This is a genomic window from Klebsiella sp. GG_Kp173 (genome assembly GCF_040062415.1).
Classification (GTDB): Bacteria; Pseudomonadota; Gammaproteobacteria; order Enterobacterales; family Enterobacteriaceae; genus Klebsiella; species Klebsiella quasipneumoniae.
Genome location: NZ_JBEAFZ010000007.1, coordinates 1 through 57671, shown reverse-complemented (window position 1 = coordinate 57671; position 57671 = coordinate 1). Strand labels below are relative to the sequence as shown.

Annotated in this window: 51 protein-coding genes, 1 tRNA gene, 3 rRNA genes and 1 pseudogene (1 of these 56 running past the window's edge); 24 read left to right on the top strand and 32 right to left on the bottom strand. The window is 56.3% G+C overall.

Features of this window, described 5'->3' with window-relative positions; translation table 11 throughout:
• Positions 1 to 77: the end of a Zn-dependent oxidoreductase gene (locus tag ABLU50_RS06570; RefSeq protein ID WP_004206214.1), read on the top strand. Its footprint begins 940 nt before the window's first position; the window shows 77 of its 1017 coding nt (coding positions 941-1017); its start codon lies off the left edge, out of view; the stop codon is at positions 75 to 77.
• A gap of 76 nt (positions 78 to 153) precedes the next feature.
• The gene (locus tag ABLU50_RS06565; RefSeq protein WP_087833186.1) at positions 154 to 1437 is read left to right on the top strand and encodes an MFS transporter; all 1284 of its coding nucleotides are present in this window, start codon (positions 154 to 156) and stop codon (positions 1435 to 1437) included.
• Positions 1438 to 1489: 52 nt separating this feature from the next.
• Here ABLU50_RS06565 and ABLU50_RS06560 read toward each other — a convergent pair whose 3' ends face one another.
• Positions 1490 to 2425, bottom strand: a complete 936-nt coding sequence (locus ABLU50_RS06560; protein WP_004206216.1) for a TIGR01212 family radical SAM protein — start codon at positions 2423 to 2425, stop codon at positions 1490 to 1492.
• A gap of 673 nt (positions 2426 to 3098) precedes the next feature.
• On the opposite strand from ABLU50_RS06560, the gene gltB reads away from it, so the two are divergent.
• Entirely contained in the window at positions 3099 to 7559 is a 4461-nt protein-coding gene (gltB, locus tag ABLU50_RS06555; RefSeq protein ID WP_017899925.1) for a glutamate synthase large subunit, read from the top strand.
• A gap of 9 nt (positions 7560 to 7568) precedes the next feature.
• On the top strand, positions 7569 to 8987 hold the full coding sequence (gene gltD, locus ABLU50_RS06550; protein WP_004206218.1) for a glutamate synthase subunit GltD: 1419 nt from the start codon (positions 7569 to 7571) through the stop codon (positions 8985 to 8987).
• 71 nt (positions 8988 to 9058) lie between these two features.
• On the opposite strand, the gene nanQ is transcribed toward gltD, so the two are convergent.
• The 12 genes from nanQ to zapE form a co-directional block, all read right to left on the bottom strand.
• Positions 9059 to 9526: an N-acetylneuraminate anomerase gene (gene nanQ, locus ABLU50_RS06545; RefSeq protein WP_087833187.1), complete on the bottom strand. Its 468-nt coding sequence runs from the start codon at positions 9524 to 9526 to the stop codon at positions 9059 to 9061.
• Positions 9513 to 10397: an N-acetylmannosamine kinase gene (locus ABLU50_RS06540; protein ID WP_087833188.1), complete on the bottom strand. Its 885-nt coding sequence runs from the start codon at positions 10395 to 10397 to the stop codon at positions 9513 to 9515. Before ABLU50_RS06540 ends, nanQ begins: the two co-directional genes overlap by 14 nt.
• Complete coding sequence (locus tag ABLU50_RS06535; protein WP_087833189.1) at positions 10394 to 11083, bottom strand: N-acetylmannosamine-6-phosphate 2-epimerase; 690 nt, start codon at positions 11081 to 11083, stop codon at positions 10394 to 10396. The genes ABLU50_RS06540 and ABLU50_RS06535 overlap by 4 nt, the downstream gene beginning before the upstream one ends.
• A 49-nt stretch (positions 11084 to 11132) precedes the next feature.
• Positions 11133 to 12620: an MFS transporter gene (locus ABLU50_RS06530; protein ID WP_004206222.1), complete on the bottom strand. Its 1488-nt coding sequence runs from the start codon at positions 12618 to 12620 to the stop codon at positions 11133 to 11135.
• A 103-nt stretch (positions 12621 to 12723) separates the two neighbouring features.
• Positions 12724 to 13617 (bottom strand): N-acetylneuraminate lyase, encoded by an 894-nt coding sequence (gene nanA / locus ABLU50_RS06525; protein ID WP_004206223.1) that lies wholly within the window; start codon positions 13615 to 13617, stop codon positions 12724 to 12726.
• 148 nt (positions 13618 to 13765) lie between these two features.
• A complete protein-coding gene (gene nanR / locus ABLU50_RS06520) occupies positions 13766 to 14545 on the bottom strand; it encodes a transcriptional regulator NanR (protein WP_004206225.1) in 780 nt (259 codons plus the stop codon).
• 93 nt (positions 14546 to 14638) lie between these two features.
• A complete protein-coding gene (sspB, locus tag ABLU50_RS06515; protein ID WP_002918465.1) occupies positions 14639 to 15133 on the bottom strand; it encodes a ClpXP protease specificity-enhancing factor in 495 nt (164 codons plus the stop codon).
• A gap of 3 nt (positions 15134 to 15136) precedes the next feature.
• Complete coding sequence (sspA, locus tag ABLU50_RS06510) at positions 15137 to 15775, bottom strand: stringent starvation protein SspA (RefSeq protein WP_002918467.1); 639 nt, start codon at positions 15773 to 15775, stop codon at positions 15137 to 15139.
• Positions 15745 to 16029 (bottom strand): hypothetical protein, encoded by a 285-nt coding sequence (locus ABLU50_RS06505; protein WP_136023330.1) that lies wholly within the window; start codon positions 16027 to 16029, stop codon positions 15745 to 15747. Before ABLU50_RS06505 ends, sspA begins: the two co-directional genes overlap by 31 nt.
• Before the next feature lie 57 nt (positions 16030 to 16086).
• Positions 16087 to 16479: a 30S ribosomal protein S9 gene (rpsI, locus tag ABLU50_RS06500; protein WP_000829818.1), complete on the bottom strand. Its 393-nt coding sequence runs from the start codon at positions 16477 to 16479 to the stop codon at positions 16087 to 16089.
• A gap of 15 nt (positions 16480 to 16494) precedes the next feature.
• Positions 16495 to 16923 (bottom strand): 50S ribosomal protein L13, encoded by a 429-nt coding sequence (gene rplM, locus ABLU50_RS06495; RefSeq protein ID WP_002918559.1) that lies wholly within the window; start codon positions 16921 to 16923, stop codon positions 16495 to 16497.
• 265 nt (positions 16924 to 17188) lie between these two features.
• The gene (gene zapE, locus ABLU50_RS06490; protein WP_004206226.1) at positions 17189 to 18316 is read right to left on the bottom strand and encodes a cell division protein ZapE; all 1128 of its coding nucleotides are present in this window, start codon (positions 18314 to 18316) and stop codon (positions 17189 to 17191) included.
• A gap of 190 nt (positions 18317 to 18506) precedes the next feature.
• On the opposite strand from zapE, the gene zapG reads away from it, so the two are divergent.
• From zapG to degS, 3 genes are all read left to right on the top strand, one after another.
• Positions 18507 to 18905, top strand: a complete 399-nt coding sequence (zapG, locus tag ABLU50_RS06485; RefSeq protein ID WP_004206227.1) for a Z-ring associated protein ZapG — start codon at positions 18507 to 18509, stop codon at positions 18903 to 18905.
• 174 nt (positions 18906 to 19079) lie between these two features.
• Entirely contained in the window at positions 19080 to 20447 is a 1368-nt protein-coding gene (degQ, locus tag ABLU50_RS06480; protein WP_017899931.1) for a serine endoprotease DegQ, read from the top strand.
• 87 nt (positions 20448 to 20534) lie between these two features.
• A complete protein-coding gene (degS, locus tag ABLU50_RS06475; protein WP_002918568.1) occupies positions 20535 to 21593 on the top strand; it encodes an outer membrane-stress sensor serine endopeptidase DegS in 1059 nt (352 codons plus the stop codon).
• Between the two features lie 135 nt (positions 21594 to 21728).
• On the opposite strand, the gene mdh is transcribed toward degS, so the two are convergent.
• Positions 21729 to 22667, bottom strand: a complete 939-nt coding sequence (gene mdh, locus ABLU50_RS06470; protein ID WP_004206230.1) for a malate dehydrogenase — start codon at positions 22665 to 22667, stop codon at positions 21729 to 21731.
• A 414-nt stretch (positions 22668 to 23081) separates the two neighbouring features.
• On the opposite strand from mdh, the gene argR reads away from it, so the two are divergent.
• From argR to yhcN-B, 3 genes are all read left to right on the top strand, one after another.
• Positions 23082 to 23552: a transcriptional regulator ArgR gene (argR, locus tag ABLU50_RS06465; RefSeq protein ID WP_002918625.1), complete on the top strand. Its 471-nt coding sequence runs from the start codon at positions 23082 to 23084 to the stop codon at positions 23550 to 23552.
• A 371-nt stretch (positions 23553 to 23923) separates the two neighbouring features.
• On the top strand, positions 23924 to 24187 hold the full coding sequence (gene yhcN / locus ABLU50_RS06460) for a peroxide/acid stress response protein YhcN (protein WP_017899932.1): 264 nt from the start codon (positions 23924 to 23926) through the stop codon (positions 24185 to 24187).
• A gap of 97 nt (positions 24188 to 24284) precedes the next feature.
• Positions 24285 to 24551, top strand: a complete 267-nt coding sequence (yhcN-B, locus tag ABLU50_RS06455; protein ID WP_002918627.1) for a DUF1471 family stress response protein YhcN-B — start codon at positions 24285 to 24287, stop codon at positions 24549 to 24551.
• Between the two features lie 50 nt (positions 24552 to 24601).
• On the opposite strand, the gene ABLU50_RS06450 is transcribed toward yhcN-B, so the two are convergent.
• The 4 genes from ABLU50_RS06450 to aaeX all read right to left on the bottom strand — a co-directional run bounded on the left by ABLU50_RS06450 (position 24602) and on the right by aaeX (position 28073).
• Entirely contained in the window at positions 24602 to 24877 is a 276-nt protein-coding gene (locus ABLU50_RS06450; RefSeq protein WP_002918629.1) for a barstar family protein, read from the bottom strand.
• Positions 24878 to 24956: 79 nt separating this feature from the next.
• Complete coding sequence (gene aaeB, locus ABLU50_RS06445; RefSeq protein ID WP_032456666.1) at positions 24957 to 26924, bottom strand: p-hydroxybenzoic acid efflux pump subunit AaeB; 1968 nt, start codon at positions 26922 to 26924, stop codon at positions 24957 to 24959.
• A gap of 5 nt (positions 26925 to 26929) precedes the next feature.
• Positions 26930 to 27862 (bottom strand): p-hydroxybenzoic acid efflux pump subunit AaeA, encoded by a 933-nt coding sequence (aaeA, locus tag ABLU50_RS06440; protein ID WP_004206234.1) that lies wholly within the window; start codon positions 27860 to 27862, stop codon positions 26930 to 26932.
• 7 nt (positions 27863 to 27869) lie between these two features.
• Positions 27870 to 28073: a p-hydroxybenzoic acid efflux pump operon protein AaeX gene (gene aaeX, locus ABLU50_RS06435; protein WP_002918640.1), complete on the bottom strand. Its 204-nt coding sequence runs from the start codon at positions 28071 to 28073 to the stop codon at positions 27870 to 27872.
• A 131-nt stretch (positions 28074 to 28204) separates the two neighbouring features.
• Between aaeX and aaeR the strand changes: the two genes are divergently transcribed.
• The gene (gene aaeR / locus ABLU50_RS06430) at positions 28205 to 29134 is read left to right on the top strand and encodes an HTH-type transcriptional activator AaeR (RefSeq protein ID WP_004206235.1); all 930 of its coding nucleotides are present in this window, start codon (positions 28205 to 28207) and stop codon (positions 29132 to 29134) included.
• Positions 29135 to 29169: 35 nt separating this feature from the next.
• On the opposite strand, the gene tldD is transcribed toward aaeR, so the two are convergent.
• The 9 genes from tldD to ABLU50_RS06385 form a co-directional block, all read right to left on the bottom strand.
• Positions 29170 to 30615, bottom strand: coding sequence for a metalloprotease TldD (gene tldD / locus ABLU50_RS06425; protein ID WP_004206236.1), 1446 nt, complete (start codon positions 30613 to 30615; stop codon positions 29170 to 29172).
• An 88-nt stretch (positions 30616 to 30703) separates the two neighbouring features.
• Positions 30704 to 34507 carry an AsmA2 domain-containing protein YhdP gene (yhdP, locus tag ABLU50_RS06420; RefSeq protein ID WP_087833190.1) on the bottom strand — a complete coding sequence of 1268 codons (3804 nt, stop codon included), beginning with the start codon at positions 34505 to 34507 and terminating at the stop codon, positions 30704 to 30706.
• 37 nt (positions 34508 to 34544) lie between these two features.
• Positions 34545 to 36014: a ribonuclease G gene (rng, locus tag ABLU50_RS06415; protein ID WP_004206239.1), complete on the bottom strand. Its 1470-nt coding sequence runs from the start codon at positions 36012 to 36014 to the stop codon at positions 34545 to 34547.
• Positions 36015 to 36016: 2 nt separating this feature from the next.
• A complete protein-coding gene (locus tag ABLU50_RS06410; RefSeq protein ID WP_106479241.1) occupies positions 36017 to 36598 on the bottom strand; it encodes a nucleoside triphosphate pyrophosphatase in 582 nt (193 codons plus the stop codon).
• A gap of 7 nt (positions 36599 to 36605) precedes the next feature.
• Entirely contained in the window at positions 36606 to 37094 is a 489-nt protein-coding gene (gene mreD, locus ABLU50_RS06405) for a rod shape-determining protein MreD (RefSeq protein WP_002918648.1), read from the bottom strand.
• Positions 37094 to 38086, bottom strand: coding sequence for a rod shape-determining protein MreC (mreC, locus tag ABLU50_RS06400; RefSeq protein ID WP_004206242.1), 993 nt, complete (start codon positions 38084 to 38086; stop codon positions 37094 to 37096). Before mreC ends, mreD begins: the two co-directional genes overlap by 1 nt.
• 70 nt (positions 38087 to 38156) lie before the next feature.
• The gene (gene mreB, locus ABLU50_RS06395) at positions 38157 to 39200 is read right to left on the bottom strand and encodes a rod shape-determining protein MreB (protein ID WP_002918653.1); all 1044 of its coding nucleotides are present in this window, start codon (positions 39198 to 39200) and stop codon (positions 38157 to 38159) included.
• 305 nt (positions 39201 to 39505) lie between these two features.
• Positions 39506 to 41446, bottom strand: a complete 1941-nt coding sequence (gene csrD / locus ABLU50_RS06390) for an RNase E specificity factor CsrD (protein WP_004206243.1) — start codon at positions 41444 to 41446, stop codon at positions 39506 to 39508.
• 79 nt (positions 41447 to 41525) lie between these two features.
• Entirely contained in the window at positions 41526 to 41717 is a 192-nt protein-coding gene (locus ABLU50_RS06385; protein WP_032429221.1) for a hypothetical protein, read from the bottom strand.
• Between the two features lie 231 nt (positions 41718 to 41948).
• On the opposite strand from ABLU50_RS06385, the gene msrP reads away from it, so the two are divergent.
• From msrP to fis, 10 genes and pseudogenes are all read left to right on the top strand, one after another.
• The gene (msrP, locus tag ABLU50_RS06380; protein ID WP_017899937.1) at positions 41949 to 42950 is read left to right on the top strand and encodes a protein-methionine-sulfoxide reductase catalytic subunit MsrP; all 1002 of its coding nucleotides are present in this window, start codon (positions 41949 to 41951) and stop codon (positions 42948 to 42950) included.
• Positions 42950 to 43549 carry a protein-methionine-sulfoxide reductase heme-binding subunit MsrQ gene (gene msrQ / locus ABLU50_RS06375; RefSeq protein ID WP_023319225.1) on the top strand — a complete coding sequence of 200 codons (600 nt, stop codon included), beginning with the start codon at positions 42950 to 42952 and terminating at the stop codon, positions 43547 to 43549. Before msrP ends, msrQ begins: the two co-directional genes overlap by 1 nt.
• A 232-nt stretch (positions 43550 to 43781) precedes the next feature.
• Positions 43782 to 44234 carry a type II 3-dehydroquinate dehydratase gene (gene aroQ / locus ABLU50_RS06370; RefSeq protein ID WP_004206246.1) on the top strand — a complete coding sequence of 151 codons (453 nt, stop codon included), beginning with the start codon at positions 43782 to 43784 and terminating at the stop codon, positions 44232 to 44234.
• A 22-nt stretch (positions 44235 to 44256) separates the two neighbouring features.
• Positions 44257 to 44724, top strand: coding sequence for an acetyl-CoA carboxylase biotin carboxyl carrier protein (gene accB / locus ABLU50_RS06365; RefSeq protein ID WP_004206250.1), 468 nt, complete (start codon positions 44257 to 44259; stop codon positions 44722 to 44724).
• 10 nt (positions 44725 to 44734) lie between these two features.
• Entirely contained in the window at positions 44735 to 46084 is a 1350-nt protein-coding gene (accC, locus tag ABLU50_RS06360; protein ID WP_004174096.1) for an acetyl-CoA carboxylase biotin carboxylase subunit, read from the top strand.
• A gap of 110 nt (positions 46085 to 46194) precedes the next feature.
• Positions 46195 to 46437 (top strand): DUF997 family protein, encoded by a 243-nt coding sequence (locus tag ABLU50_RS06355; protein ID WP_004206253.1) that lies wholly within the window; start codon positions 46195 to 46197, stop codon positions 46435 to 46437.
• Positions 46427 to 47878 (top strand): sodium/pantothenate symporter, encoded by a 1452-nt coding sequence (gene panF, locus ABLU50_RS06350; RefSeq protein WP_087833191.1) that lies wholly within the window; start codon positions 46427 to 46429, stop codon positions 47876 to 47878. Before ABLU50_RS06355 ends, panF begins: the two co-directional genes overlap by 11 nt.
• Before the next feature lie 11 nt (positions 47879 to 47889).
• Positions 47890 to 48771 (top strand): 50S ribosomal protein L11 methyltransferase, encoded by an 882-nt coding sequence (gene prmA, locus ABLU50_RS06345; RefSeq protein ID WP_004144971.1) that lies wholly within the window; start codon positions 47890 to 47892, stop codon positions 48769 to 48771.
• A 357-nt stretch (positions 48772 to 49128) separates the two neighbouring features.
• Positions 49129 to 50137 (top strand): annotated as a pseudogene (gene dusB, locus ABLU50_RS06340) (tRNA dihydrouridine synthase DusB).
• Complete coding sequence (gene fis, locus ABLU50_RS06335) at positions 50119 to 50415, top strand: DNA-binding transcriptional regulator Fis (RefSeq protein WP_000462905.1); 297 nt, start codon at positions 50119 to 50121, stop codon at positions 50413 to 50415. The pseudogene dusB and the gene fis overlap by 19 nt, the downstream one beginning before the upstream one ends.
• Before the next feature lie 84 nt (positions 50416 to 50499).
• Here the strand turns inward: fis and envR are convergent, their stop codons facing one another.
• Positions 50500 to 51153, bottom strand: a complete 654-nt coding sequence (gene envR / locus ABLU50_RS06330) for an acrEF/envCD operon transcriptional regulator (RefSeq protein ID WP_087833192.1) — start codon at positions 51151 to 51153, stop codon at positions 50500 to 50502.
• 375 nt (positions 51154 to 51528) lie between these two features.
• Between envR and ABLU50_RS06325 the strand changes: the two genes are divergently transcribed.
• The 3 genes from ABLU50_RS06325 (at position 51529) to ABLU50_RS06315 (ending at position 56306) form a co-directional block, all read left to right on the top strand.
• The gene (locus tag ABLU50_RS06325) at positions 51529 to 52668 is read left to right on the top strand and encodes an efflux RND transporter periplasmic adaptor subunit (protein WP_087833193.1); all 1140 of its coding nucleotides are present in this window, start codon (positions 51529 to 51531) and stop codon (positions 52666 to 52668) included.
• Positions 52669 to 52680: 12 nt separating this feature from the next.
• Entirely contained in the window at positions 52681 to 55791 is a 3111-nt protein-coding gene (locus ABLU50_RS06320; RefSeq protein ID WP_087833194.1) for an efflux RND transporter permease subunit, read from the top strand.
• A 293-nt stretch (positions 55792 to 56084) separates the two neighbouring features.
• On the top strand, positions 56085 to 56306 hold the full coding sequence (locus ABLU50_RS06315) for a membrane protein (protein WP_004206262.1): 222 nt from the start codon (positions 56085 to 56087) through the stop codon (positions 56304 to 56306).
• Between the two features lie 220 nt (positions 56307 to 56526).
• On the opposite strand, the gene rrf (ABLU50_RS06310) is transcribed toward ABLU50_RS06315, so the two are convergent.
• The 4 genes from rrf (ABLU50_RS06310) to ABLU50_RS06295 form a co-directional block, all read right to left on the bottom strand.
• Positions 56527 to 56642, bottom strand: a 5S ribosomal RNA gene (gene rrf, locus ABLU50_RS06310).
• 38 nt (positions 56643 to 56680) lie between these two features.
• A tRNA-Thr gene (locus ABLU50_RS06305) sits at positions 56681 to 56756 on the bottom strand.
• A gap of 14 nt (positions 56757 to 56770) precedes the next feature.
• Positions 56771 to 56886: ribosomal RNA gene (rrf, locus tag ABLU50_RS06300) — 5S ribosomal RNA — on the bottom strand.
• 94 nt (positions 56887 to 56980) lie between these two features.
• Positions 56981 to 57671 (bottom strand): 23S ribosomal RNA (locus tag ABLU50_RS06295); the annotation flags it as partial.

Below are 57671 nucleotides of genomic sequence, written 5' to 3'. Positions count from 1 at the left end.
AGCAGGTAAAAGAGGCGATGGAGATTTTCGCCAACGATCGGAAAACTTGCTGCAAGGTATTGCTGCAGCTGGGTTAAATGCTAAATAACGGGCGACGTGAATATTGATATCCGTCGCGCCAGAGCTCAATAATATAATCATCATGGTGTCATCATGGGAAAAAATATCCGCTGGATTATCGTCCTGTTATTATTTTTAGTATATATGATTAATTATCTGGACCGGGTGGCGTTATCCATTACGGTACCAATGATTGAAAAGGATCTGGCGCTAAACGCTGAACAATTTGGTATTATTTTCGGCAGTTTTTTCTTCGGCTATGCGGTATTTAATTTTATTGGCGGTCTGGCCGTAGATAAGTTTGGCGCAACGCTGGTCCTGGGGCTGGCGGTGGGGATGTGGTCGCTGTTTTGCGGCTTAACCGCCTTTGCCACCGGCTTTTATTCCATGCTGATGCTGCGAGTCCTCTTCGGGATGGCTGAGGGCCCGATTTGCGCGTCGGCGAACAAGATGATCAACGGCTGGTTTCCCAAGAAGCAAGCGGCCACCGCCGTGGGGCTGCTCAGCGCCGGCTCTCCGCTGGGCGGCGCGGTTGCCGGCCCCATCGTCGGTTATCTGGCCCTGGCATTCGGCTGGCGCCCGGCGTTTATGATTATTTTCGCCATCGGCATTGTGTGGATGATAGTGTGGTTTTTTATTGCCACTAACTCGCCGGAAAAACATAAACATGTCAGCCGGGAAGAGCTCATGCTCATTAATAATATGAAGCAAGAGGAGTCTGCGCTGGAATCAACTGAAAATCAAACCGCCCACTCGCTGGGTTATTATCTCAAACAACCTATTATACTGGTGACGGCCTTTGCCTTCTTTTGCTACAACTATATTCTGTTTTTCTTTCTCAGCTGGTTTCCGTCCTATCTGGTTCAGCAGCACCATCTCGATATTAAACAGATGAGCCTCACCACCATGATCCCATGGATAGTCGGCTTTGTCGGTCTGGCGCTGGGGGGCTATATTTCCGATAAAATTTTTAAACTCACCGGACGCCTGCTGCTGTCACGCAAAATTGTGCTGGTGGTATGTCTGCTGATGGCCGCCATCTGTGTGGGGCTTGCCGGTACCGTCAGCAGCGTCGTTCCTGCCGTTCTGCTGATGTCGGTCTCCATCTTTTTCCTCTATGTCACCGGAGCGATCTACTGGGCGATTATCCAGGACGTGGTGCATAAATCCCGCGTTGGCGGCACCAGCGGCTTTATCCACCTTATCGGCAGCGTCTCCGGCATCGTGGGACCGATTGTCACCGGCTATATCGTACAGTCTACCGGTAAATTCGACAGCGCCTTTGTCCTCGCCGGCACTATCGCCGCGCTCGGCGCCCTGCTGGTGCTGTTCGTGATCAAAACGCCGCGTGTGACGATGAAAGCCAGTCAGGCTTAGTTGACAGGAAAGCCATGCCCGGCGCAGCCATCACGCCGGGCATCCTCTTAGACTATTTCGCCGACTGGGGCGCGACCCAGCTGCGGCCCAGCGCCGAACCCTGAGCGCCCTGCTCATTCAGATAGCGATCCAGTTCAACCATTCCGGTCCAGCGATTTTCGCACCACAGCGGCGCGAGCAGCGTCGGCCGACGGGCGCTGGCCGATATGCGATGGTAGATCACCTCCGGCGGGGTATGGCGGATCATCTCCCCGGCGGTGACGGTATACGCCTCCAGTTCGATGCCATCGAGACGACCGGCCTGCCATGCTTTTGCCATAATGCTGCCTTTCACAATATGTAGCGGATGCAGCTTTATGCCATCCACGCCGGTGGTCACGACCCGCTCCACCGTCTCGAGGCCATGCTCCTGGCTCTCCCCGGGCAGGCCGACGATCAGATGCGCGCATACCTTCAGTCCGCGCTCACGCGCCAGACGCGCGGTGCGCTGGTAACAGGCGAAATCATGCCCGCGGTTAATGCGATGCAGGGTCTTATCATGGGCGGTCTGCAGCCCCAGCTCCAGCCAAACCTCATACCCCTGCTGGTGGTATTCACTGAGCAGGTCGAGAACCGCCTCCGGCACGCAGTCCGGGCGGGTGCCAACGCAGAGGCCAACGATATTCGCCTCGCTGACGGCCTGACGATACATCGAGCGGAGCACCTGCACTTCAGCAAAGGTGCTGGTATAGGCCTGAAAGTAGGCCAGATAACGCTTTGCCCGGTTAACAAGCTGCGCCTGATGGGCGAGCTGTTCGGCGATGGATCGATGCTGCTGCGCTTCATCCGCAAACGAGGCCACGTTACAGAATGTGCAACCGCCACGGCCCAGCGTGCCGTCGCGGTTCGGGCAGCTAAAACCGCCGTGCAGCGTTAACTTATGGACCTTTTCGCCATAGCGGCGCAGAAGATCCCCACCAAACATATTGACTAATTTCTGTAACTGCATAATCTGATAGACCGGCCTCAACAAAGGGGGCTAAGCCTGCCACTTTTCGTCACCGACGGCGATGACCTGGATCAATCGTCAGCGCGGCGAATCATCCAATTGCATAAACAATCATGATTACTGCAATTTCATTCACCCGCAGGGTAATGAGTTTTCCTTATATTTCATCATCGCGCGGCCCTAATCTGCTTTATGGTAAAAAACAGTATTAATATCCATCACAAACATTTACAGCAGTCAAATGTGCTAATAATGAAATGTATTTCAGCGTAGATCGGTAATGCAAAGCCGCGCGCACAGTGAGACAGATCACACTAGCCTTACCCTCTGCAGGCGTATCCAAAGCATAAAAAATGTCATTATTTATTTTAAAAACAATAATTTAATACCTGCATAGCACATTTTTGTATTAATAAGATTGCCATTTGACGTAAGTGTGGATTCCCGATAAGTTGGGGATCCGCTGGAAGCTTTCTGGATGAGCACTCTGCTCATCATATTTATGCAGTAATTGAGATTCCCTCTTAACAGCAAGTCCTCAAACTTGTGTACCGATGCGAAAAGGATTTAAAGAGGGCGAATGCGAGGTGCAAACCCCGTCGCCATGCTCTTTCTGTGCCTGTGCGCAATCGGTATCGGAGGGGGTCCGTAGAGCCTGGGGAGGTTCACTGATATGTTGTACGACAAATCCCTTGAGAGGGATAACTGTGGTTTCGGCCTGATCGCCCACATAGAAGGCGAACCTAGCCACAAGGTAGTGCGAACCGCGATACACGCACTGGCCCGCATGCAGCACCGTGGCGCAATCCTTGCCGATGGTAAAACCGGCGACGGTTGCGGTCTGCTGCTGCAAAAACCCGATCGTTTCTTCCGCATCGTTGCCGAAGAGCGCGGCTGGCGTTTAGCCAAAAACTACGCCGTTGGGATGCTGTTCCTGAATAAAGATCCTGAACTGGCGAAAGCGGCGCGCCGCATCGTTGAAGAAGAACTTCAGCTTGAGACCCTGTCGATCGTCGGCTGGCGCGATGTGCCGACCAACGAAGGCGTGCTCGGTGAAATCGCCCTCTCCTCGCTGCCCCGTATTGAGCAAATCTTTGTTAACGCCCCGGCCGGCTGGCGCCCGCGCGATATGGAGCGCCGTCTGTTTATTGCGCGTCGTCGCATTGAAAAACGCCTGCAGGAAGACAAAGATTTCTACGTTTGTAGCTTGTCCAACCTGGTCAACATCTATAAAGGTCTGTGTATGCCGGCGGATTTGCCGCGCTTCTACCTGGACCTCGCGGACCTGCGCCTGGAGTCGGCTATCTGCCTGTTCCACCAGCGCTTCTCCACCAACACCGTACCACGCTGGCCGCTGGCACAGCCGTTCCGCTACCTGGCGCACAACGGTGAAATCAACACCATCACCGGCAACCGCCAGTGGGCTCGCGCCCGTACCTATAAGTTCCAGACCCCGCTGATCCCGGACCTGCACGACGCCGCGCCGTTCGTTAACGAAACCGGCTCCGACTCCAGTTCAATGGACAACATGCTGGAGCTGCTGCTGGCCGGCGGGATGGACATCGTGCGCGCCATGCGTCTGCTGGTGCCGCCAGCCTGGCAGAACAACCCGGATATGGATCCGGAGCTGCGTTCGTTCTTCGACTTTAACTCCATGCATATGGAGCCATGGGACGGCCCGGCGGGCATCGTCATGTCCGACGGTCGCTACGCGGCCTGTAACCTCGACCGTAATGGCCTGCGCCCGGCGCGCTACGTCATTACCAAAGATAAGCTCATCACCTGCGCCTCTGAAGTCGGCATCTGGGACTACCAGCCGGACGAAGTGGTTGAAAAAGGCCGCGTGGGCCCGGGCGAGCTGATGGTTATCGATACCCGTGCCGGACGCATTCTGCACTCGGCGGAAACCGATGACGATCTGAAGAGCCGCCATCCGTATAAAGAGTGGATGGAGAAAAACGTTCGTCGCCTGGTGCCGTTTGAAGATCTGCCGGACGAAGAGGTTGGCAGCCGCCAGCTGGACGACGATCTGCTGGCCAGCTACCAGAAACAGTTTAACTACAGCGCGGAAGAGCTGGACTCGGTGCTGCGCGTGCTCGGCGAAAATGGCCAGGAGGCGGTCGGCTCTATGGGCGATGACACGCCGTTTGCCGTCCTTTCCAGCCAGCCGCGCATTATCTACGATTACTTCCGTCAGCAGTTCGCCCAGGTGACGAACCCGCCTATCGATCCGCTGCGTGAAGCGCACGTCATGTCGCTGGCCACCAGCATCGGTCGCGAAATGAACGTCTTCTGCGAAGCGGAAGGCCAGGCGCATCGTCTGAGCTTCAAATCGCCGATCCTGCTGTATTCCGATTTCAAACAGCTGACGACGATGGAAGAAGAGCACTATCGTGCCGACGTCCTCGACATCACCTTCAACCCGGCAGAGGCTTCCCTCAGCGAGACGGTGAAGGCCCTGTGCGACAAAGCGGAGCAGATGGTACGCGATGGTACCGTGCTGCTGGTCCTCTCCGACCGTAACATCGCCAAAGACCGCCTGCCGGTGCCGGCGCCGATGGCCGTTGGCGCGATCCAGACCCGTCTGGTCGATAAAAGTCTGCGCTGCGATGCCAACATCATCGTTGAAACCGCCAGCGCCCGCGATCCGCACCACTTCGCCGTGCTGCTGGGCTTCGGCGCGACAGCTATCTATCCGTACCTCGCCTATGAAACGCTGGCGAAGCTGGTCGACAGCAAAGCCATCGATAAACCGTACCGTGCGGTGATGCTGAACTATCGCAACGGTATCAACAAAGGTCTGTATAAGATCATGTCCAAGATGGGGATCTCGACCATCGCCTCCTACCGCTGCTCGAAGCTGTTCGAAGCGGTCGGTCTGCATCGCGATGTCTCCGATCTCTGCTTCCAGGGCGTGGTCAGCCGCATCGGCGGCGCCGGCTTCGACGATTTCCAGCAGGATCTGCTGAATCTGTCGAAACGCGCCTGGCTGGCACGCAAGCCGCTGGCTCAGGGCGGTCTGCTGAAGTACGTTCACGGCGGCGAATATCACGCCTACAACCCGGACGTGGTGCGCACCCTGCAGCAGGCTGTGCAGAGCGGTGAGTACAGCGATTATCAACAATACGCGAAGCTGGTTAACGAACGCCCGGCGGCCACGCTGCGCGATCTGCTGGCGCTCAACCCGGGCGAAGACGCCATCAGCATCGACGACGTGGAGCCAGCGAAGGAGCTGTTCAAACGCTTCGATACCGCAGCGATGTCGATCGGCGCCCTGAGTCCGGAAGCGCACGAATCGCTGGCGGAAGCGATGAACAGCATCGGCGGCTTCTCCAACTCCGGTGAAGGCGGTGAAGACCCGGCGCGCTACGGCACCAACAAAGTGTCGCGCATCAAGCAGGTGGCATCCGGCCGCTTCGGCGTCACCCCAGCCTATCTGGTCAATGCCGACGTTATCCAGATCAAAGTCGCCCAGGGCGCGAAGCCGGGTGAAGGCGGTCAGCTGCCGGGTGATAAAGTCACCCCGTACATCGCTAAACTACGCTATTCGGTACCGGGCGTGACGCTGATCTCCCCGCCGCCGCACCACGATATCTACTCTATCGAGGATCTGGCGCAGCTGATTTTCGACCTCAAGCAGGTTAACCCGAAAGCGATGATCTCGGTCAAGCTGGTTTCTGAACCGGGCGTGGGCACCATCGCCACCGGCGTAGCCAAGGCTTATGCCGATCTGATCACCATCGCCGGCTACGACGGCGGCACCGGGGCAAGCCCGCTCACTTCAGTGAAATATGCCGGCTGTCCGTGGGAACTTGGTCTGGTGGAAACCCAGCAGGCGCTGGTCGCTAACGGTCTGCGTCACAAGATCCGTCTGCAGGTGGATGGCGGCCTGAAAACCGGCCTCGATATCATCAAAGCGGCGATCCTTGGCGCGGAAAGCTTCGGCTTCGGCACCGGCCCGATGGTGGCGCTGGGCTGTAAATACCTGCGTATTTGTCACCTGAACAACTGCGCGACCGGCGTGGCGACCCAGGATGACAAACTGCGTAAGAACCACTATCACGGTCTGCCGTTCAAAGTGACCAACTACTTTGAATTTATCGCCCGTGAAACCCGCGAGCTGATGGCCCAGCTGGGCGTCAAGCGACTGGTGGATCTGATTGGCCGCACCGATCTGCTCAAAGAGCTGGATGGGTTCACCGCCAAGCAGCAGAAACTGGATCTGGGTAAACTGCTGGAGACCGCAGAGCCGCATCCTGGCAAAGCGCTGTACTGCACCGAAAATAACCCGCCGTTCGATAACGGCGTGCTCAACGCCCAGCTGCTGCAGCAGGCGAAACCGTACGTGGATGAAAAGCAGAGCAAAACGTTCTGGTTCGATATCCGCAATACCGACCGCTCCGTGGGGGCCTCGCTGTCCGGGTATATCGCCCAGACCCATGGCGACCAGGGACTGGCGGGCGACCCGATCGTCGCTCACTTTAGCGGCACCGCGGGCCAGAGCTTCGGCGTGTGGAACGCCGGCGGCGTGGAACTGCATCTGACGGGCGACGCCAACGACTATGTCGGCAAAGGCATGGCGGGCGGTCTGCTGGCCATTCGTCCTCCGGTGGGCTCCGCTTTCCGCAGTCACGAAGCCAGCATTATCGGCAACACCTGCCTGTACGGCGCGACCGGTGGTCGTCTGTACGCCGCAGGCCGCGCAGGTGAGCGTTTCGCGGTGCGTAACTCCGGCGCCATTACCGTGGTGGAAGGCATCGGCGACAACGGCTGTGAATATATGACCGGCGGCATCGTCTGCGTGCTCGGTAAAACCGGCGTCAACTTTGGCGCAGGGATGACCGGCGGCTTTGCCTATGTCCTGGATGAAGATGGCGACTTCCGCAAGCGCGTGAATCCGGAGCTGGTGGAAGTGCTGGACGTTGACTCTCTGGCCATCCATGAAGAGCACCTGCGCGGTTTAATCACCGAGCACGTACAGCTTACCGGTTCGCAACGCGGCGAAGAGATCCTCGCCAACTGGCCGGCCTTCTCCGCGAAGTTTGCGCTGGTTAAACCGAAGTCCAGCGATGTTAAAGCACTGTTGGGTCACCGTAGTCGTTCCGCAGCTGAGCTGCGGGTGCAGGCGCAGTAAGGGGTTAAGATGAGTCAGAACGTTTATCAATTTATCGACCTGCAGCGCGTTGATCCGCCAAAGAAACCGCTGAAGATCCGTAAAATTGAATTTGTGGAAATTTACGAGCCGTTTTCAGAAGGCCAGGCCAAGGCGCAGGCAGATCGCTGCCTGTCCTGCGGCAACCCGTACTGCGAATGGAAGTGCCCGGTGCATAACTACATCCCGAACTGGCTGAAGCTGGCCAACGAGGGACGTATTTTTGAGGCGGCTGAGCTGTCGCACCAGACCAACACCCTGCCGGAAGTCTGCGGGCGCGTTTGCCCGCAGGACCGCCTGTGTGAAGGCTCCTGTACGCTGAACGATGAGTTCGGCGCGGTGACCATCGGCAACATCGAACGCTATATCAACGATAAAGCATTCGAGATGGGCTGGCGTCCGGATCTCTCCGGCGTGAAACCGACCGGTAAAACCGTCGCTATCATCGGCGCTGGCCCGGCGGGCCTCGCCTGTGCCGACGTGCTGACCCGCAACGGCGTCAAGGCGGTGGTGTTTGACCGCCATCCGGAAATCGGCGGCCTGCTGACCTTCGGTATCCCGGCGTTCAAGCTGGAAAAAGAGGTGATGACCCGCCGCCGGGAGATCTTCACCGGCATGGGCATTGAGTTCAAACTCAATACCGAAGTGGGCCGTGACGTGCAGCTTGACGACCTGCTGAAAGAGTACGATGCGGTGTTCCTCGGCGTTGGCACCTATCAGTCAATGCGCGGCGGGCTGGACAACGAAGACGCCCAGGGCGTCTACGACGCGCTGCCGTTCCTGATCGCCAATACCAAGCAGATCATGGGCTTTGGCGAAACCGCCGATGAGCCCTACGTCAGCATGGAAGGCAAACGCGTGGTGGTTCTCGGCGGTGGCGACACCGCGATGGACTGCGTACGCACCTCAGTCCGTCAGAACGCGGCTCACGTGATCTGCGCCTATCGTCGTGACGAAGAGAACATGCCGGGTTCAAAACGCGAAGTGAAAAACGCGCGTGAAGAAGGCGTGGAGTTCCAGTTCAACGTCCAGCCGCTGGGTGTGGAAGTGAATGCCAACGGCAAAGTGTGCGGCGTGAAGATGGCGCGCACCGAGATGGGCCAGCCGGATGCGAAAGGCCGCCGTCGCGCGGAGATCGTTCCCGGCTCTGAGCACGTGGTGCCGGCAGACGCCGTCGTCATGGCGTTTGGCTTCCGTCCCCACAGCATGGAGTGGCTGGCGAAGCACAGCGTCGAGCTGGACTCCCAGGGCCGCATCATTGCCCCGGAAGGCAGCGAGAACGCCTTCCAGACCAGCAACCCGAAAATCTTCGCCGGTGGCGATATCGTGCGCGGTTCCGACCTGGTAGTCACCGCGATTGCCGAAGGACGTAAAGCGGCGGACGGGATCCTGAATTACCTGGAAGTGTAATGCGAATACCCGGATAGCGGTTTTATCCGGGTATGGGACTCAGGCCCGATGGTTAATCCCATCGGGCTTATTTATGCGCTTAACAAATTTGCGCTGACTTTAATCACCACTTTTTTTATCTCTGCGGGCTCGGTTATTACGCATCCTGGCTTATGCGGTTCACCCGGCATAAAGATCGCGAACATACCTGGCCTCAGAATGACCGACTGTTCGCCATCAATCGCGTTGCACAGCTGATAATCCTCCTCAACGTGCATCTCCTCGCACTGCATTGCGGAGCCGGCTACGCCGAAAAAAATCTGCTCTTCGCCCGCCAGTAATATCTGGATATCGATAAACTTCGTATGTAGTTCAGCCTTTTTATCTGCCGGTAACTCCGTCATAAACTGCATCACATTCATAAAGACATTATCCCCTTGAAGTTCAACGCTTCCGGGAGAAAGACTCAATAAATCATGATCCAGGGCGAGGGATATCGCCTTTTGTAGTCCCGACGGCACGCCAGCCAACAATGGGTTGTTTACATCACCGATTATCATGGCTTCTCTCCTTGCCCCATAGCGCCGCTCCCAGCAGGCCAGCATCATGGCGATAGTGTGCTGCGCATAATGGAACCTGGTAAATAGACGGTTCTTGCGCCAGATAGTCCTTCACCAACGGTAAGTACCCATCCGCCAGGCCAATACTGCCGCCAACAACCACGCACTGGCAATCGGTCAACGCTTTAAGATCGGCAATCATCCGCGCCAAAGTTTGTGCCGAGTGCTGAATGAGTAAACGCGCCTGCGGGTGGCCTTGCGCCGCAAAAGTAAAAATAGATTTCGCATCCAGTCCGCAGAGATCGTCAGTTGCCGCCGCGGCGATTCCCCGTCCGGAAGCAATGGCCTCTACGCAGCCGACGCGACCGCAGCCGCAAAGCGGTCCGTCAGGATCGGCTAACGAGTGCCCCAGGTGTCCGGCCAGGCCTCCGGCCCCGGTAAGTAAAGTACCGTTGCTCACCACGCCGCCGCCAACCCCGGTAGAAACGGTAATAAACGCCATATCGCTGACCTTATCAGCCATCGCCTGGTATTCCGCCCAGGCTGCCGCCTGAGCATCATTTATCGCCAGCGTTGGCAGACCGGTTATTTCTCGTAACGTTTTTACCAGCGGGAAGTGCATGAGTCCGCCAAGATTCTGTGGATTAATTGCAATCAGGTTTCCTTCACGAATAATCCCGGTCGAGGCTATCGCGACGCGCTTTGCCCGCATGCACAGAGGCCTGACAAGCGCCTCCAGCGCCGTGTTCAGAGCATCCGCTGTTTTGCTGGCAGGAGTGGGTAGCTCGCGACGATCGCAGAGCAGCAGGTCATCCGTTACCAGCGCCGCAGCAAGCTTCGTACCGCCAATATCTATCGCCAGCGTCGTCATGACTTCGTCTCTTTTAACGCCGTGTTATACCACTGGCAAATATGTTCCAGGCGGGTAATCGCAGAACCAACGGTCACCGCCCACGCACCGTGGCGTATGGCTTCCGCTGCCTGAGCCGGTGTGTTGTAGCGCCCTTCCGCATTCACCCTGCAGCCGGCCTCCGCCAGCGCTTTCACCAGCTCCAGATCTGGTTCATCCGGGGTATACGCCATGGTATAGCCCGACAGCGTAGTGCCGATGATTTCCGCGCCAAGAGCCTGACAGGCCAGGCCATCCTCAAGAGAGGAGCAGTCGGCCATCGCCACCAGCTTGTGCTGGTGGATACGCGCCAGTAGCGTTGCCACTGGAACAGGGCGCGCTCGCTCTGTGCCATCAACGGCGATAATATCGGCGCCAGCCTGCATCAATGCATCGATATCTTCCAGATAGGGCGTGATCCTTACCGGCGAATCATCCAGATCGCGTTTAATAATGCCGATAATCGGCACCTTTACCTGCGCGCGTACCGCGCGCAGATTCTCTACGCCTTCAATGCGCAACGCGACCGCCCCGGCCTGCTCCGCCGCCAGCGCCATCGCGGCAACGATCTCCGGCTTATCCAATGGGCTGCCGGGTACCGGTTGACAGGAAATAATAAGACCGCCGTTAGCGCTAATGCGTAAATCCAATTCTTTAAGCAAAGACATACTCGCTCCCTGATAAATATGCACACCCGGCACCGCAGCCGGGCTGTTGTTATCTGGTCTTAACTAAGCCGCTTTTGTTACCACCAAAAGGCACCGCTCCGATTAGAGGTTTACCATCGATCGCATCATGAGTTCGTATCGCTTCCGGCCGAATCCAGCGCTGTACGCGGGACGGCATATCCAGCCCAATCAGCAGGATTACAACGAAGGTCAGACCAAAAGAGAGCGATCCCAACGCGGTACCCAAATCCAAACGCTGGGCAATTAAGGCACCCAGCACCGGCGCAATCGCGCCTCCCAGCGCCCCCACGTTGTAGGTAAAACCAAGTCCAGCCGCTCGCTGATCGGTATCGAAATAACCGCCAATCAGTTTTGGCAAGATCCCGGAGATCCCCTGCCCTAACATCTGCTGGAAAAACAGAAGCAGGCCAAGAACCCAGATGTTCGTGCCGCCAATTGCAAAGACCGGAATAATCAACAACTGTGAAGCCAGCAGGCTGTAAACATAGGCCTTGCGGGTGCCCAGCCAGTCCCCGAGAAATCCGCCCACACAGCAGCCAACCGCCGCGCCAAACCCGCTGAAAAACAAAATCTTTGCCACCGTCGTCGGGTCATAGGCCAGCTCGGTTTTCAGATAAGTCGGCAGCAGCGCCTGAATTGGCCATGAATAAAGGAAGGCGAAAAGTACCACCACCATCAGCATCACGCCCGTAGGCCAGCGTTTACCGCTGCTCTGCACCATAAAGCTGATAAATATCACCGCGCACATTACGCCCAGCAGCAGAACGATACCTGCATTTTGCAAGCCACCGGCAAAACAGAACCATAGGGCAGTCGCCGCCACGATGGTCATCAGGATGTTAATAACCCGATGCTTGCCGCGATAAAGCAGATCGACCATAGTCTGTACCGGTTCTTTGCCTTCATGATTCTCTTTCCAGTCTTCGGCTTCCGGAATATTTTTCCGCAGCCAGAGGGCAAATACGATGGGAACAATGCCGATGAAAAAAAGCGCGCGCCAGCCCCAGACGGGTACCACCAGGCTATAAACCTGTGCGGCGATAACTGCGCCAACGGAAAACCCGGAAATCAGAAAACCGCTGGCCTTATTGCGTAGATGCCTCGGCCAGCTTTCGATAACGTAAGTGGCGCTGGAGCCGTACTCTCCAGCCATTCCCATACCGATAACCAGACGCGCGATAAACATTGTTGTGTAACCCGGCGCAAAACCGCAGGCCAGAGTACCGAGAGAGAACAGAATAATGCTGGTCACCATCGCCAGGCGTCGACCATAGCGATCGCCCATCGCGCCAAGCATCAGACCGCCAAACCAGCGAGAAATGAAAGCCGCTGAGATGAGACTTGCAGCCTGAACGGTCGTCAGGCCAAAATCCCCCTGCACTTCGGTGAGCACCAGGGCGATTAATACAAAATCAAAACCATCAAGCAAATACCCGAGCCAGGCGGCGGAAAAAGCCCGCCACTGGGGACGGCTAAGATGGCGGTACCACGGGATGTTCTGGGGCAGTGTACTCATTTTACTCTCCCGACGATGTTTGTTGTCGCGCCAGGGGCTTCGCTTGCCCGGCCAGGAAAGAGCAACCGCAGGCCGGAAAGCACTGTCGCCACCCGGCTACCGATCAGCCGTGTTCCTGCATTAGCTGCTGCGCCAGCGCTTTCAGCTCCGGCAAGAATTTTTCGTCTACCGGTGCAAACGGCTTACGGCACAGCGGCACAGAGACCACATCCATATAGTGCAATACGGTTTTCAAACCACGGAATACGCCGGTTTTAATCAACAGGTCGATTACCTTATTGCACTCACATTGCAGCTGCTGTGCTTTGGCAACATCACCCACTTTCAGCGCCGCGACCATTCCCTGGTAACGCCAGCCCATGATGTTGTAAGTACTCCCAATACCGCCATCAGCTCCTGCCAACAGGCCTGAGGCAAATATCTCATCGTAACCGTTGTACAACACCAGATCCGGATGAGCCCGTCGGATCTGTTCCATCTGGAATAGATCGCCTGAAGTCTGCTTTAGCGCACCGACGCCAGGCAGCGTCACCAGGGTATTGATTTGATCGAGGGTCAGCTTCACGCCGCTTAGCGCCGGGATGTTGTACACCACCATCGGCAAGCCATCAGCCGACTCAATAATGGCCTGATAATGCGCGCAGTGTTCTTCGAAACTAAACGGATAATAGAACGGCGTGACGGCGGAGACAGCATCGTAGCCATAACCTACCGCAGCCCTTGCCAGCTGCTGGCTTTCGAGGGTACTCACGCAGCCGACATGGGCGATAAGAGTCATTTTGCCTTTCGCCTCTTCCGCTACGATCTCCAGCACTTCCTGACGCTCTGTGCCGCTCTGGACAAAGGCTTCACCGGTAGATCCTCCAACATATAGTCCATCAACACCCTGGCGCAGATTAAATCGCACCAGTCGACGCAGGCTCTCTTTATCCAGTTTTTGCTGCCCATCGAACGGCGTAAGCAACGCCGCCATAACCCCACGTAAATTGACCGCCATATCTACCTCTTTGTGAATTTTTAATGATTAACTATGTACCTTTATACCTGTTATACCAGATCAAATAAGCAGCAGAGTAATAGAGAACGCTTATAATGCGATCTACTTCACTAAACGATCCTCAGGATCGTGAGGGTAAACTATGAGATCAGGCTTTCTGACCTAAGGCGTGCCAGGTGGCGGATACGCTATTGAGGTGGGTCTGGAGGGCGCGATCGGCTTCGTCAGGATCGCGACGACGAATAGCATCAACAATAGCGATATGCTGTTGATAGCTGACGCTGTTATGTTCGTGCAGTTCGCGCTCGGGCACCGTTGGCCGGGCGGCGATTAGCCAGTCCAGCAGAGCCACATGGATAGCCATAAAGATTGGATTACCGGGGATTTCCGCAAGCACGCGGTGAAATTCAACGTCAGAGCGGATAAACAGCGCATTGTCATCCAGCGATTGACTGTTGATCTTTAGCGCTTGCGTCAGCTTTTCCAACTGCTCATTGCTGGCGTGTTCTGCGGCATAGCGAACCAGACTGGACTCAAAAAACAGACGCAGCTGTTCAAAATGCGCGATACCGCCAGGGTGAGACAAAAAGTCTTTCGCCATGCCGGAAAGCTCGCCAATGATGGTGTCCGCTGAAGGCCGGGAAACGCGAGCGCGTTCGCCGTTGCTGATCTGCACCAGTCCCTTACGCTTCAGCGCCGCCAGCGCTTCACGAACCGAAGGACGTCCAACGTTAAAAAAGGTCATCAGCTCACGTTCGGACGGCAGCTGTTCACCCTCCGCAAACTCCCGGCGCCGGATCATCTGCTCCAGCTCTTCTTCCACCATTTCAGACAGTTTTTTGCGCGCCAGAGGACGGCGGCCAAGGCTGTTGCCAATGGAGGACGGGGTATCTTCGGCTTGTGGATCAAATGCGCTCATAGGGACCATTGCGTGATTTGTGACAGCATGTGACGGCTGTTCCATCTTAACACAAGAATTTTGCAGAGAGCATAAAACAGGCCCCGAAGGGCCTGGTAAGGATTATTTCACGACGCGCAGCGCCGGGCGGCCACCGCGCGGCGGCGGCGTGTCGTCAGGATCGTCGTCGTGATTGTCCGGCTTATCGCCATCAATCACCGACATCACCGTTTCGCTTTCACTCTCAGGCGCGACGTCATCATCGTTGAGGCTGCTGACGTCTTCGTCATAGGCCGCTTCCGGTTCAAACATCGTGCCAGCGCCGTTCTCACGGGCATAGATGGCGAGTACCGCAGCCAGCGGGACAGACACGTTGCGCGGCACGCCGCCAAAGCGCGCGTTGAAGCGCACTTCGTCGTTCGCCAGCTCAAGATTACCTACCGCACGCGGAGCAATATTGAGAACGATTTGCCCGTCGCGCGCGTACTCCATCGGCACGAGCACGCCCGGCAGCGTGACATCCACCACCAGGTGCGGCGTCAGCTGGTTATCCAGCAGCCAGTCATAAAACGCCCGCAGCAGATACGGGCGACGCGGCGTCAGCTGTGATACATCCATTATTTAGCCCCGACCGAGGCGCATTTCACGCTCGGCTTCAGTTAAAGAAGCGAGGAAGGAATCACGCTCAAATACGCGAGTCATATAGCCTTTGAGCTCTTTCGCGCCTGCGCCAACCAGCTCCACACCGAGAACCGGCAAACGCCACAGCAGCGGCGCCAGGTAGCAATCCACCAGGCTGAACTCATCGCTCAGGAAGTAAGGTTTCTGGGTGAAAACCGGCGCGATGGCCAGCAGTTCTTCACGCAGCTGCTTACGCGCAGCATCAGCTTGCGCTGCGGTACCGCTCTGGATGGTGTTCATCAGCGAATACCAGTCCTTCTCGATACGTTGCATATACAGACGGCTTTCGCCACGCGCCACCGGATAAACCGGCATTAACGGCGGGTGCGGGAAACGCTCATCCAGGTATTCCATAATGATGCGGGATTCCCACAGAGTGAGCTCACGATCCACCAGCGTCGGTACGCTTTGATTCGGGTTGAGGTCAATCAGATCCTGAGGCGGGTTGTCCTTCTCCACGTGCTCTATCTCAAAACTGACACCCTTCTCGGCCAGCACAATGCGGACCTGATGGCTATAGATGTCAGTAGGACCAGAAAACAGCGTCATTACCGAACGTTTGTTGGCAGCGACAGCCATGAAAACCTCCAGGTATATTCAGAATTTTGTACTGCTGCCAGCCACTCATGGCCAGCCAGATGTAAAAACCCCATTAGCGCGATGTCACCTTCGTTCACGAATAAAACAAAAAATGAACAATCACCAGCATTTGGGCAGAAAATTGGATGATAGTTTACCAGATTTTGAAGACGTTGTGGTGAGGGGATTCTGGAAATGCTGAAAAAGTGGCGAGAACCGGCGGTAAGCTTGTGGATAACAGTCGTTTTATCCATAAAAAAACCCGCCGAAGCGGGTTTTTTCGCAAATTGTTCTGCGTGAGCAGAAAACAATTAACGTTTGGAGAACTGCGGACGACGACGTGCTTTACGCAGACCGACTTTCTTACGTTCAACCTGACGAGCGTCACGAGTGACGAAGCCAGCTTTACGCAGTTCAGAACGCAGGGACTCGTCGTACTCCATCAGAGCGCGGGTGATACCGTGACGGATCGCACCAGCCTGACCAGAGATACCACCACCTTTAACAGTGATGTACAGATCCAGTTTCTCAACCATGTCGACCAATTCCAGCGGCTGACGAACTACCATGCGGGCAGTTTCACGACCGAAGTACTGTTCCAGAGAACGCTGGTTGATAACGATTTTGCCGTTGCCCGGTTTGATGAAAACGCGAGCTGCGGAACTTTTGCGGCGACCAGTGCCGTAGTATTGATTTTCAGCCATTGCCTATAATCCCGATTAGATGTCAAGAACTTGCGGTTGCTGTGCCGCGTGGTTGTGCTCGTTACCCGCGTAAACTTTCAGTTTACGGTACATAGCACGACCCAGCGGGCCTTTTGGCAGCATGCCTTTAACCGCGATTTCAATCACACGCTCAGGACGGCGGGCAATCATCTCTTCAAAGGTCGCTTCTTTGATACCACCGATGTGGCCGGTGTGGTGGTAGTACATTTTGTCTTCGCGCTTGTTGCCGGTAACAGCAACTTTTTCTGCGTTCAGAACGATGATGTAATCACCGGTATCAACGTGCGGAGTGTATTCCGCTTTGTGCTTACCGCGCAGGCGACGAGCCAGTTCAGTAGCCAGACGGCCCAGAGTTTTACCGGTCGCGTCAACAACATACCAGTCGCGTTTTACGGTTTCTGGTTTAGCTGTAAAAGTTTTCATTAAAAGCTTACCCAAATAATAAGTTACACGTTGGTGAACACCCAAACGTTTAGTCAGTTGAGGTTCACACGACATTGTCCAGCAAACCTACCCCTTCGAATAGCCTATGCCGGCACATAGAAAGTTTCGGGAAAAAAACCTTCTCGTAACGTGGGGTCGCAAGATTATAGAGAAGTCGGGGTCAAAGATCGACCCCTTTATGAGATTTTTCAGGCAGCTCCCGGAGCGGCCCTGCGGCCCTGAATTCGCCAGGAAAAGTGTCCTGTCAGGGCATATGCGGGCGCTTGAGGTACTCTTCGCTCTGCATCTCCTGCAGGCGCGACAGACAGCGCTGGAACTCAAACTTCAGCCGCTCTCCCTGATAAATGTCGTACAGCGGCACCGCCGCGCTGACCACCAGCTTCACGTGGCGCTCATAGAACTCATCCACCAGGGCGATAAAGCGCCGGGCTTCGCTCTCCAGCTGCGCGGTCATCACCGGCACGTCGAACAGCATCACGGTGTGGAACAGGCGGGAGAGCGCAATATAGTCATGCTGGCTGCGGGCATCCACGCACAGCGTGGCGAACGACGCCGCCAGCGTCTGGTTTTCCACGCCGAGGGTCGGCAGCTCGCGATGGTTGATCTCCAGCGTCGGCCCGGCAGCGCGCGGCGCGCCGGCCAGCGCCAGCCACAGTTTATCCATCTGTTCGCGGGTGTCGTTATTCAGCGGCGACAGCCACAGGTGCGCTTGGGTCAGGGTACGCAAGCGATAATCGATGCCGGCATCAACGTTCATAATATCGCAATGCTGCTTGATGGCGTCGATAGCGGGCAGAAAACGGGCGCGCTGCAGACCATTGCGATAGAGCTCATCCGGCGGAATATTGGAAGTCGCCACCAGCGTGATGCCGCGGGCGAACAGGGCTTTCATCAGACCGCCCAACAGCATGGCGTCAGTAATATCGGAGACAAAAAACTCGTCGAAACAGAGCACGTCGGTTTCCGCTTTAAAGCGGTCGGCGACAATCTCCAGCGGGTCGCTATGGCCCTGCAGGGTGGTCAGCTCTTCGTGCACCCGCAGCATAAAGCGATGGAAATGCAGGCGCTGCTTACGCTCGCCCGGCAGGCTCTGGTAAAACAGGTCCATCAGCCAGGTTTTCCCTCGCCCCACGCCGCCCCACATATACAGGCCGCGGACAGGCGTCGCCTCGGCTGCTGGTTCGCGCTTACCCAGCAGTTTGCCGAATTTCGCGCGCAAACCGCCGCCTGACGCGACGGGCGCGGGCTGAGTCTGCAGCTCCTGGTAAATGGTATCAAGGCGGCTCACCGCTTCTTGTTGGACGTCGTCGGGTTGATGGCTGCCCTCTTTCAGGGCTGAAAGGTAACGCGATGTTGGAGACAGGCTTTGCATGATCTAATTGTTATTCCTTGAAAACCGTGATGTCGAAGCTCACGATTGACGAAAAAAAGGCCGTTCTACACTACGCGATGATACGCCAGGATTCCACTTCTGTGGAATTAGCGGTTATAGTGGCACTATCGGGCGCAGGCGGAGAGCCTAAGAGCCACCCTACGGAACCACAATACAACGGGAGATGTTCATGACCTGGGAATACGCGCTAATTGGGTTAGTCGTCGGTATCATCATTGGTGCCGTCGCCATGCGTTTCGGCAACCGCAAACTGCGCCAGCAGCAGGCGCTGCAGTTCGAACTGGAAAAGAATAAAGCCGAGCTTGAAGAGTACCGTGAAGAGCTGGTCAGCCATTTTGCGCGCAGCGCCGAGCTGCTGGATAACATGGCGCACGACTACCGTCAGCTGTATCAGCATATGGCGAAAAGCTCTAACAACCTGCTGCCGGACTCCATGGCAGACGCCAACCCGTTCCGCAACCGCCTGGCAGAGTCTGAAGCCAGCAACGATCAGGCGCCGGTCCAGATGCCGCGCGACTACTCCGAAGGCGCATCCGGTTTACTGCGCGGTGGCGCAAAACGCGATTAATCGATCGCCTCTGCTAAAATATTCTCCGGGCGCGCCCATCGCGCCCGCTCCTTCCCCCACTTCCCGGCTACAATTTAAACCAGTCCCCACATTGTTACCTGCGCAAAAATTCAATAACATCAGGTTATTCAGGACATTTTTCCATACACCTCAGGTTACGAGAGCCAGCATCTAATGAAGAAACAGACTTTGCTGTTGAGTGCGTTAGCGTTAAGCATTGGGTTATCGTTGTCGGTTCTGCCTCCGGCAGCAGCATCCTTACCGACTCAGGTGCCCGGCCAGGGCGCGTTACCAAGCCTGGCGCCGATGCTGGAAAAGGTCCTGCCGGCGGTAGTCAGCGTGCAGGTGGAAGGCACTGCCTCGCCGACGCTCAATATGCCGGAAGAGCTGAAGAAATATTTTGGCGATAACGCCCCGCAAGAACAAGCGCAGCCGTTCGAAGGGCTCGGGTCCGGCGTCATCATCGACGCAGCGAAAGGCTATGTGCTGACCAATAATCACGTCATCAATCAGGCGCAGAAGATCAGCGTCCAGCTGAACGATGGCCGTGAATTTGATGCCAAACTGGTCGGCAGCGATGAACAGAGCGACATTGCTCTGTTGCAGCTGATTAAGCCGTCAAACCTGACGCAAATCGCCATTGCTGACTCCGATAAACTGCGCGTCGGCGACTTCGCCGTCGCCGTCGGCAACCCGTTCGGCCTTGGCCAGACCGCCACCTCCGGCATTATCTCTGCCCTTGGCCGTAGCGGCCTGAACCTTGAAGGGCTGGAGAATTTCATCCAGACCGATGCCTCCATCAACCGCGGCAACTCCGGCGGCGCGCTGTTGAACCTCAACGGCGAGCTTATCGGGATCAACACCGCGATCCTGGCGCCGGGCGGCGGCAGCATCGGCATCGGCTTCGCCATCCCGAGCAACATGGCGAAAACCCTCGCCGACCAGCTCATTCAGTTTGGCGAAATCAAGCGCGGCCTGCTGGGCATTAAAGGCATGGAAATGAGCGCCGATATCGCCAAGGCGATGAACCTCAACGTTCAGCGCGGCGCCTTCGTCAGTGAAGTGCTGCCAAACTCCGGCTCCGCCAAAGCGGGGATCAAATCCGGCGACGTCATCGTTAGCCTGAACGGCAAACCGCTGAACAGTTTTGCCGAGCTGCGCTCGCGCATTGCCACTACCGAGCCGGGGACCAAAGTCAAACTGGGCCTGCTGCGCGACGGAAAACCGGTCGATGTCGAAGTGACGCTGGATAAGAGCACCTCCTCCACCGCCAGCGCTGAGCTGATTATCCCGGCTCTGCAGGGTGCCTCGTTTAGTGACGGTCAGATGAAAGATGGTACCAAAGGGGTGGTGATCGATAATGTCGATAAAGGCAGCGCCGCCGCCCAGGTCGGCCTGCATAAGGATGACATTATCATTGGCCTTAACCGGGAGCGTATTCATTCGATTGCCGAACTACGCAAAGTGCTCGAAGGCAAACCGCCGGTCATCGCCCTGAACGTGATCCGCGGCAACGAAAGCATCTATCTGCTGCTGCGCTGATTGTCTCCCCGGACATCGCCGCCATGTGCGATGTCCGGACAACTCATGCTATGCTGCGCCTGACCATTCATTAACGATATCTGCATCATGCCTGGAAAGTTATTACGATCAGTACTCATCGGTTTGCTTGTCGGGGGCCTGCTGTTGGCCTTGATGCCTTCGCTGCGCCAGTGGCAGCTGGCGCCGACCACTCAGAACGATACGGCAGACGACTCCCCTGCGAGCTATAACGCCGCCGTACGCCGCGCGGCGCCCGCCGTAGTGAACGTCTATAACCGCGCCCTGAACAGCACCAGCCATAATCAGCTGACGCTTGGATCCGGGGTGATCATGGACCAGCGCGGCTATATCCTGACCAACAAGCATGTGATTAACGATGCCGACCAGATTATCGTCGCGCTGCAGGACGGCCGGGTCTTCGAAGCGCTGCTGGTAGGCTCCGATTCCCTGACTGACCTCGCGGTGCTGAAGATCAACGCCACCGGCGGGCTGCCGGTGATCCCGATCAACCCGAAACGCACGCCGCACATCGGCGATGTGGTGCTGGCGATTGGCAACCCCTATAACCTGGGACAGACCATCACCCAGGGGATCATCAGCGCCACAGGGCGCATTGGCCTCAACCCTACCGGGCGCCAGAATTTCCTGCAGACTGACGCGTCGATCAACCACGGTAACTCCGGCGGGGCGCTAGTGAACTCCCTCGGCGAGCTGATGGGCATTAACACCCTCTCCTTTGATAAGAGCAACGACGGCGAAACGCCGGAAGGCATTGGTTTTGCGATCCCGTTCCAGTTAGCGACCAAAATTATGGATAAGCTGATCCGCGATGGCCGGGTGATCCGCGGCTATATCGGCATTAGCGGCCGGGAGATCGCCCCGCTACACGCGCAGGGCGGCGGGATCGATCAGATCCAGGGGATCGTGGTTAACGATGTCGCGCCGGACGGACCGGCCGCACAGGCGGGGATCCGCGCCAACGACGTGATCATCTCCGTGAATGACAAACCTGCGGTCTCTGCACTGGAAACGATGGATCAGGTGGCCGAGATCCGTCCGGGATCGGAAATTCCGGTGGTCATCATGCGTGATGATAAGAAAATCACGCTCCATATCGCCGTCCAGGAATACCCGGCCACCAACTAAGCGGCTCTCCGGCTGGGGGCTACGTTATTTGCTAGATACCGGATCGGCCGGGAATCTGACCAGAAACCCGGTCACCATGAATGCAAGGCAATAAAAAGCCGGAACAACGGTTCCGGCTTTTTTGCACGTGCGAGGTTACTTGTTAACGAAGTCTTCGCCGAGCGCGATATCTTTCTTCAGGGTGTCCAGCATGCCTTCCAGCGCCTGTTGCTCAAAGGCGCTGAGTTTGCCGATAGACTGACGCTCTTCCACGCCGTTTTTCCCCAGCAGCAGCGGCTGGGAGAAGAAACGCGCATACTCGCCGTCGCCTTCCACGTAGGCACACTCCACTACACCTTTTTCTCCCTGCATGGCGCGAACCAGAGAGAGACCAAAGCGCGCAGCCGCCTGACCCATCGACAAAGTCGCCGACCCGCCGCCCGCTTTCGCTTCCACGACCTCGGTACCGGCGTTTTGAATGCGTTTAGTCAGATCGGCCACTTCCTGATCGCTAAAGCTGACGCCCGGGATCTGCGACAGTAAAGGCAGAATGGTGACCCCGGAGTGACCGCCAATAACCGGGACTTCCACCTCGGTTGCCGATTTACCTTTCAGCTCCGCCACAAAGGTATTGGAGCGGATGATGTCCAGCGTAGTCACGCCGAACAGTTTGTTTTTATCGTACACGCCAGCTTTTTTCAGCACTTCGGCGGCGATAGCCACGGTGGTATTCACCGGGTTGGTGATAATGCCGATGCAGGCCTGCGGGCAGGTTTTGGCAATCTGCTGCACGAGGTTCTTAACGATACCCGCATTCACATTAAACAGGTCTGAACGATCCATGCCGGGCTTACGCGCTACGCCCGCGGAGATCAGCACCACATCAGCGCCTTCCAGCGCCGGGGTAGCATCTTCACCGGAAAATCCTTTAATTTTTACATCTGTGGGGATATGACTTAGATCTACCGCCACGCCCGGCGTAACCGGAGCGATGTCGTACAACGAGAGCTCTGAACCTGAAGGCAGTTGGGTCTTAAGTAGTAGGGCAAGCGCCTGGCCGATACCACCGGCAGCGCCAAGGACTGCAACTTTCATCCTAAACTCCTTATTATGGTTAATTTAGTCTTTCGTTATTCCGTCGCCTGGACCTTAATTCACAAGATGAACAATTACAATGATTATGGCTGAAGAATGCATGATTGTGCGTAGCAATAGAACAGCGGCGCACGTTATGCTTCCTGACTGACCATCCAGCAAAGCGAAGTACCGGATCGACTATTGGTTACAATACACCCAGCCAGTTGCGCAAAACAACACCAACTCAATAACATTTCATTTACTTTTACATGGCTTTAAGCGTTGTGATGAGAACATGTTCCTTATACGGTTTTTTTGCTAAAATATGCCCCCTTCATAACATTATTGACCTATCCCTTCGCGGATTATTTGCATAAAAATTCACGGTTATGCATAATGATGTTGATTTTACCACCATAATCTGGGTGACTTATGCGAAGTTCGGCAAAACAAGAAGAACTGGTTAAAGCGTTTAAAGCGCTGCTTAAAGAAGAGAAATTCAGCTCGCAGGGAGAGATCGTTCAGGCGCTGCAGGAAGAGGGCTTCGAGAATATCAACCAATCGAAGGTTTCCCGCATGCTCACCAAATTTGGCGCGGTTCGTACCCGTAACGCCAAAATGGAAATGGTTTATTGCCTGCCTGCCGAGCTTGGCGTGCCGACCACCTCCAGCCCGCTGAAAAATCTGGTGCTGGATATCGACTATAACGATGCCGTCGTGGTGATCCATACCAGCCCCGGTGCAGCGCAGCTGATCGCCCGTCTTCTCGACTCGCTGGGCAAGGCGGAAGGTATTCTTGGCAGCATCGCCGGGGATGACACCATCTTCACCACGCCAGCGCGTGGTTTCACAGTGAAAGATCTGCACGACGCTATCCTGGTACTGTTCGAACAGGAACTCTGAGCATTCCCCTCTGGCAACCGTCAGAGGGTGGATTACTCCCTCTTCTCTCCCCCCTTTCAACTCAACAAAAATTTAACATTTTGTGTGATTTAGCCTGTCTATACGTTCTTTTACGTAAGGCAAACGCCTAAAACGCACAAAAGATCAAAATCGTATACCTTTATGATTTTATTAGAAATAAAACTTATCTCCGTCTACGACTTGTCATTTTTAATTCTTATCGGTTATAAAAAGCGCAATCCATTGTAACTATTAACGCACAAAACAATTAGCATGGTATTAATATTTTTGGTGATTAGTGTATACTTGTTTTTGTGATGAGGGTCACGAAACAAAGACCCTCAACAAAAAGATTCGACGAGGTGAACATCATGAAAATCAAAACCACTGTAGCAGCTCTCAGCATCCTGTCCGTCATGTCGTTTGGCGCTTTCGCCGCTGACGTTATCAACAGCGAGCAGGCCCAGGGCCGCGAGGCCATCGGCACAGTATCCGTCGGCGCGGTAGCATCATCCCCGATGGATATGCATGAAATGCTGAACAAAAAAGCGCAGGAAGAAGGAGCTTCTTCTTACCGCATTATCGAAGCCCGCACTGGCGACCACTGGCATGCCACTGCTGAGCTGTATAAATAAGTTTTAGATCGTCAACGATTAACCGACAAAAATTCTCTACCGCGGCCCGGCCCCATTCATCGCCCGCCGCGGCGAAACAAAGACTGGAGTAAAGATTATGAAACGCGCAATGATCATCGCATCCCTTGGCCTGGCTTCCCTTCTCTCTTTCGGCGCAAGCGCGGCTGTTCAGCAAGTGAACGCTGAACAAGCACAAAACCTGCAGTCCATGGGCACCATCTCGGTTTCCCAGGTAGGTAGTGCGCCAATGGACATGCGTCAGGAACTGGCCGCTAAAGCCGAGAAAGAAGGTGCCAGCAGCTACCGTATTATTGAAGCACGTACCGGCGATAGCTGGCACGCCACCGCTGAGCTGTACAAATAAACCCTCGTCGTCTTATTTCGACGACTTGCCCCCGCCTGCCGGGGGCTTTTTTATGCCTGCCGGGCGTTAAAACGTAACTCCCCCTCCAGCTCTTCTTCTGCTTCATCAAATAATAAAATTAATGCCCCAAAGCGCCGACGCTGCTTGTCATTTAAATGGATGAACTCAATGTCCAGCGGCAGCGGCAGCAGCCCACCGGTCACCGCGTCCCATAGCGAATCAAGGTTGTTGACCTTATCCTGAGCCAGCTCGAAGGTCCGGGAGAACTCCCGGTAGAAATCCTGTTGCTCGGCGATTTCGTCAAAATCAAACGTATAGGTGGTCATGACAGCCCCTCCCGCTTCTCTTCCTGTCGCCGTTAAGTATAGCGATAAAAAAACCGACGCCTGGGCGTCGGTTTATGGGTTAACTGCTGGTCAGCACATGCTGGTACTTGTGCAACATCTCAACCAGTCGCCGTACCGGCTCGGTCACCTGCGGCGAAGCCTCCCAGACCCGCAGCTTCTCCTGATAAACATCAAGCTCCGCCAGCAGCCGGGTAAAGTAGCGCCGACGCTTATCATCGCTCCCGGCGGAGATGACATGATCCGCAGTACGTCGCAGCTGGCGATGGAACGCCGACAAATCCTCGTTCACCGGCACGGGCGCATCGCGCAGGCGCTGGTGGGCAATGATTAACGTCAACGCCAGACGGAAACGGGCGACATCGCCGGGAAATTTGTTGAGCAACAAAAACAGCTGCTGATAGAGCGCGGGCAGATGATTCTCTTTGCGACGCGCCGAATTGGTGGTCAGCGAAGAGACCGCCGCTGAGACAAACTGGTTCAGCAGCACCCGACCGGTTCTTGCCCGGGAGTTATCCCTGACAATCAGAATCACCATCAGGGCGAGGAAACAGCCGACGATCTGCCCCAGCGCGCTGTCGAGGAACTGACTGAACTGGAATTGCATCGGGTTATCCAGCACCAGAATGTTGATGGTGCTCGCCAGCGCCCCCAGCGATCCGAGGCGCCTTTTCTGCACTTCGATACCGATAAAAAACGCCATCGCCGCCAGGCTGATACAGAGCAGCAGCATACTCTGCTGCGTCGCCGGCATGATCACTAGAAAGTACAGGGTACCCAGCGGTAACGCCGCCAGAGTACCGTAGAGGAAGTCTATCGCCACCATTCTCGGGTTAGGTAGACGCATCGCCAGCGCGGTAACCACGGCAATCATTACCATCGCCCCGCTGCCTGAGGTCCAGCCCGTCCACAGCCAGAACAGCGTCCCGAGGATACAGGAGACGGAGGTGCGCCAGAAGTTCACCATCGCGTGGTGACGCTCGGCGGACTCCACTTTAACCACCGTTTCGCCGCGCAATACACCGTCTTCGATGCGGCTGATTTTGGTATTGCCCACCACGCCACGCTTAAGCAGCAGGTAACGGGTGGCTGCGCCTACCCAGCTGTAGATGGTGACCGGCGTATTATGCTCGCCTTTCCAGGTCAGGAAGCGACGCATACGCTTCAGCTGCTGGTGAACATCCTGCACTGTCTCAACCGGCTCAGCAAACAGCTCGCGGTAGTCGTCCGTCACCATTTCCGGTCGCGAGTTCTGAATCAGGTAGGTTTCGCAAGCCTGGGTGATAAGCGTTAGCGAGAGGGTATTGATCGCCTTCAGGCGTTGATTCGCCTTAGCCCAGCGAGAGGATTCCATAATCAGGTTACTGCGCATGCCTTCCAGCGCCGTGGTACGACGCACCAGCGCTCCCCAGGCCTGATCCACTTCCTCTTTTTCGCCGTGCGCAACGCATAACTGCATCAGCTTATACTGTGCAATCAGCAGGTTATCCAGCTCAAGGTCGATCTCTTTTTTAATCGAACGTGGGGAGAACAGCAGATCGGCGACGATGGCGCTGACAATCCCGATGACAATTTCGCTGCAGCGCTCAACGGCAAACTGCGGCGCCAGCATCGGATTGGTGTGGATGGTAATAATGATAATCAGCGCGGTGTAGCCGGCCAGCCCCCAGGCATAGGAGTTTTCGACCTTGACCAGCGACGAAACCCAGGTACAAAACCCGGCCCACAGGCAGCATACCAGCATCATCAGCAGAGGGGCGCGGATCATCAGGATGATGATAACCAGCGCCGCAATACAGCCGATAAAGGTCCCGGCAATACGCAACATGCCGCGATAGCGGATCGCGCCGGAGTACGGCTCTCCCCCGGCGGCAAAGGCCGGGCCAGCGGCGACAATCGCCGCGGTCAGCACCGCCCAGCGCGGCGTTTCGAGCTGAAAATGGAAGCCGACGAACAGCGCCAGCACCACCGCGCATGCAAGCTTAATGGCAAAGCGGAGATGCTGGGGAGCAATAGTATATGTCCCCATAGCGATTAACCGAATTCGCGCAGGCGCATAGCCAGTTTCTGGAAGAAGTTGGCCTGGCTGGTATCACGGTCTTCTTTACCGGTGATCACCACCGTCGCCGTCGTGCCCGATGGCCACAGATTCCCCTGCTGGTGGTCAAGGCGAATACGTACCGGCACACGCTGCGCCAGACGCACCCATTCAAGGTTGGAATCCACCGAGGCCATCCCTTTCGAGTCGCTGCTGCTGCTGGCGTTGGTTACCCCCGCAGCGATACTGTCCACCGTGCCTTTTATGGTTTTGCTGCTGCCAAGCGGGGTAATTTCCGCCCGGTAGCCAGGACGGACGCCTTCCAGTTTGGTCTCTTCCAGATAGGCCATGACGTAAAATGTATTCTCTTTCACCAGCGCCACCGCCGTGGAGCCGCGGGTGATAAATTCCCCGGTATAGACGTTAAGGTTGGTTACCCAACCATCCGCAGGGGCGCGAATCTCCGTGCGCTCCAGGTCCAGTCTGGCCAGGTCGCGGCTGGCCACCGCTTTCGCCAGCTGATGCTCAACCGTCTGCAGCACATTGTTCGCCTGGTCAATCTCTTCCCGCGACATCGCCTGGACGCCAAGCTTATTACGCCGACCGGCTTCGACACGTTTTTCCTGGGCTAACGTCTGGTAGTAGGCGACATCGGCTTCCGCCTGCGCCAGCGCTTTTTGGTAACGAGGCTGGTCAATAACGAACAATACCTGGTCTTTCTTAACCAGTTGGTTATCCTTGACGTTTACCTGGGAGATCAGCCCGGAGACGTCGGGGGCAATGGCCACAATGTCGGCGCTAAAGCGCGCATCCCGCGTCCACGGCGAGGCGGTGTAGTAAACCCAGGCGCGGAAAATCGCTACGAAGGCCAAAATGACCAGTATCACGGTAATAGCAGTACGGAGGATATTTCTTGTTAGTGTTTTCACATCAACCTCAAACGAACAAGCGCGATATCAAATAAAAAAGGCAGCAATATAGCGCCGTATTAAACAGTGCAGGGTGCCAGACAAAATCGTAAATGCCGGTCGGAACCAGCAATCGGTGCACCAGCCAGAAGATGGCCAGCGACAACAGCAACTCGAAGAAGATCGGCGGAAACGATAAGCCGAAAATCACGATGACAGGAAACAGACTCATGATGACCTTGAATAAGAAGCGTACAGGTAGTGAGCAGATGCGTTTATTATGTAGCTAACAATATATTAACGTAACGATTGCCGCATTATCTACAATGTGTGATCTAAATCACTTTTAAGCCAGAGTGAATAATGGAACGATTAAAGCGCATGTCCGTTTTCGCCAAAGTGGTCGAATTAGGTTCCTTCACCGCAGCGGCCCGCCAGCTTCAGATGAGCGTTTCCTCAATCAGTCAGACCGTCGCCAAACTGGAAGATGAACTGCAGGTGAAGCTGCTCAACCGCAGCACCCGCAGCCTTGGCTTAACGGAAGCGGGTAAAATTTACTATCAGGGCTGCCGTAGGATGCTGTTTGAAGCGCAGGATGTCCATGAGCAATTATACGCATTTAACAACACCCCCATCGGGACGCTGCGTATCGGCTGCTCTTCAACTATGGCACAGAATGTTCTGGCGCGCATAACGGCGAAAATGCTGAAAGAATACCCCGGGCTCTCCGTCAATCTGGTCACCGGCATACCTGCGCCGGACCTGATCGCCGACGGTCTTGACGTGGTGATCCGCGTGGGCGCTCTGCAGGATTCCAGCCTTTTTTCCCGCCGCCTGGGATCAATGCCGATGGTATTATGCGCCGCGAAAAGCTATCTGGCGCAGGCTGGCAATCCGGAGAAACCGGCCGATCTTACCGGGCATGCCTGGCTGGAATATAGCGTGCGGCCGGACAATGAGTTTGTCATTATCGCGCCGGAAGGGATCTCAACCCGCCTGACCCCGCAGGGGCGCTTTGTGACCAACGACCCCATGACGCTGGTGCGCTGGCTGACCGCCGGGGTGGGTATCGCCTATGTGCCGTTGATGTGGGCGATCGAAGAGATCAATCGCGGTGAGCTTGAGATCCTGCTGCCGAGCTACCAGTCCGATCCGCGGCCGGTTTACGCCCTGTACACCGAAAAGGATAAACTGCCGCTGAAAGTGCAGGTCTGTATCAACTATCTGACGGAATATTTTGTCGACGTGGCGAAGATCTATCAGGGGATGCACGGGAGAGGGATCGCCCGCTGAAGCGGTTCCCGGCGACGCCGGGAACCCGGTCAGGATCAGGCGGTGCCGCCGACGGTAAGATTATCGACCTTCAGGGTCGGCTGGCCAACGCCCACCGGCACGCTCTGACCCTCTTTGCCACAGACGCCGACGCCGTTATCCAGACGCAGATCGTTACCCACCATCGAAATCTGCTGCATGGTCTCAATCCCGGAGCCGATCAGGGTCGCCCCTTTCACCGCCTTCGTGACCTTGCCTTTTTCGATCAGATAGGCCTCGGAGGTGGAGAAGACAAACTTACCGGAGGTGATATCCACCTGCCCACCGCCGAAGTTAGGCGCGAAGATACCATAGTCCACCGACTCGATAATCTCCTGCGGCGTGGACTGGCCCGCCAGCATATAGGTGTTGGTCATACGCGGCATCGGCAGATGGGCATAGGATTCACGGCGGCCGTTGCCGGTCGGCGCGACGCCCATCAGACGCGCATTGAGTTTATCCTGCATGTAGCCTTTCAGGATGCCGTTTTCGATCAGCACATTGTATTGACCCGGCGTGCCTTCATCATCGATAGCCACCGAGCCACGACGATCGACGATGGTGCCGTCGTCCACGACGGTGCACAGTTCAGAGGCGACTAATTCCCCCATATGACCGCTAAAGACCGAGGTGCCGCGACGGTTGAAATCGCCTTCCAGGCCATGACCGACCGCTTCGTGCAGCAGGACGCCAGGCCAGCCGGCGCCGAGCACCACCGGCAGCATTCCCGCCGGGGCGGCGACCGCCGAGAGGTTAACCAGCGCCATGCGCACCGCTTCTTTCGCCCAGGCGTCGGCCCGCACTTCGCCCTCCTGAGAGGCGAGGAAATAGTCATAGCCAAAACGTCCGCCGCCGCCGCTGCTGCCGCGCTCGCGTTTGCCGTCCTCTTCCACCAGTACGCTGACCGAGAGGCGCACCAGCGGACGAACGTCCGCGGCCAGAGTGCCGTCGGTGGCGGCCACCAGAATCAGTTCATAGACGCCGCTCAGGCTGGCCGAAACCTCCTGCACACGCTGATCCGCCGCGCGAGCGACTTTGTCGACCCGGCGGAGAATATCCAGCTTCTCTTCCCGGCTCATACTCTGCAGCGGGTCGATGCTGGTATAGAGGGCGCTGTGCTCTACGGCGCCGAGGGTCTGTACTTTGCCATTGCCGGTCTCGCGCACAATGGTCCGCGCCGCCTGGGCGCTCTGCTCCAGCGCCAGCTTGCTGATCTGGTCAGCGTAGGCAAAGCCCGTTTTTTCGCCGCTGACGGCGCGCACGCCTACGCCCTGGTCGATATTGTACGACCCATCTTTAATGATGCTGTCTTCCAGAACCCAGGATTCGTGATAGCTCGACTGAAAATAAAGATCGCCGTAATCGAGGCGGCGCTCGGTCAGTTGACCAAGAATGGCAAACAGGTCCTGATGATTCAGGCCATTTGCCGACAGTAATTGTTCACTTACCAGGTTCAGACTCATCGTTATGCTACTCGTTTGTTGCCGCCTGACAGGCGGAAATACAGAAGGCTATCTATTGAGATTGCGGCAATTCCCGGCAATCGTCAAATCATTGCTTTTTGTTGCTGCGCGCCTGGCGCAGCACTTCATTGATCTGCGGCTGGTCAATCGGGCCGGTGATGCGATAGCGCAGTATCGAGACTTTGTTCCACAGCGGCCCCAGCACCTTGCTGGCGGCAAACACCGCCGCGCCGACAATCGGGTTGACAGCAAAAGCCGCCGCCACGCCGACGGTCGCGGAGATCTCCGGCGCGACCACCGCCTGCAGATCCAGCTGGCGACGCACCAGATCGACCGACCCTTTCATGGCAATGTCCGCCTCCAGACCATCCACCAGCGTATCATCGGTATGCAGTACGCCATCCTTAATCCATGCCGTACTGTTAATCGAGTCAAAGTAAAAACCTTCGCTGAAGGTATCGCTGAAGTCGAAGCGCAGTTTGCGCAGTAGGGCATCGACGCTCAGCAAACGCAGCAGCTGGCCTGCATGCCCGGTACTCAGGTCGGTAAACTGCCCCTTGCCGAGGTGGCTTTTAATGATCCCATTGAGCGAGGCGACATCGGGTGACCAGGGCGGCGCGCGCCAGTGGAGATCGTAGTCGATATCAAACGGCGAATCCTTCACCGGTGTGGAAACGCCAAAGAAATCCGCAAATTCATCCGTTTTATTGCCATGCAGTCTGCCTTTCAGCGAGGTGCGCACCCCGGAAGGGGCGTTAACCCACACGCCGTCGGTCGTCAGCCGGCCAAACCCGGTATCCACCAGGCCGTTGGAGAGCGTTAAGGTATCGCCCTTGATCGTCACATCGCCGTCGATGCGGCCATATTTTTGCCCCCACAGCCAGCATTCCGCACAGCGCAGCTGCAGATCGGGCCAGCCGTGGAAATCCAGCCGCGTCTCCGCCTGCGGAGTCACGTTCTCCGTTCCGCTCTTGCCGCTGGCACTGGCGCTGGCCGGGTTGAAATAGAGATAACGCACATTTGCCAGCCACGGGGCATTGTCGCGCATCGTCAGGGTGGCGTTGATCTCACGCCCCTGCGCCTCAACCTGCGAGCCGCCGGCGACCGGCTGCGACATCAGACTGACGTTGTTCCATTGCTGGCCGGCCAGCGCCAGCGACGGCGTACGCAGCACAATGCGCGGTGGAAAGAGGACACTGCTGCTGACTTCATTCGCCGCGCCCTTCTGGAACAGCGCCAGCCATTGCGCGCCATCCATCGGCGGCAGATTGAGTTCAACGCCGGGCTGGTCGGGCAGAGGAGAGAGGCCTTTGCTATCCGTCGTGAGGATCGCTCTGTCCAGCGTCAGCTTACGGTTCAGCAACCAGCGGCTGTTGATATGATTCTTCGCGCCAACGGATCCGGTCAGGTCGAAGCTGCTCAGACCGCCGGCGACGTTAATTTTGACCGGCAGGGGTTCGCCAGCGGACTTGTTGACCGGTGAAGGTAAGTGACTGCTCACATTCTTCAGATCGCCATTGATATCAACCTTATAGCTGGCATTGCCATGGTACGGCAGCTCGATAGCGACCTTGCCCTCCCACGGAACGCTACCGCTCAGCGTCTCATTAACCGCTTTCGGCAGCAGCCCGGTGCGCGACGGCTGCCAGCTGGCATTCATCCCGACATCCACCAGAAACGCTTTTTCGCCTTCGCGGGTGGAAAAATTGAGGTTCAGCGGCTGATTAAACCAGGTCGCGCTCAACGTTTGGCTATTAAGATCGCCATTCACGAAGCTGAAATTACCGCTCAGGTTCTGCAACGTAGTATCTAACGGTTTGATGAACAAGCTATTATTCTGCAGCCGTACATCGCCTTTCGCGGTGGTCATCTCGCCGTCGAGGGGGATATTCAGATGTAAGCGAGCGCTCACATCCCCATCCAGCTGCAGGGAATCCAGCGCTGCCCCGAGCGAGGCTTTCAATGGCGTGGTGTTGAAATAAGGGCCCACCTCTTTGCCCGGGCCTTTGATGTCAGCATCAATCAGCAGTTTTTCCTGCGCATAATCCGGGATCACGGCATCGAGATTGCTGGCGGTCACATTGCCGAGCATCGCTTTATCCGCCCGCATCCACAGGCCGCTGTTGATAAAATTGAGGTCGATATTCAGCCCGGTCAGCGCCGGCCAGTCCGGTTGAAAAGCGAAAGTGGCATTCTTCAGCGGGACGTAAACCTGGAACTGGCCTTCATTGTGCGGATACGGGAACAGATGTGGGTTACCGCCATACACCAGCGTCGCATCGCGGGCCTGCCCGGCTTTAATCGCGCCGCTGAGATAGTCCACCAGCGCTTTGCCCATCAGGTTTTCCGGGAAGTAACGCCACGCCTGGCCGCCATCGTTGGTGCTGATTCCCGCCAGAATGCCCAGCCACGGATCGTCCCCCTGCGGTTGCAGATAGCGGAAGCCGCCGCGGGCGCGTACCCCCGTCGCCTGCACGTCAATATCGCGGCCATCAAGCATAAAGCCTTTGTCATTTTTCACCCAGCTGAGGGTGGCTTCGCCAGCGGCGATCTCCAGCGGGGCCCGGAAAACTCCGGCATACGGCATCTGCGCCTTCGTCATGCGGGCGCGCAGTTCCCCGTGCTCCACGCTGCCATTCAGGCTGCCGGAAAAGTGTTCCGCTCCCGGCAGGAGTTTCCACTGCTTCCACGCCAGATCGCTCCACTGCGCCTGAAAGCGCGTTTTCTCCGTCGCCTGCAGGGGAATATCGAGAGCCAGCAGATTGATTTTGCCGCTGGGCTGCGTGGTGCGCCAGAGTTCGCCCAAAGAAGGCGCCAGCTTATCGGCAAACGGCTGCAATCCGCTCAGGCCACTGAGCGCTAAATTGCTGGCGCGAATACGTAATTCATCGCTACGCTGATGACCGTCGCCACCGACATCCTGCCCCGGGATCCACGCCATCGCCAGCGCGCCGCTTGGCCACGGGTTATCGTCGATCGCGATCCGCGTATCGGGAATATAGAAGCCCCAGCTCTGCTTGTCATGAGAGAGATGCGCCGTCAGGTTATCCACTGACAGATGATGAACCTCGCTATCCCCTTGCCAGCTGGCGCCCCCTTTTTTCAGCCATACGTCGCCGCTGGCTACATCGCCTTTTTCAATAGTCATCCAGCCTTCGAGGCTGAAGCGGGCGCTTTTCAGCGCGATATTGTCCTGCATCCAGCGGCCCAGCCAGGGTTTGACGTCAATATCGTCAGCCTGCAGCCAGACCCGGCCTTTATTCAGCAGGCCATCCTCATCGCGGAGATCCATCCGCACCTGCATGACGCCATGCTGGCCGGTGAGACTGGAAAGGCTGAGCTGCCCCTCGGCGCGGTGACGGTTCCTGCCGTTAAGCCAGGTCAGCTGCGGGACCGCCAGCTCCGCCCGCTGACCAGAAATGGTCAGGAAGCTCAGATGGCTGTCGCGCAGAGTAAAGTGGTCGAACTGACGTAAAAAGAGATCGCTGATGCGGTCGGTTTTCAGACTTTCGCCGCCGTCATTGGTCTGAATCGGGGTATTGGTATGGACCTGCAGCTGCCAGAAGGTGAGATCGCGAAACTGCCAGCGCATATGCAGCAGACTTTGCCAGACGTCCAGCGCCAGGGTCACGCGCTTGACCGCCATTGTCCCGCCATCCTTCAGCCCAACATGAATATCGCGGACATCTAATGTTGGGCCAAAAGTTTGCCAGCTGGCGGCGATCTGCGAGGCATCCACCGGCGTGCCGGTGAGGGCGGAGATTTTCTCCAGCAGCTGCGGACGCCAGGCGTCGAGCTGCGGCAACACGAGACGCAAGCCACTCACCAGCAGCGCGACGATAACAATCAATGTTGCCACGGTGAGCAATAAAATCCCGGGCAGTCGCCTCACGCCTCTCTCCTTGTCAGCCGCACAATGACGCGGTGTATTACATCATAACCACATCGAACTGCTCTTGATTATAGAGCGGCTCAATTTGTACCTTCACCTGCTTGCCGACAAAGATCTCCACTTCCGCCAGCGCATGCGACTCTTCCCCTTTCAGGGTTTCCGCCACCGCAGGGGAAGCATAGACCAGGAAGCGATCGGAATCATAAGCATGATGCACGCGAACGATCTCACGCATAATCTCATAGCATACCGTTTCCACGGACTTTACCGTTCCGCGTCCGTGGCAGGTCGGGCATTCGTTGCACAGCACATGCTCCACGCTTTCGCGGGTGCGTTTCCGCGTCATCTCCACCAGACCCAGCTGGGAGAAACCGTTGATGCTGGTCTTCACCCGGTCTTTGCTGAGGGCCTGCTCCAGGGAGTGCAACACCCGCCGGCGATGGTCTTCATTGTTCATGTCGATGAAATCAATGATGATAATGCCGCCGAGGTTACGCAAACGCAGCTGGCGGGCTATCGCCTGGGTGGCTTCGATATTGGTATTGAAGATAGTATCGTCAAGATTGCGGTGCCCAACAAACGCCCCGGTGTTGATATCGATGGTGGTCATCGCCTCGGTCTGGTCGATGATCAGATAGCCCCCGGACTTGAGCTCGACTTTACGCTCCAGCGCGCGTTGAATTTCGTTCTCAACGTCAAAGAGATCGAATATCGGCTGACGGCCGCTGTAGTGTTCCAGCTTGCTGGTCATTTCCGGAATATATTCGGCGGTAAATTCCAGCAGCGCCTCATAGGTCAGCCGCGAGTCGACGCGAATACGATCGAGATGCGCATCGGCAAAATCCCGCAGCACGCGCTGAGCCAGGGCCAGCTCGCCGTACAGCTGATAGCGGGTCTGGTTGCGCTTTTTGCGCTCCATCACTTTGGTCCATACGCGCTTAAGATAGGCGGCATCGGCGGCCATCTCCTGCTCGTGGACCCCTTCCGCGGCGGTGCGAATGATAAACCCGCCCTGCTCGTCGCAGTACTCTGCCACGACCTTTTTCAGCCGCTCGCGCTCGGCTTCGCTTTCAATCCGCTGAGAGACCCCCACATGGGAGGCGCCTGGCATAAAAACCAGATAGCGGGAAGGCAGGGTAATATCGGTGGTCAGACGCGCGCCTTTGGTACCGAGCGGATCTTTAACCACCTGAACCATCAGGTCCTGGCCCTGACGCACCAGCTCCGAAATATCGCGCACGGTAAACTGCTTTTGCTCCTCACCGGCAACGCATTCGGTATGCGGCATGATATCGGAGGCGTGGAGGAACGCCGCCTTATCCAGACCAATATCTACAAAAGCCGCCTGCATTCCCGGCAGCACTCGGCTAACACGACCTTTGTAGATATTGCCTACTATTCCGCGTCGCGCTTCACGCTCAATATGGATTTCCTGCAGAATACCGCCATCAATATACGCAACGCGCGTTTCGGATGGCGTTACGTTCACTAATAATTCAGCCGTCATCTTTATCCCTTTTCTTTACGCAGTGAGTTAAAGTTACTGAGCAACTCATACGTTTCCACCAGCGGTAAGCCGACTACGGCGTGATAGCTGCCATTAATCTTCCTGACGAAGCAGCCACCCAACCCTTGAATACCGTATGCACCTGCTTTATCTAAAGGCTCGCCGCTGGCCACATAATCGGCGATATCCTGCTCGCTGAGCGTTCGGAAGGTCACTTCCGTGACCACCAGACAATCCAACGTCTGCTGCTTATCCGCCAGCGCCACCGCGGTCATGACCTGATGGGTTTGGCCGGAAAGCAGGCGCAGCATCGCTGCAGCGTGTTCGGCGTCGCGCGGTTTTTCCAGCACTTCGCCGTTCAAAATAACAATCGTATCCGCTCCCAACACCGGCAAATCCCGCGATGCCAGCGCCACTCCGGCCTGCGCCTTTTCACGCGCCAGACGGACGACATAGTGCTGTGCGCTCTCCTGCGTCTGGCGCTGCTCCTCGATACCAGGAACCAGACGCTCGAACGCGAGACCAAGCTGAGTCAGCAGTTCCTGCCGACGCGGGGAACCAGAAGCAAGATACAGAGTTGTCATATCAACCTTATTGCACTGCAAATTGCTGACGCACTTTACGCATCAGCAGGAAGAGCCATGGCCAGAGGATACCGTTTACTACACTACTCCAGAATACTTCCGGACGGAAAGAGACGTTGATCACTAAAAACTCTGCCCAGAAAACAATGATATCCACGGCGAGGGATAACAGCATGACCACCAGCGCCTGTTGCCACAGCGCCAGGTTACGGAACAGCTGATACTTCAGCGCCACCAGATAGGCGACGATGCTTAAGGACAGCGCGCGAACGCCCAGCGTCGAGCCGCTGATGAGATCAAGAATAGCCCCCATCACGAAGCCCGTCCCCACGTTCACCCGGTGCGGCAGCGCGAGGATCCAGTACAGCAGGATCAATAATACCCAGTTGGGCCGGAAAACGCTGATGTCCGCCGGCCAGGGCATAATTTGCAGCAATAGCGCGATAAGAAACGAGAGCCAGATAACCCAGCGTCCCTGGCTACGGTAACTTGCCACTATTGCCCCCCTGCAGGCTGCGACGGCTGAGACGGCGTCAGCCCGGTGGCGGGCGCCGGCATCTGCGGCCCCATCGCATCCGGCGCAGGCAACACCTGCGGCATCATCTGCATCAGGCGTTCGTTAGCCACGCGATGAACCTCTTCCGGAGTCATCGGGTTAGCGCCATTGCGATCGGCGCCCCACAGCAGCAGCAGATAGCGCAAACGCTGCAGACCGGCCGTCGGACGCGCCTGGATCACCGTGTAGGCGCGCTGGGTGTCCAGTTTCACTGAAGAGACAACCCCAACCGGGTACCCTTCCGGGAAACGGCCGCCAAGACCGGAGGTCACCAGCACATCGCCGACGCGAATATCGGTATTGGCCGGCAGATGCTCAAGCTGGAGGTCGTCGGTGCAGCCGTTACCGGCGGCAATGACGCGAATGTCGTTACGCAGGACCTGGATCGGCAACGCATGGGTGGCATCACAGATCAGCAGTACCCGGCTGGTCATTTTCGCTACCGCCACGACCTGCCCCACCACGCCTTTATCGCTGATAACCGGCTGGCCTTCGTAGACGCCGTTGACGCTGCCCTTATCGATAACCACCTGATCGCTATAGGGGTCGTTGACCGTTGAGATGACCTGGGTCACCATTTTTTGCTCGTCCTGGCGCAGCGGCGAGCCAAGCAGTTCACGCAGGCGTGCGTTCTCCTGCTTGTACTGGCCCAGCATCAGCAGATCGCTGTTTTTCAACAACAGCTCCTGACGCAGCGCGCGGTTTTCCAGTTCGAGCTGGTCACGGGTAGCCAGCGTCTGCGATACGCTGTCGAGCAGTTCCCGGGGACCATTAGAGACAAAGTAGAAAGGGCTGACGGCTGTATCCATGTACGTTCTGATTTGACTGAACGTACCCAGGCGGCTGTCGGCGATAATCACGCCAAGCGCCACCAGCACCGCCAGAATAAGGCGAATCTGTAGCGAGGGGCCACGGCTAAAAATTGGCTTCATAGGCTATGCGTATTCTCGTGTCAGTAAAGACCTGGGGCAGCGGGTAAGCCACCCCGGATCTTCAGGCTGACTACTCTTCGCTAAACAGGTCGCCGCCGTGCATGTCGATCATTTCCAGCGCCTTGCCGCCGCCACGCGCTACGCAGGTCAGCGGATCTTCAGCAACCACGACTGGAATACCGGTTTCTTCCATTAACAGACGGTCCAGGTTGCGCAGCAGCGCACCACCGCCGGTGAGAACCATCCCGCGCTCGGAGATATCAGACGCCAGTTCCGGCGGGCACTGCTCAAGGGCAACCATGACCGCGCTCACGATGCCGGTCAGTGGCTCCTGCAGCGCTTCAAGAATTTCGTTTGAGTTCAGGGTGAAACCGCGTGGCACGCCTTCCGCCAGGTTACGGCCGCGCACTTCAATTTCACGCACTTCATCGCCCGGGTAAGCCGAACCGATTTCATGTTTGATACGCTCAGCGGTCGCTTCACCGATCAGGGAGCCGTAGTTACGACGCACGTAATTGATGACGGCTTCGTCGAAACGGTCGCCGCCGATACGCACGGAAGAAGAGTAAACCACGCCGTTCAGGGAGATAACCGCCACCTCGGTGGTACCGCCGCCGATATCCACCACCATGGAACCGGTCGCTTCAGAAACCGGCAGGCCAGCGCCGATCGCGGCCGCCATCGGTTCTTCAATCAGGAACACTTCGCGAGCGCCTGCGCCCTGCGCGGATTCACGGATAGCACGACGCTCAACCTGGGTGGCGCCAACCGGCACGCAGACCAGTACGCGCGGGCTCGGGCGCATAAAGCTGTTGCTGTGCACTTGTTTGATAAAGTGCTGCAGCATCTTTTCCGTCACGAAGAAGTCAGCGATGACGCCGTCCTTCATCGGGCGAATCGCCGCGATATTACCCGGGGTACGGCCGAGCATCTGCTTCGCTTCATGACCCACGGCGGCGACGCTTTTCGGCGATCCGGCACGATCCTGACGAATGGCCACCACGGAAGGCTCATTCAATACGATGCCTTGTCCTTTTACGTAAATAAGGGTATTCGCGGTACCCAGGTCAATGGACAGGTCATTGGAAAACATGCCACGAAATTTTTTTAACATACTAAGGGATAATCCTGAAAGCTGGGGCGGAAAACAAAATCCGCTTACTTTACCAACCACACGCAGCAGCGACAAGGCGCAAAAATCACCTGCTGCGGTGAAAATTAGTGCAGTTCATTTCCTTTGTTACAAATTTTTCCGACTCCGTTCATTGCTGAAATCTTCAGCAGCGCTCCACGCCTGAATTTGTAACCTGTCAAAGGAGGGTCACTGGCATTTACATTGCGATGATCCGGCAGGTAGACAAGCACACCCCCTTCACGATGGCGCGCGTTATTCTACGTGAAATCACGCTAAACGGCAGATCAAACCGAGTATCTTTGCGAATATTTTTTCACATTTGTGTCAAGTGGCTGTGAGGCGGCAAAAAATTCCCCCTGCCCGCCCGTGACACCGCATTGGGACAGTACCAGCCACTCGCTGCGGCTGCGTACGCCCGTCGCAAAAACTTGCATAGGCATGCCTTTACAGGCTTCCACCAGGCTTTGCACCAGCAGCTGGTTCTCGCTGCGCTTTTCGATGTTGCGCGCCAGCCCCGGATGCAGTTTGATCAGCTCCGCATCCAGCTGCTTGATCCAGCTAGTTCCCACCAGGGTTAACCCTGCCTGAACCACCGCCACCCGAACGCCAAGCGCGTTAACCAACCGCATAACCGGCTGCAGACGGCCGATATATTGACAAACATCTGCCTCAGCAAGTTCAAAAATAATCCGCTGACGCTGCGATTTTTCACACTGCATCAGAGCATCACGCAGCCAGCGCTGGAATCGCGGACGGATCAGCGACTCCACCGACAGCTGGAGCGCCAGATTCTCCTCGGGCCAGAAGCCTAAAAATGGCAGCAGGCGCGTCACCTGCAGGCGGTCATACTCCTCCGCCAGGCCAAACTGCAGCACCATCGGCATATACTCGGCGGCGATCACCTCTTCCTTACCGTCGTACATCCGCGACATCAGTTCACGGTGATGCACCCGGCCATCGCGAGTGACGGCGGGTTTCTGATACAACCGCGGCCCGCCGCGGCTCAGCATCTGTTCGATCAGCGTCCGCCAGCGAACGTTGCCGCGGCCTTTCTCCGGAAGGGTATCGTCATAGACCGACCAGCTGTTGCTGCCCTGCAGCACCGCGTTGCGCGTTGCTGCTTCAGCATGTTCCATCACTTGCGCCGCCGATTGTCCACTGCGGAAAGAACAGATGCCGATATGCATCATATCGTCACGATCGAGAATGCGCGTCGGAGGCAGCGCGTCCATGGCCTTCAGCAACAGTCCGGCGATGCTATCCGCCTCTTTTAACGTGCGGTGCGGCAGCAGCACGGCGAAGTCGCTACGGTGATAGCGGGCCAGCAGCGCGCCAGGGTAACGCATAATAAAGGTAGAGAGCAGGTTGATTAGCGTGAAGTAATGTTCTTCGGCCGCCGCTCGTCCCCAGTTGTCCCGCAGCAGATCAAACTCCGGCAGACGGATCATCATCACGATGCCGTACGCCCCCACCTTCTCCTGATCTTCCAGCAGCGTGGCCAACTGATTGTCAAAAAACAGGCGATTGTTCAGCCCGGTTTTGGAATCCTGTGCCGCATAGGAGCGAATCAGCGTATCCATCCGGCTGCGCTGATCGCTGGCGAATTGCAGCTCCGACAGCAGCATATCCAGCGCGCTACTGGTGCTGGCAGGCCATTCATAGACTGACCCGCGCACCTGCGGCCCGCGCTCGCCGCTCAGGATGCGCGTGGAACGAAGCTCAAGCAGCTCCTGACCTGCCAGCTGGCGGCGTATCCAGCGGACGGCGAAGAAAATAATCACCACCATGAAGCCGATGGAGATCGACAGCGGGGCGGTGATTGACAGCGAACGGAAATAGTTCACCATCGGGTCAACGTAGACCAGATGCAGGGTGATACCGGGATGTTTCAACGACGGGACCGTGATCTCACGGAATTGCTCATGACTGCCCAGCGGGCGGTAGCTGTCGGTTCGGGAGTGGCTGTAGAGCGGTTTACCGTTAAGCATGAAATCGATATGCACGATCTCTATCGGCGTCATCAGCTCATCCAGCTGCGGCTCAAGCTTATCAAAAGAGGTGGTGATGAGCCGGTTATCCAGCATGGTCGCCACCGCCTGAACCCGGTTTTCGACCTTGTTCTCAATGCCGTTGTAAAAACTCAGCGAAGCGCCAATCAGCGTGACAAAGATGGTCAGGCTAGTTAGCAGCGTGATAAAGGCTGAGAACTTCGTCGTTAATCGCATCCCTGTGTTAACTCCGCGAGTGAATGACTGCCCGATGAACCATCAGGCTCCCGTGCCGGCGCGCGCCTTGACGCTAGCATTAACCTTTTAAAGCGCGACGCATACTATCAAAGATGGCGAGTCTGGCAATGGAATGCGTATTATCGGCGAAAGTATGCCGATAGCGAGTATAGTCGGCAGAAAAAATTTGCCAATCGCCGCCCGCCTGCGGCCTGCGCCAGAAGCGCTTTAATTTTAGACGCTGGATGGCAAACCCGCGCCAGCGGCGCACATTATTGCTAATTTTCCATCCTGCCAGCCTCCCGCCCGCTTTTTTCCCCTGCTAAAGATGCCGGGTCAGGCGCGTTAAAGGAAACGTCTTGCGCCACTTTCCGATGATTCCTGGACGACCGCGCCCCAGCTTCGGCGGTGGCGAATGCGCCTAATGTGCAATTTTTCGTGACATATTCGCGATTCATCGCCGCCTCCGTCATGCTTAGGGAAACGCATGACGGAGGACACTATGAAAAGAAAAAAACTGACGGAAGCCGACGTCACGGCCGAATCCGTTTTTATGCTCCAGCGGCGCCAGGTGCTGAAAATGCTGGGCATCAGCGCGACCGCCCTTTCGCTTCCCGCCGCCGCACAGGCCGACCTGCTGGACTGGTTTAAAGGCCACGACCGTCCGCCAGCCCCGGCGGGCAAGGCCCTGGACTTTGCTAAACCCGCTGAATGGCAGGCTAACCTGACGCTTACTCCGGAAGATAAAGTCTCCGGCTACAATAACTTTTATGAATTCGGCCTCGATAAAGCCGATCCGGCGGCGAACGCGGGTAGCCTGCGCACCGATCCCTGGACGTTGACCATCGGCGGTGAGGTGGCGAAGCCGCTGACCCTTGACCATGACGATCTGACCAAACGCTTCCCGCTGGAAGAGCGTATTTACCGTATGCGCTGCGTGGAAGCCTGGTCGATGGTGGTCCCCTGGGTCGGCTTCCCGCTGCATAAGCTGTTGGCGCTGGTGGAGCCCACCAGCAACGCGCGCTATGTGGCCTTCAAAACCCTCTATGCCCCGGATCAAATGCCCGGGCAGAAAGATCGGTTTATCGGCGGCGGGCTCGCTTACCCTTACGTGGAGGGGTTGCGGCTGGATGAAGCGCTGCACCCGCTGACGCTGCTCACCGTCGGGGTGTATGGCAAAGCGCTGCCGCCGCAAAACGGCGCGCCGGTCCGCCTTACCGTGCCGTGGAAGTACGGTTTCAAAGGCATTAAATCCATCGTCAGCATTGAACTGACCCGCGAGCGGCCACCGACCACCTGGAACCTCGCGGCGCCGGACGAATACGGCTTCTTCGCCAACGTCAATCCGCACGTCGATCACCCCCGCTGGTCACAGGCTAGCGAGCGGTTTATCGGTGCCGGCGGCGTGCTCGATGTGAAACGTCAACCGACGCTGCTGTTTAACGGCTATGCCGACGAGGTGGCGTCGCTGTATCGCGGCATGAATCTGCGGGAGAACTTCTAGTGCGTTTCACCGTCAAACAGATCGCCTGGTTGAAGGTTTTACTTCATCTGGCGGGGTTTTTGCCGCTGGTCTGGTTATTCTGGGCCGGGCACCAGGGCTACTTTAGCGCCGATCCGGCCAAGGATATCCAGCATTTTACCGGCAGGATGGCGCTGAAGTTTCTGCTGGCGACGCTGCTGGTCTCCCCGCTGGCGCGCTACGCGAAACAGCCATTATTGATTCGCGTTCGCCGCCTGTTAGGTTTATGGTGTTTCGCCTGGGCGACCCTGCACCTGACCAGCTATACCCTGCTGGAGCTGGGCATTAACAATCTGGCGCTACTGGGCTCGGAGATTATCAACCGCCCCTATCTGACGTTAGGCATGGTCAGTTGGGCTATCCTGCTGGCGCTGGCGGCGACGTCGACGCAGGCGATGCAGAGAAAACTGGGCCGCCGTTGGCAAATTTTACACAACTTCGTCTATCTGGTGGCGATCCTCGCGCCGATTCACTACCTGTGGTCAGTGAAGATCCTATCACCGCAGCCCATCATTTATGCCCTGCTGGCAGTCGCGCTCCTGGCATGGCGTTACAAGAAGTTTCGCCAGTGGTGGCGCTGAATCCGGTAATGTGCAGTTTCCCGCAGATCCTTTATCAACCGCGACTCTTTTTAAGATAGCGGTTGATAATCTTCCCTGATAAGACCAGTATTTAGCTGCCAATTGCTACGAAATCGTTATAATGTGCGACTTTGGCTTTCCTGACAGGGTTTTCTGACCCTGAAAAGGTGACAAGGGCGCATTGAAGGTATATGTTGTTTTTTACCCGAAAATGGCAGGAGATGGCCACACGATGGCAGACAAGTTTCACATTTTGCTTTTGAATGGTCCAAACATTAACATGCTCGGTACCCGCGAGCCAGAGAAGTATGGATCTCTCACGCTGGCTGAGATTGTTAACCATTTAACATCTGAAGCAGCGGCGCTGAATGTGAGCCTGGATCACCTGCAGTCCAACGCGGAGCATGCGTTAATTGACCGAATTCATCAGGCTAAAGACAACGTGGACTATATCCTGATTAATCCGGCCGCGTTCACGCATACCAGCGTAGCTATCCGTGACGCGTTGCTTGCCGTGAACATCCCGTTTATCGAGATTCACCTGAGCAATGTGCATGCACGCGAACCCTTCCGCCAGCATTCGTATCTGTCAGATATCGCCGCTGGCGTTATCTGCGGACTGGGGGCGGACGGCTATTCATACGCTTTACAGACGGCGGTAAAACGCCTGTCACAATCACACTAAACAAAGAGTACGGAACCCACTCATGGATATTCGTAAGATTAAAAAACTGATCGAGCTGGTTGAAGAATCAGGTATCTCCGAACTGGAAATTTCTGAAGGCGAAGAGTCTGTTCGCATCAGCCGCTCTGCACCGGCCGCAAGCTATCCGGTTATGCAGCAGGCTTATGCTGCGCCGATGATGCAGCCTCAGGCACCTGCCGCTGCGGCTGCCGCGCCAGCTGCAGCAGCAGAAGCGCCGGCAAAAGCGGAAATCAGTGGTCACATCGTACGTTCCCCGATGGTTGGTACTTTCTATCGTACGCCAAGCCCGGACGCGAAAGCGTTTGTGGAAGTTGGCCAGAAAGTTAACGTGGGCGACACCCTGTGCATCGTCGAAGCGATGAAAATGATGAACCAGATCGAAGCCGACAAAGCCGGCGTGGTGAAAGCCATTCTGATCGAAAGCGGCCAACCGGTAGAATTCGACGAGCCGCTGGTAGTTATCGAGTAACGAGGCGAACATGCTGGATAAAATTGTCATCGCTAACCGTGGCGAGATCGCACTGCGCATCCTGCGTGCCTGTAAAGAACTGGGCATCAAGACCGTTGCTGTGCATTCCACCGCGGATCGCGATCTAAAACACGTATTGTTAGCGGATGAGACGGTCTGCATCGGTCCGGCTCCGTCCGTAAAAAGCTATCTGAACATCCCGGCTATCATCAGCGCCGCTGAGATCACCGGCGCGGTAGCAATTCACCCGGGGTATGGCTTCCTCTCTGAGAACGCCAACTTTGCTGAGCAGGTTGAGCGCTCCGGCTTTATCTTCATCGGCCCGAAAGCCGACACCATCCGCCTGATGGGCGACAAAGTGTCCGCGATCACCGCCATGAAAAAAGCCGGCGTCCCGACCGTACCCGGTTCTGACGGCCCGCTGACCGACGACATGGACGCTAACCGCGCCCATGCCAAACGCATCGGCTATCCGGTGATCATCAAGGCCTCCGGCGGCGGCGGCGGTCGCGGTATGCGCGTTGTGCGCAGCGACGCTGAACTGGCCCAGTCCATCTCCATGACCAAAGCGGAAGCCAAAGCGGCTTTCAACAACGACATGGTCTACATGGAGAAATACCTGGAAAACCCGCGTCACATCGAAATTCAGGTGCTGGCGGACGGTCAGGGTAACGCTATCTATCTGGCTGAACGTGACTGCTCCATGCAGCGCCGTCACCAGAAAGTGGTCGAAGAAGCGCCGGCGCCGGGCATCACCCCGGAACTGCGTCGCTACATCGGCGAGCGTTGCGCGAAAGCCTGTGTCGATATCGGCTACCGCGGGGCGGGTACCTTTGAGTTCCTGTTCGAAAACGGCGAGTTCTACTTCATTGAAATGAACACCCGTATCCAGGTAGAGCATCCGGTAACTGAAATGATCACCGGCGTTGACCTGATCAAAGAGCAGCTGCGTATCGCAGCCGGTCAGCCGCTGTCCATCAAGCAGGATGAAGTGGTGGTTCGCGGCCATGCGGTGGAATGCCGTATCAACGCCGAAGACCCGAACACCTTCCTGCCGAGCCCGGGTAAAATTACCCGTTTCCACGCGCCGGGCGGCTTTGGCGTGCGCTGGGAGTCCCATATTTACGCCGGTTACACCGTACCGCCGTACTATGACTCCATGATCGGCAAACTGATCTGCTACGGCGAAAGCCGTGACGTGGCGATTGCCCGCATGAAGAATGCGCTGCAGGAGCTGATCATCGATGGCATCAAGACCAACGTCGATCTGCAGATGCGCATTATGAGCGACGAGAACTTCCAGCATGGTGGCACCAACATCCACTATCTGGAGAAAAAACTCGGCTTGCAGGAAAAATAATTCTGCATTCTCAGCAAAAGGCCGGATTTTCCGGCCTTTTTTCTTTTTCTCTCTCCTCATCTATACCATGCGGTACAATCCCCGCTTTCTTCATCCTCAAGGGACAAAAAATGGACAAACGCTTTGTTCAGGCCCACAAAGAAGCGCGCTGGGCGCTGTGGCTGACCCTTCTCTATCTTGCCGCCTGGCTGGCCGCCGCCTATCTGCCGGGGGTGGCTATCGGTTTTACCGGCCTGCCCCACTGGTTTGAAATGGCCTGCCTGCTGGTTCCGCTGCTGTTTATTCTGCTGTGCTGGGCGATGGTCAAACTGGTTTTTCGCGACATTCCTCTGGAGGACGATGATGCAGTTTGAGGTCATTATTCCCCTGATCGCCTATCTGGTGGTGGTGTTCGGCTTATCCCTTTACGCCATGCGAAAACGCGCCTCAGGAAGCTTTCTGAATGAGTACTTTCTCGGCAGCCGCTCGATGGGCGGCTTCGTGCTGGCCATGACGCTAACCGCCACCTATATCAGCGCCAGCTCATTTATCGGCGGACCCGGCGCCGCCTATAAATACGGCCTGGGCTGGGTGCTGCTGGCAATGATCCAGCTTCCCGCCATCTGGCTGTCGCTGGGCGTACTGGGAAAAAAATTCGCCATTCTTGCGCGCCGTTACAACGCCGTCACCCTCAATGACATGCTGTTTGCGCGCTACCAGAGTCGTCTGCTGGTCTGGCTGGCCAGCCTGAGTCTGCTGGTAGCCTTCGTTGGCGCCATGACCGTCCAGTTTATCGGCGGTACCCGCCTGCTGGAGACGGCTGCGGGTATTCCCTACGATACCGGTCTGCTGATCTTCGGCATCAGCATCGCGCTGTATACCGCTTATGGCGGCTTTCGCGCCAGCGTGCTCAACGACACCATGCAGGGCATGGTGATGCTGATCGGCACGATCGTGCTGCTGGTGGGGGTGATCCACGCCGCCGGCGGGATTGGCCATGCGGTAGAGACCCTGCAGTCGATCGATGTCAAGCTGGTGTCCCCTCAGGGGGCGGAAGATATCCTCTCGCCAACCTTTATGGCCTCGTTTTGGGTGCTGGTCTGCTTCGGCGTGATAGGCCTCCCGCATACCGCCGTGCGCTGTATCTCCTACAAAGACAGCAAAGCCGTGCATCGCGGCATCATTATCGGCACCATCGTGGTGGCGATCCTGATGTTTGGCATGCACCTGGCCGGCGCGTTAGGTCGGGCGGTGATCCCTGACCTCACCGTACCGGATCTGGTGATCCCGACGCTGATGGTCAAAGTGCTCCCGCCCTTTGCGGCAGGGATCTTTCTGGCCGCGCCGATGGCGGCGATTATGTCGACGATCAATGCCCAGCTTCTGCAAAGTTCCGCTACGATCATCAAGGATCTGTATCTGAACTGGCGTCCGGATCAGGCGACTAACGAAAAGCGGCTAAAACGCATGTCCGCCGGCATTACGCTCCTGTTGGGTGTCCTGCTGCTGCTCGCGGCCTGGCGGCCGCCGGAGATGATTATCTGGCTGAACCTGCTGGCCTTCGGCGGCCTGGAAGCCGTCTTTCTGTGGCCGCTGGTGCTGGGCCTGTATTGGGAACGTGCCAACGCGGCTGGCGCGCTGAGCGCGATGATCGTGGGTGGTGTACTGTATGCCGTACTGGCCACGCTGAAAGTGCAGTTTCTCGGCTTCCATCCGATCGTTCCCGCGCTGCTGCTGAGTTTACTGGCGTTTGTGGCAGGGAATCGTTTCGGCCGTCCCGCACCACAGCCACCTATTTTGACTACTGATAAATAAAGAGTTTTGCTATGCCATGGATCCAACTGAAACTAAATACCACCGGCGCGAACGCTGAAGATCTTAGCGATGCGCTGATGGAGGCCGGATCGGTCTCGATCACCTTCCAGGATACGCACGATACGCCGGTATTTGAGCCGTTGCCCGGGGAAACCCGGCTGTGGGGCGACACCGACGTGATCGGCCTGTTCGATGCCGAAACCGATATGAAAGCGGTCGTTGCCCAACTGGAGCAGCACCCGCTGCTGGGCGCCGGATTCGCGCATAAGATCGAGCAGCTGGAAGATAAAGACTGGGAGCGGGAATGGATGGATAACTTCCATCCGATGCGCTTCGGTGAGCGGCTGTGGATCTGCCCGAGCTGGCGCGACGTTCCGGATGAAAATGCCGTCAACGTGATGCTCGATCCGGGTCTGGCCTTCGGTACCGGCACGCACCCGACGACATCCCTGTGCCTGCAGTGGCTCGATGGACTCGACCTCAACGGAAAAACGGTCATTGATTTCGGCTGCGGTTCCGGCATCCTGGCGATTGCCGCGCTGAAGCTGGGAGCCGCAAAAGCGATCGGCATTGATATCGACCCGCAGGCTATTCAGGCCAGCCGCGATAACGCGCAGCGTAACGGCGTCTCTGAGCGTCTGGAACTCTATCTTCCTCAGGACCAGCCCGAGTCGATGAAAGCCGACGTCGTGGTCGCCAATATCCTGGCTGGCCCGTTACGTGAGCTGGCGCCGTTAATCAGCGTCCTGCCCGTTTCAGGCGGTTTGCTGGGGCTTTCCGGCATCCTTGCCAGCCAGGCGGAGAGCGTCTGTGAAGCCTACGCCGATCTCTTCACCCTTGACCCGGTGGTCGAGAAAGAGGAGTGGTGCCGGATCACCGGCCGGAAAAACTAAGTGCAATGCGGCCTGTGGGCCGCATTTTTGTTTCCAGTAGCCACCAAATAATGCCAGGAAATGAGAGGCAGATCGCACTACAGAGCACTTTTTTGACTATAAAAACAGCGTTTTATATCGCCTGGTAGCGAGTTTGTCTAAGAAAAATCGAGAAGTTTTATGATTTTATAAATGGACACAAATTATCCATCAGCCATTAAATCAATGATTAATATAAGTATTTATTCATCCCTTTTACGTTAGTCCCGGATTCATTGATCTGCAACAGAGGATTGCTCAAAGTTTGGCCTTTCATCTCGTGCAAAAAATGCGTAATATACGCCGCCTTGCAGTCACAGTATGGTCATTTCTTAACTCATGCGCATCGGACACCACCAGCTCAGAAATCGCCTGATCGCAGCGCCCATGGCTGGCATTACTGACAGACCATTCCGGACGCTGTGCTACGAGATGGGAGCGGGTTTAACCGTTTCCGAGATGATGTCCTCTAACCCACAGGTGTGGGAGAGCGACAAGTCCCGTTTACGGATGGTGCATATTGATGAGCCCGGTATTCGTACCGTGCAAATCGCCGGTAGCGTGCCGGAAGAGATGGCTGCCGCCGCGCGGATTAACGTGGAAAGCGGCGCCCAGATTATTGATATCAATATGGGATGCCCGGCGAAAAAGGTGAATCGCAAGCTTGCAGGTTCAGCCCTCTTGCAGTACCCCGACCAGGTGAAGTCGATCCTGACGGCGGTCGTGAATGCGGTGGACGTTCCTGTGACTCTCAAGATTCGCACCGGTTGGGAACCGGAACACCGTAACTGCGTAGAGATTGCCCAACTGGCCGAAGAGTGTGGCATTCAGGCTCTGACTATTCACGGACGCACCCGCGCCTGCTTGTTTAACGGAGACGCTGAGTACGACAGTATTCGGGCAGTTAAGCAGAAAGTTTCCATTCCGATTATCGCGAATGGCGACATTACTGACCCGCTTAAAGCCAGAGCTGTGCTCGACTATACAGGGGCTGATGCCCTGATGATAGGCCGTGCAGCTCAGGGAAGACCCTGGATCTTTCGGGAAATCCAGCATTATCTGGACACTGGAGAGCTGCTGCCCCCGCTGCCGCTGGCAGAGGTCAAGCGCTTGCTTTGTGCGCACGTTCGGGAATTGCATGACTTTTATGGTCAGGCAAAAGGGTACCGAATCGCGCGTAAACACGTCTCCTGGTATCTTCAGGAACATGCTCCAGATGACCAGTTTCGGCGCACATTCAACGCCATTGAGGATGCCAGCGAACAGCTGGAGGCGTTGGAGGCATACTTCGAAAATTTTGCGTAATAGAAATAAAGAGCTGACAGAACTATGTTCGAACAACGCGTAAATTCTGACGTACTGACCGTTTCTACCGTTAACTCTCAGGATCAGGTAACTCAAAAGCCCCTGCGTGACTCGGTTAAACAGGCACTGAAGAACTATTTTGCTCAACTGAACGGTCAGGATGTGAATGACCTGTATGAGCTGGTACTGGCTGAAGTTGAACAGCCCCTGTTGGACATGGTGATGCAATACACCCGTGGTAACCAGACCCGCGCTGCCCTGATGATGGGCATCAACCGCGGTACGCTGCGTAAAAAACTGAAAAAATACGGCATGAACTGATACTAGTCAGTTGCTTGCTTGATATAAAAGGCGCTCTTCGGCATGGGGAAGCGCCTTTTTTATTACCTGCGACAGCGGGACACATCACTGATTTACCGCCCGCAGTACCGGCGCCTCCGATACATGAGCAGCGCAGATTACCGCCATAATATTATCCACCAGCGCAGGCGCCTGCTGATAAAGATCGAAACGTTGCGGATCGAGCAGCCAGTTTTTAATCAGTCCGGAAAAGGCGCTGTGTAAAACAATTAATATCACTTCAATATTTGTTTCGGCTGGCAATATATTGTTACGCACACAGCACTGAAGCATGCCGCCAATCAGCGAATAATTAAAGCCAATCCGCTGGCGAATTTCGTTTTCCGAAAGCATATCATTGGCAAACTCGCAGCGCTGATAAAGAATTTGCATCAGCGCGCGCTGGCGAGGATTCGCAGCAATATAGCGGAGCCCGGTAATAAACCGCTCGCGCAATGCATTTAACGGCTCCTGTTCATTCTCTGTTACGAGGCTATGCTGAATCAAATCCCTGAGCGGTGGCTGCTGCTGCCACATTTCATTAAACAGCTCAGTCTTACTGGCAAAATGCCAGTATACGGCGCCGCGGGTCACTCCCGCCGCATCAGCAATATCCGTCAGGGTTGTGTTGGTCACCCCCCGCAGGGCGAACTGCTGGATCGCGGACTCAATCAGGAGCTGCCGCGTGCGTAGCGCCTCTTCTTTCGTTTTTCTAGCCATACAAGCCCCTTCCCGTCAGACAGGTTATTCAGGATTTTCTGAAGATCGCTTAACCTAACATTTGCCATGGAATATTTTTTAGCAAAAATGCAGACAAGTTAATTCTGAAGCTGTCGCCAAATAAATTACCCAAAATAATATTAATAAATAACCCATTCACTGAATTGATGTCTATTTATTAAGTTTTACAATTGAGGTAAATAGCAAAAAAATCCTGCGCGCTTTTTTGTTTTTGCGTGCCTTGCTGATTGCTCAAAAATAAGTATCCCTTACATCCAGCGGCGTTTATTTGTAGGATGGCAAACTGCTTTTTAATTCCCTCTTTCTTTCACAGATTCGCCGCCGAATTTGGCACGCAATCTATAAGGAACCGCCATGACAACTCACGCCAGAGTGACACTTTTATCCGGTTTAATTATCTCGGCCTTATTGCTTACCGGCTGCGATAATTCGGACAACCCGCAACCCCATGCCCAGGCTCCGCAGGTGACGGTCCATGTCGTGAACAGCGCGCCGCTGTCGGTCACCACCGAACTGCCAGGCCGAACTTCAGCTTTTCGCGTGGCGGAAGTCCGCCCTCAGGTAAGCGGAATCATCCTGAAGCGTAACTTTGTTGAAGGAAGCGATGTCGAAGCAGGCCAGTCGCTCTATCAGATCGATCCGGCAACCTACCAGGCGGCGTGGAACAGCGCCAAGGGCGATGAGGCTAAAGCCGAAGCCGCAGCCGCCATCGCCCACTTAACGGTGAAACGCTACGTTCCGCTGCTGGGCACCAAGTATATCAGTCAGCAGGAATACGATCAGGCGGTGGCCATCGCCCGCCAGGCCGACGCTGACGTCATCGCCACCAAAGCCTCCGTGGAAAGCGCCCGCATCAACCTGGCCTACACCAAAGTGACCTCTCCCATTAGCGGACGCATCGGTAAATCGAGCGTCACCGAGGGAGCGTTGGTCACCAACGGTCAGTCGGATGCCCTGGCTACCGTCCAGCAGCTCGATCCGATCTACGTCGACGTGACGGAATCCAGCAATGACTTCATGCGCCTTAAGCAGGAAAGCCTGCAACGCGGCGGCGACACCAAAAGCGTTGAGCTGGTGATGGAGAACGGTCAGGCTTATCCGCTTAAGGGTTCGCTGCAGTTCTCCGACGTGACTGTCGATGAAAGTACAGGTTCAATTACCCTGCGCGCTATCTTCCCTAACCCACAGCATGTCCTGCTGCCGGGAATGTTCGTTCGCGCCCGCATCGATGAAGGCACCGATCCGCAGGCCATCCTGGTGCCTCAGCAGGGGGTGACCCGTACGCCGCGGGGCGATGCCTCCGTCATGCTGGTGAATGACAAAAACCAGGTTGAAACCCGTCAGGTGGTAGCTTCCCAGGCCGTGGGCGATAAGTGGCTTATCACCAGCGGGCTGAAGCCGGGCGATAAGGTGATTATCAGCGGCTTACAGAAAGTCCGTCCAGGCGTCACCGTTAAAGCAGAAGCGGAGCGTGCGGCACCGGTCGCACAATAAGGATACCCAGCCATGTCTAAGTTTTTTATCCATCGACCAGTCTTTGCCTGGGTGCTGGCGATCATCATGATGATTGCCGGAGGTCTGGCCATTCTGCAGTTGCCGATAGCGCAGTATCCGACGATAGCGCCCCCTGCGGTGGCGATCTCCGCCACCTATCCCGGTGCGGATGCCCAGACCGTGCAGGACACGGTCACTCAGGTTATTGAGCAGAACATGAACGGTATCGACAACCTGATGTATATGTCGTCGACCAGCGATTCCGCCGGCTCAGTAACCATCACGCTTACCTTTAAGTCCGGCACCGATCCGGATATCGCCCAGGTGCAGGTGCAAAACAAACTGCAGCTGGCCACCCCGCTGCTGCCTCAGGAAGTCCAGCAGCAGGGTATTAGCGTAGAAAAGTCCAGCAGCAGCTTCCTGCTGGTGGCCGGCTTTATCTCTGATAACCCGGTCACTACCCAGGACGATATTTCCGACTATGTCGCCTCTAATGTTAAAGATCCCATCAGCCGCCTCAACGGTGTGGGCGATGTCCAGCTGTTTGGCGCACAGTACGCCATGCGCATCTGGCTGGATGGCAACCTGCTGAACAAATACAACCTGACGCCAGTGGATGTCATTAATGCGCTGCAGGTTCAGAACGATCAGATCGCCGCCGGCCAGCTGGGCGGTACGCCAGCGCTAAAAGGCCAGCAGCTCAATGCGTCGATCATTGCCCAGACGCGGCTTAAAGATCCGCAGGAGTTTGGCAAGGTCACGCTGCGGGTCAATGCCGATGGCTCTGTCGTCCATCTGAAAGATGTCGCCCGCATTGAGCTGGGCGGAGAGAACTACAACGTCGTCGCCAGAATTAACGGTAAGCCCGCCTCTGGTCTGGGTATTAAGCTTGCGACCGGCGCCAACGCGCTGGATACCGCCACGGCGATTAAAGCGAAGCTGGCCGAACTGCAGCCTTACTTCCCCCAGGGAATGAAGGTGGTCTATCCGTACGATACGACCCCTTTCGTTAAAATCTCTATTCACGAAGTGGTCAAAACGCTATTTGAAGCGATTATTCTCGTCTTCCTTGTCATGTATCTGTTCCTGCACAACATGCGCGCAACGCTCATTCCGACCATTGCCGTGCCCGTCGTGCTGTTGGGCACCTTCGCCGTACTGTCGATGTTTGGCTACTCCATCAACACCCTGACGATGTTTGGCATGGTGCTGGCGATAGGTCTGCTGGTCGATGACGCTATCGTAGTAGTGGAAAACGTTGAGCGCGTGATGGTTGAGGAAAAACTCTCGCCAAAAGAAGCGACGGAAAAGTCGATGTCGCAGATCCAGGGGGCGCTGGTGGGTATCGCCATGGTGCTCTCTGCGGTATTCGTGCCGATGGCCTTCTTCGGCGGTTCCACCGGCGCGATTTATCGCCAGTTTTCGATCACCATCGTTTCCGCCATGGCGCTCTCCGTGCTGGTTGCCCTGGTCCTGACGCCAGCGCTCTGCGCCACGTTGTTAAAGCCGTCCTCGGTCGAACACCATGAGAAAAAAGGCTTCTTCGGCTGGTTTAACGCCCGCTTTGACCAGAGCGTTAACCACTACACCAACAGCGTCAGCGGTATTTTGCGTGGAACCGGCCGTTACCTGGTGATCTATCTGCTGATCGTCGTGGGAATGGCCGTGCTGTTTATGCGTCTCCCGACATCCTTTCTACCCGATGAAGACCAGGGGGTCTTCCTGACCATGATCCAGCTGCCCTCCGGCGCCACCCAGGAGCGGACACAGAAAGTGCTGGATACCGTGACCGACTACTATCTGCATAACGAGAAGGCTAACGTCGAAAGCGTCTTTACCGTTAACGGCTTCAGCTTCAGCGGTCAGGGACAAAACTCCGGCATGGCGTTTGTCAGCCTGAAACCCTGGGAAGCGCGCAGCGGTGATGAAAACAGCGTGGAGTCCATCATCAAGCGAGCCACCGTGGCCTTCAGCCAGATCAAAGACGCCATGGTTTTCCCGTTCAACATGCCTGCCATTATTGAGCTGGGTACCGCCACCGGCTTCGACTTTGAGCTGATCGACCAGGGCGGGCTAGGTCATACCGCCCTGACGCAGGCGCGCAATCAACTGCTGGGCATGGTGAAACAGCATCCGGATCAGCTGGTGCGGGTACGGCCTAATGGGCTTGAAGATACGCCGCAGTTCAAACTGGATGTCGACCAGGAAAAAGCACAAGCGCTGGGCGTATCGCTCTCCGATATCAATGAAACGATATCAGCCGCGCTGGGCGGGTACTACGTCAATGACTTTATTGACCGTGGTCGCGTCAAGAAAGTGTACGTCCAGGCTGATGCCCATTTCCGTATGCTGCCGAGCGACATTAACAATATGTATGTTCGTAGCGCCAATGGCGAAATGGTCCCGTTCTCCGCCTTCGTCACTTCGCGCTGGATTTATGGCTCGCCGCGTCTGGAACGCTACAACGGTTTACCCTCCATGGAAATCCTCGGTGAAGCCTCGCCGGGTAAAAGTACCGGGGAAGCCATGGCGCTGATGGAAGCGCTGGCCAGTAAGCTGCCGAGCGGCATTGGTTACGACTGGACCGGGATGTCTTACCAGGAACGCCTTTCCGGCAACCAGGCTCCCGCGCTTTATGCCATCTCGCTGATTGTCGTCTTCCTGTGCCTGGCGGCGCTGTATGAGAGCTGGTCGATTCCATTCTCAGTCATGTTAGTGGTTCCGCTGGGGGTGATCGGCGCGCTGTTAGCCGCCACGCTGCGTGGGCTGAATAATGACGTGTACTTCCAGGTAGGCCTTCTGACCACGATCGGTTTGTCGGCGAAGAACGCGATCCTGATCGTCGAATTCGCCAAGGATCTGATGGAGAAGGAGGGGAAAGGGATCATTGAAGCAACCCTGGAGGCATCGCGGATGCGCCTGCGACCCATTCTGATGACCTCTCTGGCTTTTATTCTCGGAGTCATGCCGCTGGTGATTAGCCATGGTGCCGGCAGCGGGGCGCAGAATGCGGTAGGTACCGGCGTCATGGGCGGGATGCTAACCGCGACACTGCTGGCGATCTTCTTTGTTCCGGTCTTCTTTGTGGTCGTCAGACGACGTTTTACCCGGCACGCTGAATAACCCGGCCTGGTTTTAAAGGCGCCCCCTGCGGGCGCTTTTTTTTCGCCTGGCATATTAGCAACCCGCTCAGCTTCCCGCTACCTGACAACCTCTATCGCGTGCGGCAGCGCGGGGAGACGATCTTTCTCTCCATCTTTTCTGCATATTCCCCTGCTTATCTTCACGATATTTACGTGGCTCATATATTGAGATGATTTCGGCATCCGGGCCGGACAATCCGCGGTGATAAAATAAGCCATTCCGTTCTGCACTGGCTTTCAGTACAACCCTGCGGATTATCCAGAGGTAATATCATGAAAAAGTATTTAATCGTGGCGCTGCTGGCCTCTCTGCTGGCAGGCTGTGCCCATGACTCTCCCTGCGTGCCGGTTTATGACTCGCAAGGCCGCTTAGTCCACACCAATACCTGTATGAAGGGCACAACAGAAGACAACTGGGACACGGCAGGCGCGATCGCCGGGGGAGCCGCCGCGGTAGCCGGCCTCACGTTAGGGATCGTCGCACTGACCCGCTAATTCACCCCCGACCAGCAGATACTGGGGCTAGCGTCGAACCTGTATCTGCTCTTCTGCGCATCATCCACATGACAACCGGGCAAATAAACTCTCTGTCCCTTGCTGCATTACGAGCAAATCGACTTTGACGGGTTTCCCCCTGGTGGCAGGACTGTTTATCAACAGATAACACAAAAGCAGAAGGCCCAGTCTTTCGACTGGGCCTTCTGCTTTATTTGATGCCTGGCGATTCCCTACTCTCACATGGGGAGACCCCACACTACCATCGGCGCTACGACGTTTCACTTCTGAGTTCGGCATGGGGTCAGGTGGGACCGCCGCGCTATTGTCGCCAGGCAAATTCTTTACAACGTGCCGAACTTTAACCTAAAAAGTGGTGCTGATACCCAGAGTCGAACTGGGGACCTCACCCTTACCAAGGGTGCGCTCTACCAACTGAGCCATATCAGCACGCTAAATTTGATGCCTGGCAGTTCCCTACTCTCACATGGGGAGACCCCACACTACCATCGGCGCTACGGCGTTTCACTTCTGAGTTCGGCATGGGGTCAGGTGGGACCACCGCGCTAGTGCCGCCAGGCAAATTCTGTTTTATCAACACGTCCTGCGGACGCATCGACTAATCTGTATCAGCTGAAAATCTTCTCAAACCGCCAAAACATCTTCGGCGTTGTAAGGTTAAGCCTCACGGTTCATTAGTACCGGTTAGCTCAACGCATCGCTGCGCTTACACACCCGGCCTATCAACGTCATCGTCTTTAACGTTCCTTCAGGAGACTTAAAGTCTCAGGGAGAACTCATCTCGGGGCAAGTTTCGTGCTTAGATGCTTTCAGCACTTATCTCTTCCGCATTTAGCTACCGGGCAGTGCCATTGGCATGACAACCCGAACACCAGTGATGCGTCCACTCCGGTCCTCTCGTACTAGGAGCAGCCCCCCTCAATTCTCCAGCGCCCACGGCAGATAGGGACCGAACTGTCTCACGACGTTCTAAACCCAGCTCGCGTACCACTTTAAATGGCGAACAGCCATACCCTTGGGACCTACTTCAGCCCCAGGATGTGATGAGCCGACATCGAGGTGCCAAACACCGCCGTCGATATGAACTCTTGGGCGGTATCAGCCTGTTATCCCCGGAGTACCTTTTATCCGTTGAGCGATGGCCCTTCCATTCAGAACCACCGGATCACTATGACCTGCTTTCGCACCTGCTCGCGCCGTCACGCTCGCAGTCAAGCTAGCTTATGCCATTGCACTAACCTCCTGATGTCCGACCAGGATTAGCTAACCTTCGTGCTCCTCCGTTACGCTTTGGGAGGAGACCGCCCCAGTCAAACTACCCACCAGACACTGTCCGCAACCCCG

Excerpts from the sequence above, each read along its gene's own strand:
- degQ (WP_017899931.1), top strand. The coding sequence starts at position 19,080 with ATGAAGAAACAGACTTTGCTGTTGAGTGCGTTAGCGTTAAGCATTGGG.
- argR (WP_002918625.1), top strand. The coding sequence starts at position 23,082 with ATGCGAAGTTCGGCAAAACAAGAAGAACTGGTTAAAGCGTTTAAAGCG.
- ABLU50_RS06565 (WP_087833186.1), top strand. The coding sequence starts at position 154 with ATGGGAAAAAATATCCGCTGGATTATCGTCCTGTTATTATTTTTAGTA.
- ABLU50_RS06410 (WP_106479241.1), bottom strand. The coding sequence starts at position 36,598 with ATGACAACTCTGTATCTTGCTTCTGGTTCCCCGCGTCGGCAGGAACTG.
- mreC (WP_004206242.1), bottom strand. The coding sequence starts at position 38,086 with ATGAAGCCAATTTTTAGCCGTGGCCCCTCGCTACAGATTCGCCTTATT.
- envR (WP_087833192.1), bottom strand. The coding sequence starts at position 51,153 with ATGGCTAGAAAAACGAAAGAAGAGGCGCTACGCACGCGGCAGCTCCTG.
- mdh (WP_004206230.1), bottom strand. The coding sequence starts at position 22,667 with ATGAAAGTTGCAGTCCTTGGCGCTGCCGGTGGTATCGGCCAGGCGCTT.
- aaeX (WP_002918640.1), bottom strand. The coding sequence starts at position 28,073 with ATGAGTCTGTTTCCTGTCATCGTGATTTTCGGCTTATCGTTTCCGCCG.
- aaeB (WP_032456666.1), bottom strand. The coding sequence starts at position 26,924 with ATGGGGACATATACTATTGCTCCCCAGCATCTCCGCTTTGCCATTAAG.
- rng (WP_004206239.1), bottom strand. The coding sequence starts at position 36,014 with ATGACGGCTGAATTATTAGTGAACGTAACGCCATCCGAAACGCGCGTT.
- fis (WP_000462905.1), top strand. The coding sequence starts at position 50,119 with ATGTTCGAACAACGCGTAAATTCTGACGTACTGACCGTTTCTACCGTT.
- degS (WP_002918568.1), top strand. The coding sequence starts at position 20,535 with ATGCCTGGAAAGTTATTACGATCAGTACTCATCGGTTTGCTTGTCGGG.
- tldD (WP_004206236.1), bottom strand. The coding sequence starts at position 30,615 with ATGAGTCTGAACCTGGTAAGTGAACAATTACTGTCGGCAAATGGCCTG.
- accB (WP_004206250.1), top strand. The coding sequence starts at position 44,257 with ATGGATATTCGTAAGATTAAAAAACTGATCGAGCTGGTTGAAGAATCA.
- rpsI (WP_000829818.1), bottom strand. The coding sequence starts at position 16,479 with ATGGCTGAAAATCAATACTACGGCACTGGTCGCCGCAAAAGTTCCGCA.
- ABLU50_RS06355 (WP_004206253.1), top strand. The coding sequence starts at position 46,195 with ATGGACAAACGCTTTGTTCAGGCCCACAAAGAAGCGCGCTGGGCGCTG.
- aroQ (WP_004206246.1), top strand. The coding sequence starts at position 43,782 with ATGGCAGACAAGTTTCACATTTTGCTTTTGAATGGTCCAAACATTAAC.
- aaeR (WP_004206235.1), top strand. The coding sequence starts at position 28,205 with ATGGAACGATTAAAGCGCATGTCCGTTTTCGCCAAAGTGGTCGAATTA.
- ABLU50_RS06530 (WP_004206222.1), bottom strand. The coding sequence starts at position 12,620 with ATGAGTACACTGCCCCAGAACATCCCGTGGTACCGCCATCTTAGCCGT.
- zapE (WP_004206226.1), bottom strand. The coding sequence starts at position 18,316 with ATGCAAAGCCTGTCTCCAACATCGCGTTACCTTTCAGCCCTGAAAGAG.
- ABLU50_RS06320 (WP_087833194.1), top strand. The coding sequence starts at position 52,681 with ATGTCTAAGTTTTTTATCCATCGACCAGTCTTTGCCTGGGTGCTGGCG.
- ABLU50_RS06315 (WP_004206262.1), top strand. The coding sequence starts at position 56,085 with ATGAAAAAGTATTTAATCGTGGCGCTGCTGGCCTCTCTGCTGGCAGGC.
- ABLU50_RS06505 (WP_136023330.1), bottom strand. The coding sequence starts at position 16,029 with ATGGATAAAACGACTGTTATCCACAAGCTTACCGCCGGTTCTCGCCAC.
- nanQ (WP_087833187.1), bottom strand. The coding sequence starts at position 9,526 with ATGATAATCGGTGATGTAAACAACCCATTGTTGGCTGGCGTGCCGTCG.
- ABLU50_RS06450 (WP_002918629.1), bottom strand. The coding sequence starts at position 24,877 with ATGACCACCTATACGTTTGATTTTGACGAAATCGCCGAGCAACAGGAT.
- rplM (WP_002918559.1), bottom strand. The coding sequence starts at position 16,923 with ATGAAAACTTTTACAGCTAAACCAGAAACCGTAAAACGCGACTGGTAT.
- yhcN-B (WP_002918627.1), top strand. The coding sequence starts at position 24,285 with ATGAAACGCGCAATGATCATCGCATCCCTTGGCCTGGCTTCCCTTCTC.
- msrP (WP_017899937.1), top strand. The coding sequence starts at position 41,949 with ATGAAAAGAAAAAAACTGACGGAAGCCGACGTCACGGCCGAATCCGTT.
- prmA (WP_004144971.1), top strand. The coding sequence starts at position 47,890 with ATGCCATGGATCCAACTGAAACTAAATACCACCGGCGCGAACGCTGAA.
- mreB (WP_002918653.1), bottom strand. The coding sequence starts at position 39,200 with ATGTTAAAAAAATTTCGTGGCATGTTTTCCAATGACCTGTCCATTGAC.
- csrD (WP_004206243.1), bottom strand. The coding sequence starts at position 41,446 with ATGCGATTAACGACGAAGTTCTCAGCCTTTATCACGCTGCTAACTAGC.
- ABLU50_RS06560 (WP_004206216.1), bottom strand. The coding sequence starts at position 2,425 with ATGCAGTTACAGAAATTAGTCAATATGTTTGGTGGGGATCTTCTGCGC.
- nanR (WP_004206225.1), bottom strand. The coding sequence starts at position 14,545 with ATGGTCCCTATGAGCGCATTTGATCCACAAGCCGAAGATACCCCGTCC.
- ABLU50_RS06535 (WP_087833189.1), bottom strand. The coding sequence starts at position 11,083 with ATGTCTTTGCTTAAAGAATTGGATTTACGCATTAGCGCTAACGGCGGT.
- nanA (WP_004206223.1), bottom strand. The coding sequence starts at position 13,617 with ATGGCGGTCAATTTACGTGGGGTTATGGCGGCGTTGCTTACGCCGTTC.
- zapG (WP_004206227.1), top strand. The coding sequence starts at position 18,507 with ATGACCTGGGAATACGCGCTAATTGGGTTAGTCGTCGGTATCATCATT.
- sspA (WP_002918467.1), bottom strand. The coding sequence starts at position 15,775 with ATGGCTGTCGCTGCCAACAAACGTTCGGTAATGACGCTGTTTTCTGGT.
- panF (WP_087833191.1), top strand. The coding sequence starts at position 46,427 with ATGCAGTTTGAGGTCATTATTCCCCTGATCGCCTATCTGGTGGTGGTG.
- gltB (WP_017899925.1), top strand. The coding sequence starts at position 3,099 with ATGTTGTACGACAAATCCCTTGAGAGGGATAACTGTGGTTTCGGCCTG.
- ABLU50_RS06325 (WP_087833193.1), top strand. The coding sequence starts at position 51,529 with ATGACAACTCACGCCAGAGTGACACTTTTATCCGGTTTAATTATCTCG.
- ABLU50_RS06540 (WP_087833188.1), bottom strand. The coding sequence starts at position 10,397 with ATGACGACGCTGGCGATAGATATTGGCGGTACGAAGCTTGCTGCGGCG.
- accC (WP_004174096.1), top strand. The coding sequence starts at position 44,735 with ATGCTGGATAAAATTGTCATCGCTAACCGTGGCGAGATCGCACTGCGC.
- sspB (WP_002918465.1), bottom strand. The coding sequence starts at position 15,133 with ATGGATGTATCACAGCTGACGCCGCGTCGCCCGTATCTGCTGCGGGCG.
- gltD (WP_004206218.1), top strand. The coding sequence starts at position 7,569 with ATGAGTCAGAACGTTTATCAATTTATCGACCTGCAGCGCGTTGATCCG.
- yhcN (WP_017899932.1), top strand. The coding sequence starts at position 23,924 with ATGAAAATCAAAACCACTGTAGCAGCTCTCAGCATCCTGTCCGTCATG.